The sequence below is a fragment of the Ruegeria sp. A3M17 genome (genome assembly GCF_003318255.1).
Classification (GTDB): Bacteria; Pseudomonadota; Alphaproteobacteria; order Rhodobacterales; family Rhodobacteraceae; genus Ruegeria.
In genome coordinates this window covers 55,815-111,494 of the sequence record NZ_QOCF01000025.1, presented here as the reverse complement: position 1 = coordinate 111,494, position 55,680 = coordinate 55,815, and the positions used below count along the sequence as shown (strand labels likewise).

Genomic DNA, 55,680 nt, shown 5'->3' with positions numbered 1-55,680 from the left:
GGTCGATATTCCGGGCCGAATGGGCGAAGGCCAGTGGAAAGTGGCCGCTTATGTAGATGAGCGTGCCAGCGGCAAGGCCTACAACGGTCTGTTGCAAATCTTCAGCGGTCAAGCGGGCGGGACCACCGGTTTGTTTACCATGCTGGTCAGCGAGATTATCGGGGCCGAGCGCGCGCCGGTTCAGATTGAGCGCGACGGCAACAAGCGCCGCATCGCGATTGGCCGCAAGATTCAGGGTGAGATTGAGATGCTGGGCGGCAAGGACCCCGAGCATCCGGTCATGGTGTCGAACTCGAAGTATTGGATGGGGCCGGACATCATCGTTGCACGTGGGACGAAGTCCAAAGTGCGCGACTACGGCCGTGTTTGGGACTTTGGCGGCAAATCCGCCGAAATCTGCCCAATCGACTGGCATGGGCCCAAGTGATGATCACCGCCGCCTATGCGCAAGAGATGGCTCGGTATAATCACTGGCAAAACAGCCAGTTGAAGGGGTTCCTTGCAGCGCTTTCGAATGAGGAACTGACGCGCGAGCGCGGAGCATTTTTTGGTTCGATCCTGGGCACGGCAAATCATCTGCTTTGGGGGGACTGGATATGGATGTCGCGGTTTGACAAAGGGCAGGGTCCCGGCGGCGGCATCCCGGAAAGCCCGTCACTCTGCGCCGATCTGGCAGAATGGTTGCCGCTGCGCGATCAAATCGACCAGCGGATCTCTCAATGGTCTGCGTCTTTGAATGACGAGGATCTGCGCGGCCCCTTCACATGGTTCTCGGCCGCAAAAGAAGCCGATGTCACGAAACCCTATGCGCAATGCGTCATTCATTTCTTCAACCACCAAACACATCACCGGGGTCAGCTGCATCAGATGTTGACCGAAACAGGTTCTGCTGCACCGGTGAGCGATCTGGTTTTTCTGCCTGAGGAGGCTTAAGTGGCACAGATCTCACTCTCGCGTCGCCTGCGCCGAACCCCTTTTTCGGATGGTGTCGAGGCTGCAGGGGTTAAAGGATTTACGGTTTATAACCGTATGTTATTGCCCACTGTTTTCGAATCCGCTGAGGCGGATTATCGGCACTTGAAAAGCCATGTGCAGGTTTGGGATGTCTCATGTGAACGGCAGGTCGAACTGCGTGGGCCGGACGCCGCGCGGCTGATGCAGATGCTAACGCCACGGGACCTGCGGAGGATGTTGCCCGGTCAGTGCTTTTACGTTCCCATTGTCGATGAAACAGGCGGAATGCTGAATGATCCTGTGGCGGTGAAGCTCTCGGAAGATCGGTGGTGGATTTCGATTGCCGACAGTGACTTGCTGCTTTGGGTCAAGGGCATTGCCAACGGATACCGTCTGGATGTGCTGGTCGACGAACCCGACGTATCTCCGCTGGCGATACAGGGGCCGAAGGCGGATGATCTGTTGGCCCGAGTCTTTGGCGACCGTGTGCGTGACATTCGCTTTTTTAAGTTCGACAAGTTCGAATTCGAGGGACGTGAACTCGCGATTGCGCGTTCCGGGTATTCCAAACAAGGTGGTTTCGAAATCTATGTCGAGGGTTCGGACATCGGTATGCCCTTGTGGAATGCGCTGTTTGCGGCGGGCGAAGACCTGCACGTCCGTGCGGGCTGTCCCAATCTAATCGAACGGATTGAGGGTGGGTTACTGTCATACGGCAACGATATGACCGACGACAACACGCCGCATGAATGCGGTTTGGGCAAGTTCTGTAACACCCATACGGCGATCGGTTGTATTGGCCGAGACGCTCTGCTGCGCGTGGCCAAGGAGGGTCCGGTTCAGCAAATCCGTCCGATCGCAATCGACGGCGACGCCGTGCCACCATGCGACCGCCCTTGGCCGGTAGTGGCTGCAGGCAAGCGGATTGGCCAGATTACGTCGGCCGCTTGGTCCCCGGATTTCGACACCAATGTTTCAATTGGAATGGTCAAACTGAGCCATTGGGAACCCGGCACACGGATCGAAATTGAAACACCGGACGGAATGCGTGGCGCTACCGTGCGAGACAAGTTTTGGATATGAACGGGAATTATCAGTTCAGCAAAGGCTGGTGACTGGTTGAAAAGAAAGGAAAGTTGAAATGTTCAATGCGTTGGTAATGGATAAGGACGAAGACAGCGGACTGGCAAGCGCTTCGGTCAAACAGCTTTCCGTTGGGGATCTGCCCCATGGCGAAGTAACAATCGCTGTTGAGTATTCAACGGTGAACTACAAGGACGGCCTTTGTATGTCGCCGAAGGGAGGCGGGCTGGTTCGCAGCTACCCGCACGTGCCCGGCGTTGATTACAGCGGCACGGTCGAGGCGTCCTCGGACGATCGCTATAAGCCCGGCGACAAGGTCGTTCTGACCGGCTGGCGCGTGGGTGAAGCGCATTGGGGTGGATATTCCCAAAAAGCCAACGCCCTGGCCGACTGGTTGGTTCCCTTGCCCGATGGTTTGGACACACGTCAGGCCATGGCTGTGGGCACGGCCGGTTTCACAGCAATGTTGGCGGTTATGGCGCTTGAGGATCAAGGTATGCAGCCGGGACATGGTCCTGTCCTGGTGACCGGGGCTGCTGGCGGTGTTGGTTCGGTTGCGACCGCCATTCTGGCCAATTTGGGCTATGAGGTAGCTGCCGTGACAGGTCGGCCAGAAGCGGGTGATTATCTGAAATCACTCGGCGCCACCACGATTGTCCCACGTGAGGACATCAATGAAACCGTGAAACGCCCGTTGGAAAGCGAGTCCTGGGCCGGGTGCATTGACGCGGTGGGGGGCGAGATGTTGGCACGAGTGCTGGGTCAGATGAAATACGGTGCCTCAGTCGCAGCCGTTGGTCTGGCCGGAGGGGCAGGGCTGCCTGCAAGCGTCATTCCGTTCCTGCTGCGCGGCGTCAACCTGCTGGGCATCGACAGTGTGATGCAGCCCTATGACAACCGGGTGCGTGCATGGCAACGCGTCGCAACCGACCTGCCGATGAACATGCTTGAGGCAATGGTCCATCCCGCGACTCTGGGCGATCTGCCTCAATTGGGTGCGGATATCCTAAAGGGGCAGGTCAAAGGCCGTGTTGTGGTCGATGTAAACGCCTGATTCCTATGCACATGACCGACCAGACTGACATCAGTGCTGGTCGGTTCGGTTGCCATTGAAAGAACCCGAAAATACCAGAAACACCTCTGGTCATTGGCGCAATTCCGGATCATCATTGCTATACATCCCAATTGCGATGGACTATGAGCCATGCAAAACAGCACCTGAAGACGGGGAGTGAGCAGCATGTCTGACGATTTTGAATTGGACACCGACGATCTGAAGCGCCGCATGGACGGCGCCATGGGCAACCTGAGAACCGAATTCGCTTCGCTGCGAACAGGCCGTGCGTCGGCGTCGATGCTGGAACCGATCATGGTTGACGCCTATGGGTCGATGACCCCGATCAATCAAGTTGGTACCGTGAACGTCCCCGAACCGCGTATGGTGACGGTGAATGTTTGGGACAAAGGCTTGGTGGGCAAGGTTGAAAAAGCGATCCGCGAAAGCGGTCTGGGCATCAACCCACAGCTGAACGGCACCATCATCATGCTGCCGATCCCCGAATTGAACGAAGAACGCCGCCGCGAGCTGGGCAAGGTTGCCGGGCAATATGCCGAACACGCCCGCGTTTCGATCCGTAACGTCCGTCGCGACGGCATGGATCAGATCAAGAAAGCCAAGGCTGACGGCATGTCAGAAGACGATCAGAAATTCTGGGAAAGTGAAGTTCAGGACCTGACCGACCAGATGATCAAGAACGTAGACGCCGCGCTTGAAAACAAGCAGGCCGAGATCATGCAAGTCTGAGCCCGCATCATGCCTGACACCTCTCAACCCGCATCCGCCACAGGACCGCGCCATGTCGCCATCATCATGGATGGGAACGGTCGTTGGGCACAGGCGCGCAACCGGCCTAGGCTGTTTGGGCATCAGGCCGGTGCCCGGCGGGTACGGGAAGTGGTTGAGGCCTGTCCGGACTTGGGCATCAAGTATCTGACCGTCTTTGCATTCTCAACCGAGAACTGGAAACGGACCCAGGTCGAAGTAGCCGGGCTGATGAGCCTGTTTCGACGGTACATCATCAAAGAAGCGCGCAACTTGACCAAAGCTGGTGTGCGCGTACGCTTTATCGGCGATCGGGTTCGACTGGATTCCAAGCTGACCGAACTGATGGACACTTTAGAGGCTGCAACCCAACACAACGATCTGGTGCATCTGACCATTGCGTTAAATTATGGCGGGCGGGATGAGGTTGCCCGGGCGACCAAACGGTTGGCGCGTGACGTCGCCGAAGGCCATTTGCGTCCCGAGGATGTGGACGAGGAAACCCTGCCCAAGTATCTGGATACGCACGTTCTTCCCGATCCGGATTTGGTGATCCGGACCAGCGGCGAAGCCCGTATATCCAACTTTCTTTTGTGGCAATCGGCCTATTCGGAATACGAATTCATCGACACGCTCTGGCCTGACTTCACTTCGGCCGAGCTGGAACGGCTGTGCCGAAACTTTGGAAGCCGTGACCGGCGGTTCGGAGCGGTTCCGGCATGAGCGAGGGCCGATGGTCTGACCTAACTGCCCGTGTTCTGTCTGCTGCGGTGCTTGTGTGCATCGGTTCGGTCGAAGTGTGGCTGGGCGGGCTGTGGTTCGAAGCCTTTATCGCAATCGCCTGCGGATTGATGACCTGGGAACTCGTGCGGATGATCGATCCGGACCGCAATGGTGTGGCGATCCAGTTGGGCATTCTCACCGGTGTTGCGGTCGTGCTCAGCTATCATCTTCCACCGCTTTATACGCTGCCATTCCTGCTTGCACCGGCCTTGGTCGGGGCAGGGCAAATCAGCCGCTCCAAGGGGATCTACGCGCTTTTCGCTCTCTGGATCGCTGCGTCGGGTCTGGGCTTCATCTCAATCCGCGAAAACATGGGGTTCGGCTGGATGGTCTGGCTTATCTCGGTGGTCGTGGCAACGGATGTTGCCGGCTATTTTGTTGGCAAAACCTTTGGCGGACCTAAGTTCTGGCCAAAGGTCAGCCCAAAGAAAACATGGTCGGGCACGGCAGGCGGGTGGGCTGCAGCAGCTGTGGTTGGAACGATCTTTGCTGTGCATGCCGGTTTTGGCGTCATGTTTGTGGTGATTTCGGTGCTTGCGTCGATGGCCAGTCAGGCCGGGGACATTGTCGAAAGCGCAACAAAGCGCAAATTCGCGGTCAAGGACAGCTCGAACCTGATACCAGGTCATGGCGGGTTTCTGGATCGCTTTGACGGCATGATGGGTGCGGCCTTGTTCGTTTTGATAGCCGGGATTCTCTATTCCCCCGGAGCGATGTGATGCGCAAAATCTCAATCTTCGGCGCGACCGGATCAATTGGGCAAAACACAATCGATCTGATTGATCGCGACCCTTCGTCCTATGACGTCGTCGCGCTTTCGGGCGGGGCGAATATCGAAAAACTGGCCGAAGATGCCCGGCGTTTGAACGCCGATGTGGCAATTACGGCCTACGAAGGCCGGCTGGATGATCTGCGCGCGGCCCTTGCAGGTTCGGGCGTCGAAGTGGCCGCTGGTCAAAATGCGCTGACCGAAGCTGCGGCACGGCCTGCCGATTGGGTTATGTCGGCCATTGTCGGCGCCGCCGGTCTGGAGCCGGGCCTAGAGGTACTCAGGCAAGGCGGCACGCTGGCGTTGGCCAATAAGGAAACGCTGGTCTGCGCCGGCGCGTTGGTACTTGAGACAGCCAAAGCAAACAACGCGCGGCTTTTGCCGGTCGACAGCGAACATTCAGCCGTATTTCAGGCGCTTGTCGGCGAGGATATGTCTGCGGTCGAGCGTATCATTATCACTGCAAGTGGCGGCGCCTTTCGCGATTGGCCGCTGAGCAAGCTGGCGCATGCAACGGTCGAGCAAGCCTCGAGCCATCCGAACTGGGATATGGGGCAGCGGATCACAATCGACAGCGCATCTATGTTCAACAAAGCGCTGGAGCTGATTGAAACCAAAGAGTTCTTCGGCGTGTCCCCGGATCAGATCGAAGTGCTGGTGCACCCCGAATCCATCGTTCACGCCTTAGTCGGGTTCCAGGACGGCGCTGTCATGGCCCATATGGGTGCACCGGATATGCGCCATGCCATCGGGTACGCTCTCCACTGGCCCGACCGAAAGGGTTTGCCGGTCGAACGGCTGGACCTTGGCAAACTTGGGCAGCTGAGGTTCAGTGAACCCGATGAGGCGCGGTATCCCGCGCTGCGCTTGGCGCGCGCCGTGATGGCACGCGGTGGCCTGTCAGGTGCTGTGTTCAACGCCGCCAAAGAACGGGCGTTGGATCGGTTCGTCGCGCGCGAAATCGGTTTCCTTCAGATGGCCGAGATAGTCGAGGCCGTTCTGGACAGATTCGAGGCCGCAGGTGGCCTTATTGATGCCCCTTTAACTCTTGATAACGTGCTGCAAACGGACCATTTGGCACGTACATGGGTAGATGACATCGTCATCCAACGAGCAGGATAAAATTTTGGACGTACTTTCTCTGATCCCTCAGTTTGGCAATTTGCTGTACACGATCATTGCCTTTGTCATCGCACTTTCGGTGATCGTCGCGGTGCACGAGTACGGCCATTACATCGTTGGACGCTGGTCCGGTATCCATGCCGAGGTGTTCTCGGTTGGGTTTGGCCCGGTTCTCTGGAGCCGCATCGACAAGCGCGGCACGCGGTGGCAGATCGCCGCGCTGCCTTTTGGTGGGTATGTCAAATTCCTAGGCGATGCGAATGCGGCGTCGGGCAAAGACGAAACCGCGATGGAGGAAATTACCGAACAGAGCCCGGAGGATTTGCGCCGCACTATGCATGGTGCACCTCTTTGGGCCCGATCGGCCACGGTTGCCGCAGGCCCGGTTTTCAATTTCATCATGTCGATCCTGGTGTTTGGTCTGATTTTCCTGACCCAGGGCGTGACCAAAGACCCATTGACCGTTGGGACCTTGCACTCTTTGCCCGGCACTGTTCAGCAATTGCAGGACGGTGACGAAATCGTCGCCATTGGCGGTGTGGCTGTGCCCGATTTCGACGAGGCGGGCGCATGGGCCGACTTTGTTGACGTGTTGCCGGTGGAACCGGTTCTGGATTATACGGTCATCCGCGATAGTCAGACCATGGATGTGACCGGTCCCTGGCTGTTTCCGCCCCTGATTCAACAGGTTACGCCTCGTAGTGCGGCCATGGATATCGACCTTAAGCGTGGTGATGTCATCACGTCGGTCAACGGGGACCCGATCTTTGCATTTGATCAGTTGAAGGAGCATGTCGAAGGGTCCGACGGGAGGGTTCTGCTATTGAATGTCTGGCGCGACGGGGCAGATCTTGAGTTCGCACTTGCCCCACGCCGCACGGACGAGCCGCAGTCAGAAGGCGGCTTTGTCACGCATTGGCGCATCGGTATCGTTGGCGGCATGATGTTGGAACCTGCGACCGAGGCGGCTGGTGTTCTTGAATCCATTTCCGGCGGTGCACGTCAAACTCTGCGCATTATAGACGGGTCGCTGTCGGGTATCTGGCACATGGTTACAGGGGCCATAAGCACCTGCAACATGTCCGGCCCCATTGGTATTGCCGAAACCTCCGGGGCGATGGCCAGCCAAGGTGCGCAAAGCTTCATCTTCTTTATCGCTGTGCTGTCTACGGCTGTCGGGCTGCTGAACCTGTTTCCGATCCCTGCATTGGATGGCGGGCATCTGGTGTTCTACGCATATGAGGCTGTGGCAGGTAAACCACCAAGCGATGGTGTGCTGAAGGTTCTGATGGGGGTAGGGATATCGTTAATCCTGGGTCTGATGGTCTTTTCCGTGTCCAACGATCTGTTCTGCTGATTGTGGCTGCGGGCGCCAACAAAAGCCGCATTTTCGCCCCAATCCGCGCTTAGCCTACCTGCGTCTAAATTTTTGTGTCAGAGGCTCAAATGACAAACACGCTGCGGAAATCTTATCACAGTTTTAGATTCCTGTTCATGCTGAACTGGGACGTTCTGCTGTTTTTCGGCGCGACCGCACTGGCGATTGGTGGCTGGGCTGTCGTTGTCAGCATGTGATTCTCGCCACATTTTAAATACAACTTGCAGCGGCCCACTGGGCCGCTTTGTGTTTTCGTCTTTTGACAAGGAAACTTAATCTCGCTACTCAACAATAAAGTCCTAAAATTCTGGGTAGAGAAAAAAATGACTGATAGGCGAGGCGCAGGCACATCCTGCGGGGGGCAGAAGCCAACAAACAAGATTTTGTGGCAGACGCTACGTATTTTTTCCTTTGTAATTATAGCTAGCTTAACCTTCTTACCGGAGGTTGCGCGCGCGCAAAGCTACACTATCAATTCGTTCGATGTTGAGGGTAACAGGCGGATCGAAAGTTCGACAATTATTGCCCGGACTGGAATCCAACCCGGCCAGACAGTGACTGCCGGACAGTTGAACGACGCGTTTCAGCGTTTGCTTGACAGTGGTGTTTTTGAGACAGTTGAACTGACGCCGCGCGGGAGCACTCTGGTGATCGAGGTCGAAGAATATCCGACGATCAACCAGATCAGCATCGAAGGCAATCGTCGCGTAAAAGACGATCTTTTACTTGAGGCCATCAATTCTCAGCCCCGCCGGGTTTTCACACCACAGCTTGCTGAAGCCGACGCGGATCAGATCGCCGAAATCTATTCAGCGCAGGGCCGCGTTTCCGCGACTGTTATCCCGCGCATCATTCGCCGCAGCGACAACCGCGTCGATCTTGTCTTTGAAATTGCCGAAGGCACCACGATCGAGGTCGAGCGTGTAAGCTTCGTCGGCAATCGGGCATACTCGGATCGCCGCTTGCGCCGAATTCTTGAGACAAAGCAGGCCAACATTCTGCGTACCTTCCTGCGCGGCGACACGTTTATCGCTGACCGGATTGAGTTCGACAAGCAAGTCATTCGCGACTTTTATCTTTCGCGTGGATACGTGGATTTCCGCGTGAACAGCGCAAACGTCGAATTCACCCGCGAACGTGACGCGTTCTTCCTGGTGATGAACATCACCGAGGGGCAGAAGTTCTCGTTCGGTAAGATTTCGACCGTCAGTGAAATTCCCGGGGTGGATCCCGCCGTATATCAAGCGGCGTTGAAAATCCGTCCGGGTGTGACCTATTCCCCGTCTCTGATTGAAAGCTCGATCGCGCGTCAGGAACGGTTGGGTTTGAAACAGGGTGTTGATTTCCTGCGGGTCGAACCGCGGGTCACACGTAACCCCCGCGATCTGACGCTGGACGTTCAGTTTGTTCTGACCAGAGGTCCGCGGATTTTTGTTGAACGTATCGACATCGAAGGCAACACAACGACACTGGACCGCGTGATCCGCCGCCAGTTCGATACGGTCGAAGGTGATCCGTTCAACCCGCGCGAAATCCGCCAGAGTGCCGAACGTATCCGTGCCCTTGGGTTCTTCGCCGTGGCTGACGTTGAGCCGCGCGAAGGGTCCACGCCCAGCCAAGTGATTGTGGATGTGGATGTCGAAGAGCAGCCCACCGGCTCGCTGAGCCTCGGTGGTAGCTACTCGATTTCCGACGGTTTCGGGATTGCAATTGGACTGAACGAATCCAACTTCCTGGGTCGTGGTCAAAACCTTGGCTTGACCCTTTCGACGGCGCAGGATTCCGAGCAATACATCATTAACTTCACCGAACCATATTTGCTGGGTCGCCGGTTGCAGTTCGATCTTGGTCTTGGCCTGGCATCGACGAATTCGAGCTTTGCAAGCTACGATACCAAGCGCGTCTTCTTCGAGCCGCAGCTGAGCTACGCGATCAGCGAATTGTCTTCGCTCCGTCTCCGCTATGGTTGGAACCGCAGCGAGATGACGCAGCAGGACGATGAAGTGAACGGTGCTGTTATCGCTTCGGAAATCGAGCAGGGCAAACGGACATCCAGCACACTGGGCGTATCTTACCTCTATGATAGCCGACGCGGTGGTCTGAACCCGAATGCGGGCGTTTTGTTTGAGGTGGGCGTTGATGCGGCCGGTCTTGGCGGCGACAACGAGTTCTACAAAACCACAGCGCGCGGTATTGCGCAGACACGTGTCCTGAACGAGGAAGTTGTTCTGCGGGCATCGATGGAAGTAGGTGCACTGCATTGGCAGGGCGACGACTTCAGCCGAGTGCTCGACCGCTTCTTGATTGGTCCGAACACGTTCCGTGGCTTTGAACCTGCGGGCCTGGGTCCGCGAGACCTGTCGAACGGCCAGGACGATGCGATCGGTGGTAACTACTACTGGGTTGCCCGCTTTGAATCAGACTTCCCACTTGGCCTGCCCGAAGAACTGGGTTTGCGCGGCGGTGTGTTCTACGATGTTGGTAACGTCTACAACATCAACAACGTGAACACTGCTGGTGCCGACATCGTGGGTGCGGACGGGTCTGTCCGCCATGTGATCGGTGTGTCGGTTCTGTGGGAAACGCCTTTTGGGCCTCTGCGGTTCAACTTCTCCAAAGCTTTGAAGAAAGAAGACTTCGACAAGGAACAGAACTTTGACCTGACTGTTCAGGCGCGGTTCTGATCGCCAGATGTTGAACCGGATATGTAATGAAGTGCAGGGCCCAATTCGGGCCCTGTGCGTTTTTCTGGTGCTGGCCTGCGTGTCGACCGCTCAGGCGCAGCAACTAGGCGTTCCTCAGGCGAATGTTCTGACACTGTCCAGCGACCGGTTGTTTTCCGAGTCGCAATTTGGTCGCCGCGTCATGCGCGAGATCGAAATCGAAGGCACATTGCTGGCTGACGAGAATGAACGGATCGTCGCTGAGCTGAGCAAGGAAGAAAAAGACCTGACCGAAAAGCGCGCAGAACTGCCAACCGAGGAGTTTCGCCCTCTGGCCGAGGCCTTCGACAATAAAGTTCAGTCGCACCGCGAAAGTCAGCGCGCCAAACTGGACGCCCTTGCACGCCAAAGCGAGGAAGCGCGGCAGACTTTTCTGGTTCTTGTGCAACCGATCCTGATCGAGTTGTTGCGCGAATCCGGGGCATCGGTGGTTATCGAGCGGTCCAATGTCTTTCTCAGCTCGGACCGAACCGATGTGACGGACACGGCGATTGCGCGGATCAATGAACAGATTGGCGATGGCAGCCAACTTGAAGACGAGAGCAAAGAATAGGTTTGCTTGCCCTTGAGGCGCGGTGTTGCTAACCACGCGTCAAAGAGAAATCCAGAACGGGACGACTGCACTATGACCACGGAAACCAAAAGCGCAGACATTCAGCTGATCCAGCGGATATTGCCTCACCGCTATCCGTTTCTGCTGGTCGACAAAGTCGTCGATATCTCGGGCTTTCAATCGGCTGTTGGCATCAAGAACGTCACCATGAACGAGCCGCATTTCCAAGGGCATTTTCCGGGAACCCCGATCATGCCGGGCGTGACCATTGTCGAGGCGATGGCACAGACCGCAGGGGTCATGCTGGGCGTGGGCATGGATGTGATCGACAGTGAGCTGCTGATCTATTTCATGAACATCGACAAATGCAAATTCCGTCGCAAGGTGATCCCGGGCGACGTGCTTGAGATGCATGTCGAAACGGTTCGCGGTAAAAAGGGTGGCAAGATCTTCAAGTTCAGTGGCCGTGCCACGGTCGAAGGAGAGGTCGCGGCCGAGGCCGAATTCTCGGCCTATGTCGACTGGGATATGGAAAAGACCAAATGAGCGGCATCCATCCAAGCGCAATCATCGAAGACGGCGCGCAGATTGGTGAAGGCTGCGTCGTAGGTCCGTTTTGCTATGTGGGTCCTCAGGTCAAGCTTGCGGATAGGGTCGAGCTGAAATCGCATGTCGTGGTGACCGGCGATACTTCGGTCGGTGAAGAGACCGTTATCTTCAACTTTTCGGTCATCGGAGAGATCCCGCAGGATCTGAAGTTCGGCGGTGAGAATACGCGCCTTGATATCGGCAAACGCAATCGGATTCGCGAACATGTCACGGTGAATACCGGGACCGATGGTGGCGGTGGCGTAACGCGGATCGGAGATGACTGTCTTCTGATGGCGGGCGTGCACGTGGCCCATGATGTTCAGATCGGCAATCGGGTGATCATGGTGAACCATGCCGGCGCAGCGGGTCATTGCATCATTGAGGATGACGTGATTGTCGGTGGTATCTCTGGATTGCACCAGTGGGTCCGCGTTGGGCGCGGCGCGATCATTGGCGCGTTGACCATGGTTCCGAATGACGTGATCCCATATGGCCTGGTTCAGGCGCCGCGTGGCGAACTTGATGGTCTAAATCTCGTCGGCCTCAAACGGCGCGGTGTCTCACGTGAGGATATTGCCGCTTTGCGGGCGGCCTTCCGCGAATTGTCGACTGGCGATGGTACGTTCATGGAGCGCGCGCACCGGGTCGGCGCGGATAACGAAAGCGAATACGTTCAGCGGATCGTCGATTTTGTCACCGGACATTCGGATCGGTCTTTCCTTACACCGGGGAAATAAACAATGCTGGCGCTGATTGCTGGAACAGGCGTTTTGCCGGGTGAAGTTGTCGCGCAACTGTCCGACCGCCCGGTGGTCTGCGCCATGGAGGGGTTCTGCCCGGACACTCTGACCCCGGATGTCGAGTTTCCCCTGGAACAGGTTGGAACCTTTCTCGCCGACATCAAGGCGCGGGGTGTGACCCAGATCTGCATGGCAGGTGCCGTAGGCCGCCCGCCCATTGATCCTGCAAGGATCGATGCTGCAACAATGCCTTTGGTCCCAATCCTGCAACAAGCCATCATGTCCGGCGATGATGCGGCGCTGCGCGCAGTCATCGGCATTTTTGAGGATGCAGGTCTGGAGGTTAAGGCAGCCCATGAAATCGCGCCGAACCTTCTTCCGAAACTGGGATGTCTGACGCAGGCGCAACCTTCTGAGGCTGATCTGGCTGATGCCGACCGCGCCTCGGGCGTCGTGCGGGCGATGGGTGCTGCGGATGTGGGGCAGGCCTGCGTGGTTTCAAAACGGCAGGCGCTGGCCATCGAAGGCATTTTCGGCACCGCATGGATGTTGCAGTCGCTGACTCAGCGCCCTGATGCGGGTGGCGGCATTCTGTTCAAAGCCCCGAAACCAGATCAAGACGTTCGTGCAGATCTGCCTGCGATCGGGCCTGATACTGTGTCCGGTGCCGTTGCGGCGGGCCTGTCGGGAATTGTGATCGAAAAGGGCGGCGTCCTTGTGCTTGAGAAAGACCGAGTGATTGCGGAATGTGATCGGCTTGGCCTGTTCCTTTTCGTTCGCGAGCGGACGAACTGATGCGGGTTTTCGTTGTCGCCGGTGAACCTTCGGGGGACCGGCTTGGCGGCGCGCTGATGGAAGGTCTGCGGTCTCTGGTTCCCGAGGTTGAATTCCAGGGCGTCGGCGGTCCATTGATGCAGGCGCAGGGGTTGGGCAGCCTTTTTCCCATGTCTGAATTGTCGATCATGGGACTGGTCGAGGTTCTCCCCAAGTTCTTTCACCTCAAACGTCGGATTTCTGAGACAGCGCAGGCTGTTCTGGATAGCAATCCAGATGTTCTGATCACCATCGACAGTCCCGATTTCTCATTGCGGGTTGCCAAGCTGGTCAAAGCGCAAAGTACTATTCGCACAGTTCATTATGTTGCCCCCAGCGTCTGGGCCTGGCGTCCCGGGCGTGCGAACAAGATGGCCAAGGTCATCGACCATGTACTGGCCCTGTTGCCATTCGAGCCGCCCTATATGCAGCGCGCGGGTATGGAATGTGACTTTGTCGGGCACCCTGTTGTCAGCGAACCAGTGGCGACCAAACAAGACATTCAGGCCTTTCGCGAGGCGTACGGTTTGGGCCAAGCGCCCATCGTTCTGGCCTTGCCCGGTTCGCGGCGGGGTGAGGTGGATCGTCTGGCTCCGGTCTTTGGTCAGGCGTTAAGCCTGTTTCTGAAACAGCGCCCTGACACGCGTGTCGTCGTACCAGCTGTGGCCCATATGGTTGATGCGGTCACCGAGCAAGTTAAGGACTGGTCAGGGTCGCCCGTCGTGGTTGACCCGCGGGACTTGCCTTCAGATCAGGCTCAGGCGCAGAAAAGGGCGGCTTTTGCTGCGTCTGACCTTGCGCTGGCAGCGTCTGGTACAGTTTCGTTGGAACTGGCCGCACAGGCCACGCCAATGGTGATAGCCTACAATCTGAACTGGCTGACGACACTAATCGCAAAGCGCATGGTGAATTTGGACACAGCGACGCTTGTCAATCTGGTGTCTGAAACGCACGCGGTTCCCGAATGCCTGCTGGATGATTGCGAGCCGGACAGGATTGCCTCGGCACTCTCAGACGTGGCCACCAGTCCGGATGCACAGCGCAGCGCGATGGACGTGACCATGGATCGTCTGGGGCGGGGCGGAGAAGCGCCGGGTCTGCGCGCCGCCCGAGCGGTTTTGAACAGGCGGCCCAATCGCCATGATTGAGCACATCCTGTTCGCATTTTCCGCCGCGATCGTGACCATATCAACTAACCTGGACAATCTGGTCATCCTGTTTGGCCTGATCATGGTGATGGAAACGCGCCGGGCCGTGTTTGGCTTTGCCGCGGCGCAAATGATAATTCTGAGCCTGTCGCTTGTGATTGCCAGCGGGTTGGATCACAGCCGGTTTCTGAATTGGGTCGGCTACCTTGGGGTTATCCCGCTGTCTCTGGGCCTTTATGGCATCTGGCAACAACGGAAAGGTTCGGGTGGGCGTCAATTGCCCGATACCGGGGCCATCACCTCGGTCGTCGCGCTGTTTTTGACGCTATCGATTGACACGCTGGCGGCTATGACTCCGCTGTTCGCGGATTCAACGTCAGCGTTTCGGTTGACGGCCTTGATCGGGGCTGGATGTGCACTGGCGACACTAATCGGAATTGCAAGTTGGGGCGCACCACGCGCACAGGTTTTAGGGCCGCGTTTTGCCCGCCTTGACAGGATTGCACCTTACATCATGGTGGCAGTCGGACTGTATATTCTGGTGAACAGCCCGACCGACGTCTTGTGATCCGGACGCCTCAGTAACCGCGCCAAATCCAGCCGCCGCCGTATATGCGGCTGCTTTCATTGGAATAGAACACGCAGGCCTGACCGGGCGAAATGCCTTCCTCAGGTGTCAGCAATTCGACTTCGGCAGTCGTTTCAGACAGAGGTCGGACAATCGCCTCACGTGGCGGGCGGGTCGACCGCACCTTGACCGACAGATGCCATTCGTCGCGCGACGTAAAAGGCTCATCCCCCAGCCAGTTGATCTCGCGCACCGGAACCGTGCGGGTTGCCAGCAGCTCTTTCGGTCCAACCACTACCTGTTTTTTGTCGACGTCCAGCTTCACCACATACAAAGGCTCACTCAGCCCGCCGATACCCAGACCGCGGCGTTGACCGATGGTGTAGTGGATGACGCCATTGTGCTGCGCCAGCACCCGACCGTCGGAATGAACGATCTCACCCGGTTCCGCCGCACCGGGGCGCAACTTTTCGATCACGCTGGCATAGTTGCCATCGGGCACAAAGCAGATGTCCTGACTGTCGGGCTTGTCCGCCACCGATAGACCATATTGCGCGGCCATTTCTCGGGTCGCATCCTTCGAGGGCAGGTGGCCCAGAGGGAAGCGCAGAAAATCCAACTGCTCGGGCGTGGTGGAAAACAGGAAATAGGATTGATCCCGGTTCGCGTCTTCGGCGCTGTGCAGTTCCGGCCCGTTCGCGCCCATCTTGCGCTGGATATAGTGACCGGTGGCCATGCAGTCGGCTTCAAGATCCTTGGCGGTTTCCAAGAGGTCCTTGAACTTCACGCGCTCGTTGCACCGGATACACGGGACCGGAGTCGCTCCGGCCAGATAGCTGTCGGCGAATTCGTCGATCACGGCATCTTTGAAGATGTTCTCGTAATCCAGAACGTAATGTGGAAAGCCGCGTTCCTCGGCCACACGCCGCGCGTCATGGATATCGATCCCCGCGCAGCATGCGCCTTTCTTGGTCAAGGCCGCGCCGTGGTCATACAGCTGCAGCGTCACGCCAACCACGTCATAGCCCTGATCGGCCAGATAGGCGGCAACAACTGAGCTGTCGACGCCACCCGACATAGCAACAACCACCCGCGTCTCTGACGGGGGTTTGGCAAAGCCAAGCGAGTTCAGCGGTGTCTCGGTATCGAGGGCCATGACGATTCCAGTGCGTATTAAGAAAGACCGGCAGAATATAGGAAAATTCTACACACTCTCAAGGGGCGGTTTCACGCGACATTAAGTAGGCTGTTGGCAGCTTTGTCGCAGCTGAAAAAGGGTCAAGAGATGTATTTGCACAAAGTCGAAGGGCCAAGGTCCGTAACCCTGCCGGATGGAACGGTTTTATCGCGTAACGATCTGCCACCTGCAGAGACGACCAGATGGGTCGCTTCGCGCAAGGTCATTGTGGTGCGCAGCGTTCTATACGGCCTATACGGCCTGATTTCGTTGTCGGACGCCAAAAAACGCTATGGGCTAAGCGATGAAGAGTTCAATTCCTGGGTTTCTGCGGTCGCTGAACACGGCGCGGATGCTCTGAAAGTCACTGCATTAAAAAAATATCGACAACCTAAAGATGAGTGTGAATAAATGATTCAACGGTAACGTCAGGTTAACCATTTTTGATCAGTCTCAATTTCAATTGGTAATTTGACCTTAATTGGAGCAGTAAATGCGTATACTTCTTGTCGAGGATGATCCGACCACATCGAAAAGCATCGAGCTGATGCTGACGCACGCCAATCTAAACGTTTATGCGACGGATCTGGGCGAGGAAGGCATCGATCTTGCCAAACTGTACGATTATGACCTGATCCTTCTGGACCTGAACCTGCCGGATATGAATGGACACGAAGTATTGCGTCAGTTGCGTATTGCGCGTGTTGAAACCCCCATCCTGATCCTGTCGGGCGCGGACGATACTGAAAGCAAAATCAAGGGCTTTGGCTTCGGCGCTGACGACTACATGACCAAACCCTTCCATCGCGAAGAACTGGTTGCCCGAATTCACGCAATCATTCGCCGGTCAAAAGGGCATTCCCAGTCCATCATTCATACGGGCCGGGTCGCAGTGAACCTGGATGCCAAAACCGTTGAGGTTGAAGGCAAGGCCGTTCATCTGACCGGCAAGGAATACCAAATGCTTGAACTGCTAAGCCTACGCAAGGGCACCACGCTAACCAAAGAGATGTTCCTGAACCATCTCTACGGCGGTATGGACGAGCCCGAGTTGAAAATTATCGACGTTTTCATCTGTAAACTGCGAAAAAAGCTCAGCAATGCGACCGGTGGCGAAAACTATATCGAAACCGTCTGGGGTCGGGGATACGTGCTGCGCGATCCCCAAAGCAACAGTCTGGACGAACGTCGGATCGCCGTCGGTGCCTGACTTTAGATGAAATCTGGTTGCCGTAGGTTCAGGGCGACCCCCTCACTCATGGAACAGCACATCTGGACCTAGCCATGGCCTCGCCCTATCACTGGGTTCAAAGACTATGTGACAGGGCGAGGCCATGAGCGACTCAATTGCGGTAACAGAGCTGACGGAAGATCAAGCACGTGCCGAGCTGGCGCGGCTCGCGGAATTGATTGCGCGGGCCAACACGCTGTATCACGCCGAGGACGCCCCCGAGATCTCGGATGCGGACTACGATGCGCTAAAGCGGCGAAACGCGGACATCGAGGCGCGTTTTCCTAAGCTGAAACGGTCCGACAGCCCCACTGATCAAGTGGGCGCTAGGCCGGCGGAGGGATTTTCAAAACTCTTACATGCAGTCAGAATGATGTCCCTGGGCAATGCGTTCAACGATGAGGACGTTTCCGATTTTGACCGGTCGATCCGCAAATATCTGGGGATGGGCGACACGGCCGAGCTGTCTTTTACAGCGGAGCCCAAGATTGACGGTCTGTCCCTGTCGCTAAGGTATGAACAGGGGAAACTCGTGCAGGCGGCGACCCGCGGCGACGGTGAAGTCGGCGAAAACGTGACTGCGAACGCGCGGACGATCTCGGACATTCCGCACAGCGTCGAAAACGCTCCGGAGGTTCTGGAGGTGCGCGGTGAAGTTTACATGTCGCATGAAGACTTCGACAAGCTGAACGCGCGACAGACAGAGCTGGGCGAAAAGGTATTTTCAAATCCACGAAACGCTGCCGCAGGGTCGTTGAGGCAGCTTGACGCGAAAATCACACGATCCCGTCCGCTGCGGTTTTTCGCTTATGCCTGGGGTGAGTTGTCAGCCCCCTTGGCCGATACACAAATGGGTGCCATTGAACGGTTGGCGGAATTCGGTTTCTCAACCAACCCACTGACAGCGTTGTGCGAAACGACAGATCAGATGATCAAGCACTACCGTAGCATCGAAGCGCAACGCGCAACGCTTGGTTATGATATCGATGGCGTTGTCTACAAGGTGAACGACTTGGCGCTGCAGGCCCGGTTGGGGTTCAGATCCACGACCCCCAGATGGGCCATCGCGCATAAATTTCCCGCCGAACTGGCATGGACAAGGCTGGAGGCAATCGACATTCAAGTGGGTCGCACGGGTGCGCTCAGCCCGGTTGCCCGGCTGCACCCGGTAACTGTTGGTGGCGTCGTCGTGTCCAATGCCACGCTGCATAACGAGGATTATGTCGCTGGTCGCGACGCAAAGGGCGGTACGATCCGGGATGGGAAAGATATTAGGGTCGGCGACTGGGTGCAGGTTTATCGCGCGGGCGACGTGATCCCCAAAGTGGCGGATGTCGACATTTCGAGACGTCCAGATGGCGCGCAGCCTTATGACTTTCCCACAACCTGTCCGGAATGCGGCAGTGATGCGGTTCGGGAAGAAGGCGATGCCGTCAGACGCTGCACCGGTGGGATTATTTGCCCGGCGCAGGCCGTTGAAAAACTGAAACATTTCGTATCTCGGAAAGCGTTCGATATCGAAGGGTTGGGCGCCAAGCAGATTGAAATGTTCTATGATGACCTGGACTTGGCGATCAGAACCCCGGTGGACATCTTCACCCTGCAGACCAGAGATTCGGCCAATCTGAACAAGCTCGCCAACCGTAAGGGTTGGGGTGCACAAAGTGCCGGGAACCTTTGGGCTGCAATTGACGAAAAACGTCAGATCCCATTCGGGCGCCTTCTTTTTGCATTAGGCATTCGACATGTCGGAGAAGCGGCATCGAACCTGATTGCTAACCACTATGTCGCCTGGGCAGAATTTGAACGCGCCGTCACCGCAGCCGCTGGTTTCGAAGGACCTGAGTGGGACGAGCTTTTGGGCATAGATGGCGTAGGTGATGTCATGGCGCGCGCGTTGGTTTCTACGTTTGCTCAGGACGCAGAACGCGCCAGCATCGACGCTTTGGTCGCGCAATTGGACGTGCAGGACGCCAAACGACCCGACACATCGGGCAGTCCGGTGGCTGGCAAGACGGTTGTTTTTACAGGGTCACTTGAAAAGATGACCCGCGCCGAGGCCAAAGCCCGCGCCGAAGCCCTGGGGGCCAAAGTCTCTGGTTCTGTCAGCAAGAAGACCGATTTGCTGGTGGCAGGCCCTGGTGCTGGGTCAAAAGCCAAGAAGGCAGCAGAGCTTGGGATCGAGACGCTGGACGAAGACGAATGGCTGCACCTGATCGGCACCACATGAGCAGCCGCCCTGAAATCCTGTTTCCCCTTTTCGCGGGGCTCGAGACTCTGGAGGGCGTTGGCCCCAAGACTGCGCAAACAATGGTGCAGGCGGGGATCGACTCGCCGCGCGATGTGCTGTTCGGCTTGCCCTACGCCGTCGTTGATCGCAGGCGACGCGATACAATCCAGGTGGCTGATCTGCCAACGACATTGACAGTTGAGGTCACGGTCGGCACCCACCGACCGTCGCGAAACAAGGGCGGGGCTTACCGCGTTCACGTCGAAGACACACAGACCGAGTTTCAGTTGGTCTTTTTTCACGCGCGTGGCGACTATTTGAAAAAAGTACTGCCGGAAGGCAGCCGTCGTGTGATCTCTGGCAAGCTCGAACTATTCGACGGCATGGCGCAAATGGTCCATCCAGATCACATGCTGCCCGTGGAAAGCGCGGATGACATACCAGAATTCGAGCCGGTTTATCACCTGACACAGGGCATCACCCAAAAAACGGCGTACAAGGCCGCACGTAGCGCCTTGACCCGCGCGCCACAGTTGGCTGAGTGGATTGACCCTGCGCAAGTGTCAAAACAGGGCTGGACGGATTGGGCGACAGCGATATCTGCCGCGCACAACCCACAGGGGGCGGATGATGTGGCCGCGCACGCGCCAGCCCGGGAACGCCTTGCCTATGACGAACTATTTGCCCATCAGGTGACGCTGGCTCTGGCGCGACAACGCGAGCGGAAGGCCCGGGGCATCGTGAGCGTCGGCACTGGTGCTCTGCAAGCTAAAGTTCTAGCTAATCTGCCTTACAAACCCACCGGAGCCCAGACGCGGGCGATTAAGGAAATAACCGCCGACATGGGCTCAGACGCACGGATGAACCGGCTGCTGCAAGGCGATGTGGGCGCGGGAAAAACTCTGGTCGCGTTCATGGCACTTTTGGTTGCGGTCGAGGCTGGTGGACAGGGTGTCATGATGGCGCCGACCGAGATTCTGGCCAGGCAGCATCTGGAAGGCTTGCGCCCGCTTGCGGAGGAGGCCGGAGTGGTTCTGGAAATCCTGACTGGGCGGGACAAGGGCGCTGAGCGGCGCGCCAAGCTGGCTGCGTTGAAACAGGGTGACATTCACATCCTTGTCGGCACCCACGCGGTGTTTCAAAGCGATGTGGAATTCCATGCTCTGCGGCTTGCCATCGTGGACGAACAACACCGGTTTGGCGTCCGCCAAAGGATGGAGCTGTCCGAAAAAGGGCAGGGCGCGGATGTTCTGGTGATGACCGCGACACCGATCCCGCGCAGCCTGGCCTTGGCGCAATACGGGGACATGGACGTCTCTGTTCTGGATGAAAAACCACCGGGGCGGAAACCAATCAAAACTGCGATTATCAGTACCGAGCGTATGGATGACGTCGTGGCGCATTTGCGTCGGGCTATCGATGAAGGGCGTCAGTGCTATTGGGTCTGTCCGCTGGTCGACGAATCCGAAGTTTCAGACCTGACGGCTGCAGAAGAGCGGTTCAAACGGCTGCGTACCGTGCTGGGCGAAGGTATCGTTGGCCTGGTCCATGGCCAGATGCCCGCGGCCGACAAGGATGCCGCAATGGCCGCGTTTCAAGAGGGCCGGACAAAAGTACTTGTGGCAACGACTGTAATCGAGGTTGGCGTGAATGTTCCGAACGCCTCGATCATGGTGATCGAACGGGCTGAGATTTTCGGGTTGGCTCAACTACACCAGCTACGCGGCCGCGTTGGACGGGGTGAGGCGGACTCGACCTGCTTGCTGATGTATCAACCGCCGCTCAGTGAAGGTGGGCGCAAACGTCTGGAAGTACTGCGTGAGACCGAAGACGGATTCCGGATATCTGAGACAGACCTGCAGATGCGCGGCGCAGGTGACCTGATCGGTACGGCCCAATCCGGGTTGCCGAAATTCCGGATTGCAGACCTGGAACGCCAGGCCGGATTGATGGCTGTGGCACAGACGGACGCACGCAATTTGCTTAGCAAAGACCCGACCCTGGCCGCGGAACGTGGGCAGGCGGTGCGTGTTCTGCTTTGGCTTATGAAGCAGGATCAGGCAATCCGTTTAATTTCAGTGGGTTAGCAATTTAGTTCCGAAAAGTTCACAAATGTTCTCAAAAAGTTCTTTACCGACTCGCCAAAATATGAGAACAAAAGGTCAACAAAGGATTAAACCCGACCGGAGGTGAGACCATGCTGACCCAGATCAAAACCGCCATAAGCCGTTCGCATTCCACGCTATTGCAGGATGCGGCGGGTGCGGTGTCATTGGTGGTGATGCTGATGGTTGCCCTTCACCTTCCCGGAACGTTCTGACCCTTTCTGCCTGCGATCTCGTGCCGAAAACTCCGCGCCGTCGTCCCCATTTCAGTCAAGGGTGACCTGCCTGTCCCAATTCCCTTGAAAGGGCCATGCCTCGGCCCTGCGCGAAAATACGGATCCCACACGAGATACGCTTTGCTTGCCGCCGCCCTTTCCGCCCGGAAGGAGCGGCGGTTTTTTTACAACTGACCGGTTTTGAAGATTTCGAGCATGGCCGACAGCACAGAATTTACCGCAACCGATGCCAGGATCATCCCCATGATACGGCTGATAATGGCAGCACCGGAATGGCCAATAAGTCGAATGATCGGTTCGGCCAGCAGCATCAAAACAAAAGCGATGGCCACGACAGAAAGCATAACCAGTGCCGTAATACCTTGATCCGCCACGCTGAACCGGTTGTTGTCGGTCAGGATAACCACGGCCAGCATTGCACCCGGCGACGCCAGTGAGGGAACCGCCAACGGAAAGATCGCGGGGTTGGCCTTGTGGAACTTGTCTTCCTGATCGTCTTCCGCTGCGCGTTGCTCGACCTCTTGTTTGCTTTCGCCAAAGATCATCGTCAGGGCGAACAGGAACAGGATGATCCCTCCGGCCACCTGGAATGAGTTCAGTCCGATATCCAGCGCCTCGATCAGCAGCTGTCCAAAGACAAGGAAGAACAGCAAAACCCCGGCACTTATGAACGCCGCCAACAGGGCTGTTTTGCGACGCGCCGCGGCCCCAAGCCCGGCTGTTACGGCGATAAAAACGGGAATTGTTCCAATCGGATCAATGACGACCCACAGGGTAACAAAATGTTCCAGCAAACTATTCAAACCAAATTCTCCCCAAAACTATGGCGGAGGTTAGATGGGTTTGAATTGAATTACCATCTTCAGGCGCAGTTGGCCTGTTCGGCTTGTTCCATAGCTTCAGCAGTGGCATCCAACGCCAGCAGAATCGAAGCGTGCCGGTTCTTGTAATCACGCGCAGGCATGAGAACTTCTAGCCCGTCAAATGGTGCATCCGGTGCAGGTCCGTCTTTCTTCAGCATCGCTGACAGCTGATCCCGCGCGGTTTCGATTTGCGCGCGCGTGGTTCCAATTACAGCGGACCCAACGACCGAGGCCGAGGCTTGACCCAGGGCGCAGGCTTTTACGTCCTGACCGAAACCAGCCACGTGTCCATCCTGAACCTTAACGTCCACCGTCACAGTCGACCCGCACAAAGGCGAGCGCTTCTTTACCGTCGCATCAGGGTTATCCAGTCGTTCCAGATGCGGAATATCCGCAGCCAGCGCCAGAATGCGCCCGGAATACAGCTTTATCAGGTCGTTCTCGCCAGACATGGCTTTCCCTCGTTGCATGTTCCCCATACATAGTGGCCATCCACCGGGATGCAAAAGGTTTTTACAATGTCCGAGACCGTCACTTTCGATCCGTCGAGCCTGAAGTTTAACGACGCCGGTCTGATCCCGGCGATCGCACAGGACGAAGCCTCTGGCGAGGTCTTGATGATGGCCTGGATGAACGCGGAGGCCGTTGAAAAAACACTGGAAACGCGTCGTGTAACGTATTGGTCGCGGTCACGTCAGTCGTTCTGGATCAAGGGCGAAACCTCGGGACATATTCAGGAACTGATCGATTTCCGCGTCGATTGTGATCGGGACTGCCTGCTGGTTCTGGTGCGACAGACCGGCGCGGCCTGCCACACCAACCGACGCACCTGTTTCTACACCGCAGTGCGGGATGGTGAAGAGGTTGAGCTAATGGGTCCGATGGACTAGGGCGATCACAGCCCAACCATGGCCTTAACCTGTTCTGCGGTAACTCCCTCAGCACGATACTTGGCGATGGCGCGCGCATCATCGCGTTTTGCCAAGCGTTTTCCTGCATCATCTCGGATCAGTTTGTGATGGTGATAGACGGGTGTTGGCAAGCCGAGCAAAACCTGCAGCAGAACATGAATACGCGTCGCCTCGAACAGGTCCTGACCGCGTACGACGTGGGTAACACCTTGTTCTGCATCATCCAGAACGACGGATAAATGGTAGGAGGTACCCATATCACGCCGGGACAATACCACGTCTCCGATTGTGTCCCGTAACTCATCAGCAGTGAAAGTGACGGGGCCCGTTTCGCCTTCCGGTCCTGCACCAGTTTCTTCGAAAACCGCCGCTTTTGCAAATGGTTGAATGGCAGTCCTAAACAGATCTGGAACTACACGTGCAGCCATTTCAATGTCCAGTCGAAGGGGCGTATCGTGCGGGATCGGCCCCGATCGCTCTGACACATCCCTGCACGTGCCCGGATAGATGATCCCATCCGGCCCGTGCAAAGGAACTCCTTCCTGCGGCGCTCCGGCGGCGGCGGCAATGTCCCGACGGTTGCAGGTGCACGGGTACAACAGACCTTGCGACCACAACGTTTTCAGCGCCTTTTCATAAGTCGACACACGAGACGATTGCCGCATCACGGGTTCTGGCCAGGTCAATCCAAGCCAGGTCAAATCGTCATAAATCTGCTTTTCCCAATTTGGGCGGCAGCGGGAGCGGTCGATATCTTCGATCCGCACCAAAAACTGACCGCCTTCAGCGGCGGCCATATCACTGGCAAGGAGTGCAGAATAGGCATGGCCAAGATGAAGCGACCCCGTAGGAGATGGGGCAAATCTGGTAACGAATGTCACGTCTTCTCAACGACATATACGTCAGATTTAAGGTCCATACCCGGAAGGTGTGGCCCGTATTCACGAAACAATAGACGTGCAGCGCCCATGTCCAGCCAATCGTTCAAACGGGTGGTAAAGGACGGATCGTCAAGTGTGTGATCGTTGAAGGAAAAGGCCAGCAAGCCACCTTTGGGCAGAGCTTTCATCAACAGGTCGAATGTCTCTGGCGGGGCGGCACCGGTTCCGATCACGCCAATCGCGGTGATTGCCTTATAAGCATCTTGCTCCAGCGGTTCCGGATCGGTGATCTCAAACGTCGTGAGGTTTCTGTAAACCCCTTTGGCGGCGGCCCCTTCAAGCATCTTAGGCGTGGGATCCACACCATCGATTACCTGAAATCCCGTATCGTGCAGGGCTTTGCCGGACAGACCCGTGCCACAACCGTAATCCAGAACAGGCGTCTGCGGTTCGGGCATCTGGGACCAAAGCGCCTCGGCCACGCGACCGGGCGTGGCGTAGCCATGTGACCCAACTTCGGCGTCGTATGACGAGGCCCATTTCTGATAATGCGTGCGGGTCGCTTCGGGCGTATCAAGCCCGTAGGCGTCTTTGAGGTATTTGTCGCTCATACCCGCATGTTAGGCCGGTTGGGCGCAATGCGTCCAGTCAGCAATGCGCCAGCCAGTCCGTCCATTCCGTCTTGGCCCGGTCGGTGTAGGCCTTGTACCGGTCCTTACGGCCCCGGCGCCCCCCTTTGAGGCCATCAACCGGGCGAAACAGACCAAAGTTGACGTTCATGGGTTGAAAGGTCTTGGCTTCGGCTCCGCCGGTGATGTGGTGTATCAACGCGCCCATGGCACTGTCCTGCGGGATCTCGGGCAGGGAACGCCCCAGAATCTCGGCAGCGGCCATCCGGCCGGCCAGCAATCCCATAGCAGCACTTTCCACATAGCCCTCGACACCGGTGATCTGACCGGCAAACCGGATATTCGGCTTTGATTTCAGCCGCATCTGCGCGTCAAGCAATGTCGGAGAGTTGATGAACGTATTGCGGTGAATTCCGCCCAAGCGCGCGAAACTGGCATTCTCAAGTCCGGGGATCATGCGGAATACGTCAGTTTGTGCACCATATTTCATTTTGGTTTGAAAGCCGACGATGTTGAACAACGTACCCAGCGCGTTGTCTCGGCGCAGTTGCACAACCGCATGAGGTTTGACGTCAGGCTGATGCGGATTGGTCAGGCCGACCGGTTTCATCGGCCCGTGGCGCAGCGTCTCGCGGCCCCGTTCCGCCATAATCTCGATCGGCAGGCAGCCGTCAAAATACCCGGCAGTTTCGCCTTGGTGGAATTCGGTTTTGTCAGCGGATAGCAGGGCGTCAATGAAGGCCTCGTACTGATCGCGGTCCATGGGACAGTTCAGATAGGCCGTCCGCTCCTCTTCGGTTTCGCCCTTGTCATAACGTGACTGCATCCACGCCTGGCTCATGTCGATGCTGTCGGCATAGACAATGGGCGCGATCGCGTCGAAAAACGCCAGAGCCTCAGCACCTGTCTGACCCCTGATCGACTCGCCCAGCGACGAGGACGTCAACGGACCCGTCGCAATGATCCAGTGGCCGTCGTCGGGCAGGGCGGTGACTTCTTCGCCCGTCACCTCAACCCGCGGATGGGCCTGCAGCTTGGCGGTCACTGCTTCGGCAAACGGATCACGATCCACGGCCAATGCGCCACCGGCGGGCAGGCGATGCGTATCGGCGGTGCCCATGATGATGCCGTTGGCTTCGCGCATTTCCCAATGCAGCAGGCCGACGGCATTTTGTTCGTCGTCATCCGAGCGGAAGGAGTTCGAACACACCATCTCGGCCAGATTGCCGGTCTGGTGTGCAAAAGTGCCCACTTTGGGCCGCATTTCGTGGATTACAACATCCACGCCCATTTCCGCTGCTTGCCAGGCCGCCTCGGACCCTGCCATGCCGCCGCCAACTATATGCAATTTCTGTGTCATGAGGTGCCACATAGGGCACAGCATCGCGCAACGCAACACACGCCAAGTTTCGCGTTGATTAGCTAGTAATTTAAGGAGGGTACTTGGGGTCGCCGCAGCGGGAATGTCAGCGCCGGTGAGAGAAACCAGCTTGGAGGGACCTTCCGCCTACAGCGACCCAAAAGCGTATTTGGGCCTAAGCCATGTCTCAGCTTTGCCACAGTGTGGCCCTTTTGAAAAGGACTAAATTGCGAACAGTCGCCAAAATATCCTTAAATAATCTCGTTATTGTTCCCAATTTGGCGGTCTTTTTTCGATAAATGCAGATATTCCTTCTTCTGTATCCCGATGCATCATATTCTGTGCCATTACCTCGCCGGTATAGGCGTAGGCCTGTTCGATCGGCATATCCAATTGCTTGTAATAGGCCTGTTTGCCCACTTTGACCGCTGATCCAAGCTTGTCGGCCAGTTGTTCGGCCAGCGCCATCGTTTCATGTTCCAACAACATTTCGGGTACGGCACGATTGATCAGGCCCAGTTCGGCCGCGCGTTCCGCCGAGATGAACGCGCCTGTTGTCAACATTTCAAATGCCTGTTTCCGGGGGATATTCCGGCTGAGGGCCACCATAGGGGTCGAGCAAAACAACCCGATATTGACCCCGTTTACACCAAAACGCGTGCCTTCGGCTGCAATCGCAAGATCACAGGTGGCCACCATTTGACAGCCGGCAGCCGTGGCGATGCCGTGGACTTGTGCGATCACGGGTTGGGGCAGGGATTGAATCGACAGCATCACTTTGGCGCATTGCGCGAACAGGTCCTGGAAATAGGTTTTTCCCCCGTCCTCGCTCTGACGTCCGGCAGTCATCTGTTTCAGATCGTGGCCTGCGCAAAACGCTTTGCCTTCGCCGGACAGGATTACGGCGCGAATGCTCGAGTCGTTGCTTAAGGCGTCGAATTCAGCCTGAAGTGCTGCCAGCATCTCTTCGCTCAGGGCATTCAGGCGCTCTGGCGCGTTCATTTTCAATCGGGCAACGCCATTCACGTCGTTACGTTCCAGAATTCCCATCTTGCTCTCCGATCTGATGTCGGGCCAACTCTAGGACGGCAATTCAAGGAGGGGAAGTATGTCGTTGGTTTTGAACCGCGAACAACTGTCAGATTATTTGGTCGAGGTGTTTCCGCAGGTCGAGAAAGACTTTGTCATCGACAGCCTGGATGAAAACTCAATCACCATGCGGCTGAAGGTCGGGGACAGACATCTGCGTCCAGGGGGGACAGTTTCAGGCCCGTCGATGTTCGGTCTGGCCGATGTCAGCGTTTATGCAATGATCCTTGCATTGAAAGGACGTCAGTCGCTCGCGGTGACGACAGGGTGTTCGATGGATTTCATGCGCAAACCCGATGGCGCCAACGATATGATCGCGTGCTGCAGCTTGCTAAAACTGGGCAAGACGCTTGCGGTGGGCGATGTTCTGATGTTCTCGGAAGGCTCTGACAAACCAGTGGCTCGGGCAACGATGACCTATTCATTGCCTCCTGCAGGGTCTGCAGCAGCGGCATTTGGATAAAAAAGGGCCGGGTATGAAACCCGGCCTAGGAAAAGGTCCCAAAAGGGACTGGGGATAATTAATACTGCCAGAAGTAGCGTTTGATCTCACGGTCGGCCGCGGGGCGGGTCAGGCCGACATCTTTAAGCATGCGATCATCCAGCTTTGACAGGTTAATTCTGCTGCGGCGCTGTCGTTCCCACTGTGTGACAGTCGCCGCAAACCGCACGGCCAGCGCGGCGATCATCGGCAGCCGAGGGCTATCGTTCAGCAGCATGAGGGCGGGGTTGTGCATATGGCGTGTCATCTTGGGTATCCTTTCAAATTGTATTGACACAAAGTACTAGTGTTCGGTACATGTGCGTGATACATTCAGGATTGTGTCGGAAGCAAAGGAAGAATTGTAATGGATACAATTTGGCCAGAGGCGTTGCCAAAATCCAAAGGTCCCAAGTACACACTGGTCGCCGACACAATACGAAAAGCGATTGAGAACAAAGCGCTGGAGGTAGGATCCAAACTGCCTCCGGTCCGGGAACTTGCGTATCGGTTACAAATAACGCCCGGCACGGTTGCCCGGGCCTATACTATTCTGACGGAGGAAGGCTTGCTACAAGCCGAGGTCGGACGTGGTACATTTGTCGCCCCTCCGAAATCACCTTTGCTGGACGATGTGTGGGCAAGACAACTCCACCTACGGGACGACAAGTACAACGCCGATGTCAGCCTGTTCAGCCCCAGATTGCCGGATGTGGGACAGGTGGCATTGATCAGGGAATGTCTTAAGAAAGTGTCCCAAGCCGATCCTCGTTTGCTGATGAACTACCCGACACGCGATGCGTACCAACCCATGCGGCAGGCGGTCGTTGAATGGCTCTCAGATCTGCCGCTTGGCGTTTTGACCCATGATGATGTGGTTCTGACGCATGGTGGGCAAAATGGTCTTTGCCTTGTGTTTCAGACGATCCTGCGCGGCCCCAAGCCGGTCGTTCTGGTCGAAGATCTGTCATATGCCGGATTCCGCCGAGCAGGAGAGTTGATGCGAGCCGAGGTTGTCGGCGTGAAGATGGACAAGTGGGGCATTGACGCTCAGGCCATGGATCACATTTTGCGTCAGAACCAGGCGCAGGCGGTTTGCGTCTCGCCTGAAGTGCAAAACCCAACCGGCACACATACGCCGCTGGAACGTCGAAAAGAGGTTGTGGAAGTCGCCCGACGCCATGATTTGCAGATCATTGAAGACGATTGCTATCGAATGGGGGACGCGCGCGAGCCCAGCTATCGCGCCTTGGCACCTGAACGGGGCTGGCATGTCTCGTCGATCTCAAAGATCCTGACGCCAGCCCTGCGCGTCGGGTTCGCCATCGCCCCGCGCGAACGCAGCGTCGATCTTCGGCGCTCAGCCGAATACGGCTACTTCGGTTTGGCACAACCGCTTGCAGAGCTGACCCGGCTGTTGCTGTCTGATCCGCGGACACGACAGATCGCCAGGGACGTCCGCGCCCGGATGGGCGATTATGTCCGGGTGACGGTCAACGCATTAGGCGGTTTTGATCTGAACTGGGCGCCCGACGTGCCGTTTGTTTGGCTGAATTTACCGTCGGGCTGGCGTGCAGCCGCATTCAGCCGTGCTGCTGAACGCGAAGGCATTCAGCTTCGGTCTGCCGACGAATTCGCGCTGCGGGACGGACGGGCCCCCAACGCCGTACGCATTGCGATGAACGGGCACGTGTCATTGGAACGGTTCGAGGCCGCGATGCAGCGCCTGCGTGCACTTCTGGATAATCCGCCGGAACAGATCAGCGTCTAGGCCCCTAGCTCAATGGGGCAGGATCGCCAAAAAACCCGGCCAGATGCGAAATCTTTCCTTGTTCATCCAATCGAACGAAATCGTGGCCGGTCACCATTACGGTGCCGTCAGGGCCAACCATATGCCAGGTAAAGTGGACGACATCGTGGTGATTGTTGGGGTTGCTGGTCAGCTCAACCCGCCCGCCGGAGCTTTGCAGGACTTCTCCGATATGATCGCACAGGTTTGACCGTCCGTTCACTTCTGCCGTCGGGTCGACATAGATGCCGTCCGTGGCGAAACATTTGGTTAAAAGATCAAGGCGCTTACCCTGATCCGCCTGTTGCCAGGCCGCCCCGTAATCGGCGATGGTTTGCTGCCAATCCATTCTCTGGCCGCTCCTTTTTTGATCGCTGGTGGCCGACAGTATATCTGGTCGGGGATATTTGCGGAAATTGATGGTGATTTCATGGGGTAAAATGATACCTATTTTGTAATATACTGTAATTGCTAGATTAATTTTGATTTCATGTTCTTGACGCGCAACAAAGGTACATCTACATACCCAACATCGAATTCGGGCCGCTCCGCACGTGGGCGGTCTTTCACATCAAACAGGACTATCCTGCCATGAAAACCTTTTCTGCAACACCTGCAGACATCGACAAGAAATGGATCCTGATCGACGCCGAGGGCGTTGTTCTGGGCCGTCTTGCTTCGATCGTCGCCATGCGTCTGCGTGGCAAGCACAAAGCGTCGTTCACCCCGAACATGGACATGGGCGACAATGTCATCGTGATCAACGCTGACAAAATCCAGATGACCGGCAAGAAGCGCGAAGAAAACTTCTACTGGCACACTGGCCACCCGGGCGGCATCAAGTCGCGCACCAAGCAGCAGATCCTCGAGGGCAAGTACCCCGAGCGCGTTGTGACCCAGGCGGTCAAGCGCATGCTGCCTGGCAACCGCCTGTCGCGTCAGGTTATGACCAACCTGCGTGTATATGCCGGTGCCGAGCATCCCCATGAGGCGCAAGCGCCCGAAGTTCTGGATGTTGCATCCATGAACAAGAAAAACACCCGGAGCTAATGACCATGGCTGATCAGATCAATACTCTCGAAGAGCTGAGCGCCGTCGCAGGCGTTGAGGTTGTGGCCGAAGAAATCATCGTGCGTGAACCCGTGCGTGACGAACTGGGTCGTTCATATGCCACCGGCAAGCGTAAAGACGCTGTTGCCCGCGTTTGGATCAAGCCGGGTTCCGGCAAGGTCACCGTGAACGGCAAAGACCAGGACGTGTATTTCGCTCGTCCCGTTCTGCAGCTGATCCTGCGCCAGCCGTTCCAGGTTGCCGGCGTTGAAGGTGAGTTCGACGTTGTTGCAACCGTTAAAGGTGGTGGCCTGACCGGTCAGGCCGGTGCGGTCAAGCACGGCATCTCGAAAGCGCTGCAACTGTACGATCCGTCGCTGCGTGGCGCACTGAAAGCCGCTGGCTTCCTGACCCGCGACAGCCGTGTTGTTGAACGTAAGAAATACGGTAAGCGCAAAGCGCGTCGTTCGTTCCAGTTCTCGAAGCGTTAATTCGCTGCCGAGTGCACAAAATCAAAGGGCTCGCGTGTGCGAGCCCTTTTTCGTTTGAGATGCGTGTTGGGGGTTATTCTTCGTACACCATCTTCCAAGCACCGTTTTCCACAACATTCACATAGACCGAGTCGGCTCCCTGGTGATCATCAGGACCAAAAGTCATGTGGTTGCCCACCAGTTCATCCTGATAGTCCAGCGTTTCCATCGCGGCGATAAAGCTTTCCTGAGTCAGATCAGGGCCGGCAGCCTCAAGCGCTTTGACCATCGTTTCGGCCGCAGAGTATCCCAGCATGGCAAACCCGACAGGATCTTCACCGGTTGCCGCCTGGTATTCCTCGATAAAGGCGGCAGGGGCAGGGTCTCCGGCACGGGACCACAGATCCTGCCACGACGCGGCGGCGTAAAACCCGTCTGTCACTCCGCCCGGCACCTGCGCAACAACAGTCAGGAAACTGGCGGATGTACCAAGAAACTTCATTTCCGTCAGGCCCATCTTCTTGGCGGTGCCAACAACGGTAATGGCCTGACGCACACCCAGAGCGATCGTGACGATATCGCACCCTTCTTCCTTGAGCTTGCTCAGCGAGCCCACGAAATCCGTTTCATCCGGCTTGTGCGTGGTCTCGGCGACAAAAGCGATCCCGGCTTCTTCGGCACCGGCCTTGGTACCTTCGACGATTTCGGCGCCAAAATCGGTTGGCAGGTACATTGAACACACAGACTGCCCGCCGAACTCGGCCGCCAGATACGTCACACCAACACGGCTTTGGTCAAAGTAGGTCGAAAAGGCCGTGAACTTATTGTCCATCGGTTCCTGCAGCATTTGCCGTGCGGCGGACAGTGGGGCGACATTGGGAATACCTTTTGGATCCAACAACTTGAAGCCCGCGACATTCATCGGAGTTCCCAGCGACTGTAGCATCGCAAACACCTTGTCGCGGTTCAACAGCTTGTTGTAGCCCTGCATCGCGCGCGGCATCTGATATCCGTTGTCCTCGACAACATAGCGGATCGTGCGCCCGTGCACGCCGCCATTTGCGTTCACCCGGTCAAACACCACATTTGCACCTTTGGTGGCCGGAACACCGACGGCCGCGAAGATACCGCTCAGATCGTTGACCGAACCGATGATGATCTCATCATCCGTGACACCCTGTGTCTGTGCATTGGCAAGGGTCGCCGAAGCCGTCAAGGCGGTGGCCGCCGCCAGCCGCATGATCACATTCTTCATCTTTCTCCTCCCTTTAGGTTATCTCTTTTATTAATTGTACATGTCTTCAATAAGATGGCCGTGCTTCTTTTCGACAAAGCTGCGTTTCAACTTCATCGTTGCGGTCAGTTCATCGTCATCTGCGGTCAGAAGTACATCAATCAGGCGAAAGTCCTTGATCTGCTCGACCCGTGCAAAATCCTTATTCACCGCGTCGATTTCCCCCTGGATCTGATCTTTGACTTCGGCGGCTGCACAGAGGGATGCAAAATTTGAAAACGGAATCTTCCGATCCTGCGCAAATTTTTCGACGTTTTCCTGATCAATCATGATCAGCGCGGTCAGGAACTTTCGCTTGTCACCGATTATCACCGCGTCCGAGATGTAGTGGCTGAATTTCAACCGGCTTTCGATCTCGGCAGGGGTGATATTCTTGCCACCGGCAGTGATGATGATGTCTTTCATGCGGCCTGAGATGGTGACGTAGCCATCCTCATCGATATGCCCCAGATCGCCGGTTCGCAGCCACCCATCGGCGGTGAAAGTCTCGGCAGTCTTGGCATTATTGCGCCAATATCCCTGAAAAATGTTGAGGCCCTTTAGCTGAATCTCACCGTCGTCGGATATCCGGATATCATTTCCGGGCACAGCGCGTCCGATAGTTCCGACCTTATTGCTTTCAATGGTGTTTAGCGTCGCCAGACCCGAGGTCTCGGTCATCCCGAACCCCTCGACCAACGGCACGCCAATTGCCCAGTACCATTTCAGCAAGTCCGTTGAAATCGGAGCCGCGCCTGAACCTCCGCGCCGCATCTTGTCCATACCCAGCATGCGGCGCAGGTTGCGCAGAACCAGCCGGTCCCACACCCAGAATTGCGCGGCGACACCGGCTGGGACGGGTTTGCCGGCTAGATTGTACTCGGCCCGAGCAAGCCCTGCTTTCAGGGCCATGCCAAAGGCTGCGCGGCCCGTGGGCGTCGCATCCTGCGTCATGATCTGAACGTAGGAATAGATCTTCTCCCAAACACGCGGAACAGCGGTGAAGGTCGAGGGTGAGATCTCTTGCAAGTTCGCAAACACGGTCTCCGGGCTTTCGGCAAAATTTACGATGCATTTGGCGGCAAGTGGGAAGTAGATGGATACATCACGCTCTAGAATATGGCACAGCGGTAGAAAGCATAGCTGTTCGTCCGTCTCTAAGGCAGGCAACGCATGTGCTCCACATTCTATTGCCGCAAGGATGTTCTCATGGCTCAGCATCGCGCCTTTCGGCATTCCTGTGGTGCCCGAGGTGTAGATCAACAGCGCGGTATCCTGCGGCGACGCTAGCGCGACTTCTACCTCGAAACGATCGGGTTCTTCAGCCTCGGCTTGCTGACCCAGCGCATACAATGCGTCGATCATCATGCAGCGCGCGTGATCCAGATCGTGCAGGCCCTCATCGTCAAGAATGATGACATTCAGAAGGCCCGGCACCTCGTCTTCGACCTGCAGGAATTTGTCCAGTTGCTCTTCGTTTTCGACGATAAGAAAACGGCTGTCGCTGTCATTGATCAGGTATTTCAGCTGGTTGGCCGAGTCGGTGGTGTAGACACCGGATGCGATACCACCAACGGCCTGAATACCCATGTCGAACCAGGCCCATTCCCTTCGGTCCTCTGACAAGATCGAGACAACCTCGCCGCGCTGCAACCCCAGTTTGCGCAGGGCAAGACCGATCCATTTAGCGTGCTGCCAATAGTCTGCCCAGGAATACGACTTCCAGATGCCAAGGTCTTTTTCGCGGTGCGCCGTACGATCACCAAGCTCGGCGCAGCGGTTCCGAAACAGCTCGCAGATAGTAATACACTCATCAACGCAAACCGGGCGCTGACCGGGGGTTGCGTTCAGGCGAACGCCGTTGACTGTGATCTGAGGGGGCAGGGTGCTGATGTTCATCTGTCTCACCTCCACGTCTTTTTCCGTTTCCAACGACGGTTTTCCCGTGCGCCTTCTTCCTGAACGCCCAGATAGAAATTCTGAATGTCCTCTGACCGCATCAGAACATCCGCTGCGCCATCCATGACGATGCGGCCAACTTCCATCACATAGCCATGATGAGCCAGCTCCAAGGCGGCGTTGGCGTTCTGCTCGACCAACATCATCGTCATGTTCTGTTCGTCATTCAGTCGTTTGAGGATGCCAAATATTTCCTGAACCAGCAGTGGAGACAGACCTAGCGACGGTTCATCCAACAGCATGATCTTTGGGCTGGCCATCAGACCACGGCCAATCGCCAGCATCTGCTGCTGTCCGCCAGACAGAGTGCCGGCCTCTTGATTGCGACGTTCCTTGAGGATCGGAAAGTACGAAAAAACTAGATCCCGATCGTGATCGATCTGCCCCTTGTCCTTCAGGGTATAGGCCCCGAGGCTGAGGTTTTCGTCGACCGTCAGCAGTGGAAACACTTCACGCCCTTCGGGCACGTGAACGATGCCTTTCTGCACGACCTTGTGTGGCTCGGACCCCTGAATTTCGTCGCCTTCAAACGTGATCTTGCCCTTTTCCGGATCCATCACGCCAGAAACAGTTTTCATCAGCGTGGTCTTGCCCGCGCCATTGGCGCCAAGGATCGAGACAATTTGGCCCGGATGAACATCCAGAGAAACGCCGCGGATCGCCATGATCGGACCATAGAAACTTTCGATGTTGCGAATTGTCAGGATCGGCTCGCTCATGAGGCTTTACCCAAATAGGCTTCGACCACCGCCGGGTGCGACTGAACCTCAGCTGGTGTTCCCAGCGCCAGTTTTGCGCCGTCCGCCATTGCCAGAACGCGATCCGAGACGCCGGAAACCAGCCCCATATCATGCTCGACCATCAGAACCGTGATCCCCATCTGCCTGCGGATATCGTCAATCCACCAGCGCATGTCGGTAGTTTCTTCAACCGAAAGCCCGGATGCAGGTTCGTCCAGCAACAGCAGCTTAGGATCGGTGGCCAATGCGCGGGCCACCTCGACCACCTTGCGCACGCCGTAGGGCAGGCCGGAAATCATTTTGTCGCGAAAGGCCTGTAAGTCGAGGAAGTCGATAATCTCTTCGACCTTTTCGCGGTTTTCCAATTCCTGCCTCCGGGCTGAGGGCAGAAACAACACTTCGGACAGCATGTTGGTTTTACGGTGACGGTGCCGTCCAACCAAAAGGTTCTGCAGCACGGTCGCGTGTTCGAACAGTTCAATGTTCTGAAATGTCCGCGCCACACCAAAGGCCGCCACACCGGACGCTTTGGCCTTAAGCAAGTCGTGACCGTTATACCGGATCGACCCGGCATAAGGGTCATAGAAACGCGAGATCAGATTGAAGACCGTGGATTTTCCTGCGCCATTTGGGCCAACGATGGCGAAAACTTCGCCTTCCTCGACTTCGAAAGACAGATCATTGACGGCAGTCAGCCCACCGAACTTCAGGGTGACGTATTCGAACTCAAGCAAGCTCATCTCAGGCGCTCCGTCTTGAGGTAGGATTTCTGCCGCTTGAACATGTCCTTGCGATAGAAGGGAAACAGCTCGAACCACGTGCGGACTTTCAGCCAGCGCCCGTACAGGCCCATCGGTTCAAACAGGATGAAGGCGATCAGGATCATTCCGAAGATACCGAACTCCAACCCCGGAATGGCGACGGTATTGCCACCAAACACCGCGCCCACGTACTCCTTTGAAATCGACAGGAACTGGGGCAGGAACCCGATTACGATCGCCCCAAGGAATGCGCCATGGATGGATCCCAGACCACCGATCACGATCATCATCAGTAGCTGGATTGAGATCAGGACGCTGAACGTCTCATTGTTGAATGCACCCGAGAACATACCCATTAACGCGCCCGCCCAACCACTCACAGCGCAGGACAGTGCGAACGAGATCATCTTGGTCCGGGCAATGTCCACGCCCATGGCCTGTGCTGACAATTCGGAATCCCGCACAGCTATAAAGCTGCGCCCCAAAGGCGCGCGCAACAGGTTGATGTAGCCAAGCGTCACCAGCACCGCCACACCAAGAACCAGCCAGAAGAACTGGACCGGAGTACCCCAGCGATCGACCAGAAACCCGAAAATCTCAACGCCGCCAAGATATTTGCCCGCGACACCGCCTGTGATCGGCTCGGCCAGAACGATGACGTCATCCATGAGGATGGACAGGGCCATTGTGAAGATCGCAAGATATATCCCGTGCAGTCGCAGGGCGGGGATGGCGACCGTCACTCCGGCCAATCCGGTCAGAATACCAGCCAAGGGGAAGGCGATCAGAAACGGCACGCCGGCTTCCAGAAGAATGACATTGGCATAGCAACCAAAGGCTAAAAACGCCGCATGACCCAGACTGACTTGACCTGTGTGACCTGTCAGGATCATCAACCCCAGGCCCGCGATGGCCCAGATCAGGACGTTTGTCAGCTCACCCAGGTAGAAGTCGTCCAGCCACCACGGAGCTGTGGCGACGACCGCCAGCAAGATAAGGTACAGGCAAAGCTGATATGCGTCCTTCCAAGGTCGGATATCCTGCATGTAGTTGGTTTTGAACACAATCCGCATGGCTTAGACCTTCTTGACCCGAACCTGACTGAACAGCCCATTCGGGCGAAAGATCAGCACCGCCAGCAGCAGCGCATAAGGCGCGATCTGACTGTACCCTGCCGCGATGTAGCGGCTGGCAAAGGGCTCGATCACACCAACGATCAGCCCGCCAGCCAATGCCCCCGGCAGGCTTCCAAAGCCACCGATTACGGCTGCGGCGAAGGCCTTGATGCCGAGCAAACCGGTGGTTGGATCGATAGACCCCTTGGCCGCGAACAAGATGCCCGCAATCCCCGCGACAACCCCCGCCAGAGCCCAGATAAAGCCCTGCACGCGCTTCACCGGTATTCCCATGTAATACGCCGCCAACTGGTTCTGCGACGCGCCCTGCACCGCAAGACCCAGCTTGGTCCGACTGAAGAAGACATACAGCCCCCAGGTCAGCAAGATGGTCACGACGATGACGGCGACGTCCTCCATCCCCAGCACCAGCCCGCCAAAGCGGACTTCTTTGCCGGCCAACGGGTTTTGCAGCGTCTGCGGCTCGTGCCCCCAAATTAACCCGGCCGCGAAGCGGATGACGAAGCCCAATGCGATGGTCAGGATAACAACTGCCGTTTGGCTCTCTCCGAAAAGGCGCCGGATGATCAGGCGATCAAGCAAGTAGCCCAACGCGCCCATGATCCCCAATGAAATCGGCAAGGCCATCCAGAAGGGCAGCCCCATATACTCCGTATTCGTAAGCCCGATCGTCACGAAGGCGCCCAGCATCATGAAATCGCCCTGCGCGAAATTCACCGCCTCGGTGGCCTTGTAAATCAGCACAAAGCCAAGCGCGATCAAGCCGTAGACACAGCCATTCGCCAGCCCGCTGATCAGCAGCTGCGCGTTATCCAAGTTTGTCCTCCCATGCCGGTTGGCCCGGCGTTCCTTACGCCCCGGACATCCTCCTTCGTCCGGGGCTTTGTTCTACTATGGCGTGATAATCACCTTCCCGTCACTCTTTTTCAGAGCATTCGCCAGATTTGCCACCACATCGCGCAAGCCAAGCCGTTCAGAAACATCCGTTTTCCAGCGTCCGTCAGCAAACCGGGCCTGGACTTCACCAACAACTCTCATCTGGTCCGCCGGAGGAGTTGACGTCATCCACTTGGTCAACCAGAACCCCTCGATCCGCTTGCCCATAAAGATCAACTGACCGGTCTGTGTCAGCTTTGGCAATTCGGGGCTGAGCTTGCCGTAGACAACCCACCGCGCGCCGTTGGGCATCGAACAGAAAATCTGCTCGGAGACCTGATCCGTCACGGCATCCAGAAAGACACGTGGTTTCAGTTCCAAGCTGAGCGCTGCGAACTTCTGCATCATGTCCGGGTCGGACGTGACCAAAACCTCATGAGCGCCAAGTTCCTTCAAAGTCTCCACTGCCTCGGCCCGGCGCACGATTGCGATGGGTTTAAGCCCCAAATCGCGACCAAGCGAGCACATGAGTTTGCCCAACTGGCTGGTGGCCGCCGAAACGACAAAAGCATCGCCCGCACCCCGCGCGATATCCACCATGGCCATCGCAGTCATGGGATTGATGACCTGGGCCGAGCCATCTTCGTCCGAGATATCGGGTCGCAGGGGGATACACATCAGCGCCTGCGTCACGATATACTCCGCCCACGCCCCGGAACCAGCCGCCACAAAGGCAACCCGTTGGCCCTGCAACGCTTCGGCACCGGTGCCGGTGGCCACCACGTCGCCACAGCCTTCGAATCCGGCGGGCGCGCCTTTGACACGCGGCTGCCCGTATTCGCCCTTAATAAAATGGAGGTCAGAAGGATTCACCGACGACGCCCGTAATTTGATCAGCACCTGACCGGGGCCGGGTTCGGGCACGGGAAGCTCGGCCGCGGCCAGCCAATCGGCGGCATCCTTGATAAACGGACCGGTGGCCGATCCGGAATACCCGTCATGAGTTTGAATCACGGCGAACATGTTTGGGGGCAGGGTGGTCATTATGTCTCCTATCTCCTGTGCGGACACAGCACAGAACGGGTCTGTTGCAAGTGGTGTTGCGTTGGATTTAGGGGCAGCCAATCAAACAGGTGCTGGGACGTCAATCAGAGTTGCGTCTGACGTAACGGGAGTGCGCACCCGGTAAAGAAGAAGGGCCGTTCATATCAGAACGGCCCTCAGAAACTATTGTTGTCCAGTCAGAAGCGTGCGCAGCTCTTCGATCTTCTGAGCAATCAACTGCGGGGATGCCTTGATTTCATCCAGGATACCCAAGGCCTTTGTTTTCAGGTCCTGTGACAACTGGCTGTCCTGAACCGAAGTCACCATGGCGTCATAGTCAAAATTCTGGACGGAAAGCGTACCTTCTTCGATCCAGGAATTCATCAGGTCTTGCCCCTGATTGGCTAGGGACGCGACCTGATCTCCGGCCTGGTCAGCCAGATCGGTGGCCGCCTGTCCGGCTTGTTCGGCCGCTTCGGTGGCTTGGTCAGCAATGGAAGATGCGGCTTCGCTCGCCTGTTCGGTGGCGGCATCTACGGCATCATTCACGGCCGCACCAGCGTCTTGGGCTGCCGATTGCAGGCTTTCGGCGGGCGTGGGTTCGGGTTGGTTGAGGTAATAGTAAGCTCCGGCGCCAAGTCCGGCGACGATAACAGCTAATATGAGAGTGCGCGACATGGGGTTCTCCTTGAAATATGTGTCGCTTAGATGAGGGTAAATTATCGGTGATCAAAGGGGAATTCCCAGAAATTCATTTCAATTCGGGGGTTTGAGCCAGCCAACGCCGATCTGATGAAACCAGGTGGCAATAACACGCCGTCATGCCGACAACATGACCCGTGAGCTTGATTACTTGCCTAAAACCGAGGTGGATTTTAACTCTTAAGTGCAGAGGTAAGACGGGCAGCAATGCGCCTGAGCAAGTAACTACGCCTCGAAAGAGTTACTGAACCTTGGAGAACCACATTGCCTTCCTATGGGCGATCATCGGAAAAAATTGCAACACTTTATTGGAGCGCCAGCGATAAACTGGGGAAAAGGTCACCACAAACGATCTTGCGAGTATGAAACCCAGAAACTGAAAGACACTTTTGGGGGGATTAACCCGAACCTTTCGCAGAAGGTGCGCATGGCGACGATCAGGTTGGTGCGCATTGTGGGTGTGAGGAAGCCGGTTTTTCGAGTTGTTCAACGCAATCGGCCGGGTCTTCACATCATCAACGCCTTGCTGACCAGCGCTTGCTTGTTCGGGTATCGCGAGACGTCTACGCCACGCGCGATCAAAGCATCGCTGAGTTCCTTCTTACTTAAGCCCTCTATCGCTTCGATTGTCATCTTCATGAAGTTGATCTGACGTTTGAACGGACCGTTCGTTTCACCAAAGATGTGGCGATCCTGAAACCTGAATTCATCGGCATACTTGGTCATGAAGTAGGCCAGGAAAGTGTTGATGCTGGTCCGTACACGCGGATCATCCGCCATCAGATCCAAGGATGAATCAAGCGTTTCGCGCATGAGGGCGACCCATCGCTCCGCCCCTTTGTCATTCATCAGCGCCATCGCATTGTGCGTGTGATGAAAACTTAACCGGAATTCCGCGCCGTGATAATACGGACCACCACCCATGACATCGATCCACATCGATGCCTGTGTCGCAACGTGATGGCTTAGCCCGCCAACCCGTTCAAAGACAGATGTAAACCAGGGCTCATCCGCAAAGACCCGTTCGTAGAACCTGCGTACGATATCGACAATTTGGTCCTGTCCGAGGACCGAGTAGAGTTGCCAAAATTGGATGGGTTTCGTGATGTCTCTGGGTGCTGTCAGCGAGACCACCTCTGGCATCCGATGCGCGTCAGGTGGCAGTACCCCGTTTTCGATCGCCGATTTGATATAGGAGTGCTGTATTTTCTCGCTCATGTAGCCGTGGCGCGTTGGGTATTTGGGATGGTCAACACGGGTCATTGGATGAGTTCCTTGAGGCGTCTTATCGCGTTGCTTCATGGGAATTGCACCTACAGGTCAGCAATGTGCTGGGGCAGGCCAGCTGCTATCGCGAAAGGCCAAATGCTTTGCGGTACTTTGGAATAAAGAGCTCTTTTCCCTTCATCTTGCGGGTGATCCAATCGCCAACAGTCGCAAAGAGCCAACTATTGCCGACATGAGGTCCCAGCGGAACGAGGATCGGTGCCTTCTTCCAAGGTGCATAGGGCTTTTGATCTTCGACCGATTGTCCCTTCAACACCTGTTTCAATGTCCTGATCAACCAAGGGTTCTGCCTTGAGATCGCGACAATCGTCATACCGTCACCGATGTCGGCGATGTCGCCCGCGATGAAGACATTCGAAAAATCTGACGGGCGCATCCACTTGTCGGTTTTGACTCGGCCGGATGGTACAGCGTTCACCCCAGGCAAAGTCTGGATCAAGGCCGTATTTGTTTTTGATCCGACGACCGGAAACACCAGATCAGCGGAGATAACCAGGCCATCGGTCAGCTTCACTGATCCCGTGTAGGGCATATCCATGCGCTGTAGATCCTCGACCCTTTGACCAAGCACGACAGATACACCGGCGCGTTCAAGTTTGCGTTTGATCTGGTTGCCAAACTTAGCGGGATACATCGGGAAAAGGGTATCGTCCGACGAAATCAAAGTGATGTCCTTGTCCGGTCGTGCCGCAGCAATTTCACCTGCCAGTTCTGTGCCAACGGCACCAGCCCCGACGATTGCCACCGAATTCGCGGCTGCCAATTGTGCGCTGACGTCCGCGCTGGCCTGGCGAAAATCATCAATGCTGTCGCCCGATGGTTTGAACGGTGCTGCATAGGACGAACCTGTGGCCACGACGATAAAATCAGCCGGATAGACGCTGCCATCTTCCAGGGTCACTTCGGTTTGAGACACCGATACAGCGCGGCCACGCACGACCCGCCCGGTCTTTAGCAGGCGATCATATGGCAGGACGATCTGATCCAGCAAAGCAGGGTCCAAGAGCGCCCGGATTGTCGCCGGCGGCTGCACAAAAGCTTCGCGCTGCTCGATCAGTTTGACATCGGCATGTGCATCCAATTCTTTGGCAACCTCAAAGCCGACATATCCGCCACCAACAATCACTACCTTCTTCCTGGACATCCCGATCCTCATTGCATTTGCGTGTTCCGGGCAGTAGTTAGAAATACATGATCAAAACGACAAGTACGGTCATTTAGGATACTGTCATGACAACTCTCGAATCGAAAGAGAATTGCCTTATCGAGCCGTTGATCGAAGCGATTTCGGGTAAGTGGAAACTTTTGATTGTCTATTGGCTGGTGCAGGAAACCTCGCGGTTCAATCAGCTTCAGCGAAACCTTGGCAGCATAACGCACCGGACACTGACCCGCCAGCTAAGCGAGTTGCAGGAGGCGGGCTTTGTGTCTCGCAAGGACTTCAAAACCATCCCGCCGCATGTGGAATACAGTCTGACGCCTTTAGGGCAAAGCCTGATACCGCTGCTGCAGGCCATGCATGACTGGGCGGCGAGCAACGCGGATCTGCTACGCGATCCGAAATGATGGCATTGCGGTAAGCTGAGCCGCAATAGCGGGCGTACTGGCATTCGTCACATATAGGCCGAGGAAGATGCGTTGACGCAGCGGCCTCTGGAAACCCAAAAGTGCTGGCACCATTGCGTGGAATGAAGCGGCGCGTGCACCCCGACACCAGACGGGGGACTTATACCAGAACCAAAAGCAGATAGGCGGCAAGCGCCACTACAATGGAAAACAGAACCACGGGTGGCGGTTTATCAGTATCCTTGAGTTCTTGCTGAAACGAACCAGCGTAGTACGCCAGATAAAGCGCGGCAACCAGCAGGAACAAAGCTATGACTTTGGCGATAATCGAAATCATTAATCTTTCCTCTAACGCCGCAATATGACTCCTTTCTCGTAAAAAACCTCTTCATAAAATCGCGATATTTTTCATCATGTTATGAACATGTTGGTGAGATACGAGTGCTGGCTCACCAAAGAATGATGTTTCCAAGCTCGTAAGAATACCTTTTTGGCCGCCAATTCCGGACTTGTAAGCGCAGCAATTGGCGATCCCGTATCTGGGCAAAATATGTACGCTGGTAGTCCAAAAAACAAAGAGCGCCCAAGGGCGCTCGTCGTTGAGAAACAGTTTGGGTTTCTTTTAGCCGCCCCAACTTCGAACCTCGCCGCAATCCATATGGACGAAGTTTGAGCGGTGATACTTGCCAACACCGCCAGCGCGGCATGACATGGCTGCTTTGGCCATTTGGGACACGGAACGGGACGACAGGCGCAAGTCAGCAGCCTGACCTTTCATGTGCAGCGAGTTCTTGGCCACACGGCGCGAACGAGACCGCAGCATTGCGTTGGTTTGGGGGGAGCGGTAGCCGGACAAAAGAGTGTAGGGCTCATTCACGTCCAGAAGATTGTGAGAGGCTGCCATGATGTCGATGGTGCGCAGATCCATGGATTTGGCTTGGTCAGTGCGCCAGTCGCGCATGAAGTGATTCACTTCCTTGACGGCGTCCTTGATGTATTTGCCGTCGACCCAATAAATCATATCAAGCCGTTCGCCCGTGCGGCCCGAATACATACGGATACGACGAATATCGCCGCCACCGCGCAAAAAACCTGCTGCATTGGAATAAGTCGGTGCTGCTACAACTGCTGTTGCAGCGAATGCGCCCAATAGGGCACGCCGGGTCAAGCCCGATGTACTGCTCGTGGTCATTTCGTTTCGTCCCGTACTGTTCCTGCCTGCACACGATGTTACGCGCGCGATCTTAATTTTTTCCCATCCCAGATGCGGGATTTATGACACAGTACGAAAAGCCAGCCAAGAAATCTTTCACATTCACCTTTTCAAGGGGGAATTTTCGGCGATTTTTTGCGCAGGTGATGCAAATTGGTATAGTATTGAGGCAATTAGGCGTTGGCGCAACGCAGCCGATGCAAACGCGCATCAGGCTCGGATGGATGCTTTGGATTGATGTATTTGTGAATGGACAAAACGTCCAGCTGAAAACCATATTCGTTCGGAACGCGCCTCAGAACGCGCAAAGTATTGAATAATCAAGGTCATCCCATGCGAGCACTTTATCGGTTGCCTAAAAGTCTTATCTTCGCCGCTTGCATTACGGCGTCAGCCTCTGTGGCAAGTGCCCAGTCTGCACCCGGAACGGCATTTCAAATGGCTGTTGCCGAATTTGCGCCTGCAGGGTCGGGTCTGGCAGAGTTCTATCGTACCAACGCTTTTGCCCCAATATGGGTGGGCGACACGCCTGAGCATGAAGCGCGCAGAGCGCGGTTGATCAAGGCGTTGTCTTCCACAAACCTGCATGGCCTGCCCGAAGGGGGCGGCTATGACGTACAGTCGATCGTATCAAAAATGCAGGACGCCAGCTCGCTGCGGGATTTGGGTGCGGTCGAAATCGAACTGAGCAGGGCGTTTGTCAGCTATGCAAGTGATCTGTTTTCGGGCGCATTGCGTCCTGCGCAGATTGACGATGGGCTGGTCCGCAAGGTATCGCGTCGGTCGGCCAATGACCATTTGCAGGGCCTGCTTAATGCGGAGGGTGACGCGTATTTCGATCTGCTTGCACCGCAATCCACCCAGTACCGTGCGTTGATGAAGCAGAAGATCGCGCTTGAGGCATTGGTCAACCAAGGCGGTTGGGGTACCGGTGTGCCTGTGGGTAAGTTGGAATATGGTGATACCGGACCCAATGTAATTAAGCTGCGTAACCGTCTGATTACAATGGGGTACCTAAGTCCGACCGCAAGCCCAGAATTCGATGAGGCAATGCTTGCCGCTGTCAAAGATTTCCAGCAGGCGCATGGTCTGGCCACCGATGGTGTCGCCGGTGAGGGCACGATCGCCGAACTTAACCGCACGGCGTCCGAGCGTTTGAAGGCCGTTTATGTTGCACTGGAACGCGAACGCTGGTTGCCGCGTGAACGGGGTGAGCGGCACATTCTGGTTAACCAGGCCGACTTTTCGGCCAAGATCGTGGACGATGGTCGGGTTACCTTTGAGACCCGCGCCGTGATTGGCAAGAACGTGCATGACCGTCGCAGCCCGGAGTTCTCGGACGAGATGGAGCATATGGTCATCAACCCCAGTTGGTATGTGCCACGCTCGATCATCACCAAGGAATATCTGCCAAAACTGCAGTCAAATCCAAACGCCGTAGGTCACATCCAGATCACGGATCGCAGCGGTCGTCTGGTTAATCGGGGCGCGGTTGATTTCACCCAGTTCAACACCAGAAACTTCCCGTTTGCCATGCGTCAGCCTCCCAGCAAAAGCAACGCGCTGGGGCTGGTAAAGTTCATGTTCCCCAATAAGTACAACATCTATCTGCATGATACGCCTCAGAAATCTCTGTTTGCACGTGAGACGCGGGCGTTCTCGCACGGGTGTATCCGTTTGGCGCAACCTTTTGAGTTTGCCTATGCGCTTTTGGCCAAACAGGAAGAGGACCCAAAGGCGTTTTTCCACCGGGTATTGGCGTCCGGCAAGGAAACGACTGTCCCGCTGGAACAGCATGTTCCGGTTCATCTGATCTATCGCACCGCCTATGTCGGTCCGAAAGGTGAGGTTCAATATCGCCGCGATGTCTATGACCGGGACCGGAAAATCTGGGACGCTCTGCAGAAAGCAGGGGTAGCCCTGCCGGACGTTCAGGGGTAATCACCGGGGGCAGGTCCTTAATTCGGGAAGCCCGTCATGCAGTACACTATTCAGCAAATCGCCGAAGCTTTGGGCGCGGACTGTCAAGGTGATCTTGGCCTTGTCATAGCGCGCGCCGCAGAACCGGCCGACGCTGGGCCGTCTGATCTGGCAATGGCGATGTCGCCGAAATACGCGGACGCGCTTAGCACGGGTGCCGCCCGCGCCGCCGTCTTGTGGGAAGGCGCGGATTGGCAGGCTCTGGGTCTGGAGGCCGCTATTTTTGTAAGACGTCCACGGATGGCGATGGCTGGAATCACGGCAATGCTGGATCGCGGGCAGGGGGTTGAGCCGGGCATTCACCCCTCGGCCGTAATCGACCCGACAGCGGAGATCGGCGAGGGCGCCTCGATCGGTCCGTTGGCAGTTGTTGGTGCCGGTGTGCGTATTGGTAGGGGCGCAGTCATCGGCCCACACTGCGTGATCGGGCTGGATGCCGTTCTGGGCGACGACGCGTTTCTGCGCGAGATGGTGAGTATCGGAGCACGGGCTCAGATTGGTGATCGTTTCATTGCGCAACCCGGCGCTAGGATTGGCAGTGACGGTTTCAGCTTTGTGACGCCCGAGGTATCAGGCGTGGAAAACGCCCGCAAATCCATGGGCGATCAGGGTGAAGCCCGGGCACAAAGCTGGCTCCGCATTCATTCTTTGGGTGCCGTTGAGATTGGCGATGATGTCGAAGTCGGTGCGAATTGCACCATTGACAATGGAACCATCAGGAACACACGCATCGGCGATGGCTCCAAGCTCGATAATCAGGTTCATATCGGGCACAACACACGTGTTGGGCAGGATTGCCTGTTATGCGGGCAATCCGGTGTGTCCGGATCAGTTGAAATTGGAAACAACGTTGTTTTGGGCGGACAGACCGGAGTGTCGGACAATATCTTTGTCGGCGACGGTGTGATTGCGGGCGGGGGCTCAAAAATATTGTCCAACGTGCCCAAAGGGCGTGTGGTTATGGGCTATCCGGCCGTCAAAATGGAAACGCATACAGACATTTACAAAGCACAGCGCCGGCTGCCGCGATTGGCGCGTGACGTTGAGGCGCTGAAAAAGGCTGTTTCCAAACGGTCTCCGAGCGATTAAATCAACCACAACATGATAATTAGAGGATCGACATGAGCATCAGCGACCGCGTCATCGCAATCATTGCAGAGCAGGCCGTGCTGGAGCCGTCGGATGTGACACCCGAAAGCACGCTCGAAGAGCTGGGTATCGACAGCCTTGGACTAGTCGAGAGCATTTTCGCCATCGAGGAAGAGTTCGATATCTCGATTCCGTTCAATGCCAACGAGCCGAGCGCCAGCGACTTTGACATCTCGAACGTCGCGGCCATCATCACCGGCATCCAAAAGCTGGTGTCGGAAAAGGTCTGACATAATCCTATGAAACGCGTCGTTATCACCGGGGCCGGTACAATCAATTCACTGGGCCATTCGGTGCCTGATACGTTGGAGGCCATGCGCGAAGGGCGCTGCGGTATCTCTGCGCTTGAATTTCGCGATGTTGAAAGGTTGGCCATTCAGATCGGCGGTCAGGTCCGTGGGTTCGAGGCCGAGGGGCGGTTTAACCGCCAGCAAATGACCCTGTATGACCGGTTCACCCAATTCACGCTGACGGCTGCGAAAGAGGCGATTGATCAATCCGGGATCGAATTCCACGGAGATCTTGCCGCCCGTTCGGGCGTGGTTCTGGGCACGGCTGGTGGCGGTGTTTCTACATGGGATGACAACTACAGGTCCGTTTATGAGGACGGCAAAAACCGGGTGCACCCATTTGTCGTACCAAAACTGATGAACAACGCGGCGGCCAGTCACGTTTCGATGGAGCATAACCTTAAGGGCCCCAGCTTTACGGTGTCGACGGCCTGTGCCTCGTCCAACCACGCAATGGCACTGGCGTTCCAGATGGTACGCAGCGGTGCTGCTCCGGCGATGCTGACCGGTGGTTCGGAATCCATGTTGTGTTTTGGTGGTGTCAAAGCCTGGGAAGGGCTGCGTGTCATGTCCAAGGACGCCTGCCGCCCGTTCAGCGCGAATCGCAATGGTATGGTGCAGGGCGAAGGCGCAGGTGTCTTCGTGTTCGAAGAATACGAGCACGCCCGCGCCCGTGGGGCTGATATCCTGTGTGAGGTCGTGGGTTTTGCGATGTCGTCAGATGCGTCGGACATTGTCATGCCCAGCAAACAGGGCGCTGCGCGCGCCATGTCGGGTGCGCTTGCGGATGCAGGGTTAAGCGCGGACAGTGTTGGATATATTAACGCACATGGGACCGGAACCGCGGCCAATGACAAGACAGAATGCGCGGCCGTGGCCGGTGTCTTTGGTCCTCATGCGGACGAGCTGATGATATCTTCGACCAAGTCGATGCACGGCCATCTTATCGGTGGCACCGGCGCGGTCGAACTGCTGGCCTGTATCATGGCACTGCGGGATGGCGTGATCGCTCCGACCATCGGCTATGAAGAGCCGGACCCCGAATGCGCGCTGGACGTTGTGCCAAACGAAGCCCGCGAGGCAAAAGTGGACGTAGCACTGAGCAACGCCTTTGCTTTTGGCGGGCTGAATGCCGTTATTGCCCTGAAACGCATTTGACTTCTGATTTCAAACAAGGAAGCCGCCGGTAAATCCCGGCGGCTTCTTTGTTTAGCGAAACCTCAGTTCTGTAGAACTTTCAAGCCTTCAAAACCTGCTGTGAAGCCCGACAGCGATACTTCCAGTTGCAGCAGTTGGTTTGGTGCGAGAACCGACACAAGCGACAAGGTCGCTTTGGTTCCGACTTTCATTGCGTCCACGTCGCCCTCGGTAAAGCCCATCTGCGCGACACAGCCAACTGGGTTACAGTGGTGGTAGTCGTAGCGCTTGCCCGGAGCACCATCGATCGAAAACGCCAGCTGCGCCTGTAGCATCGTTTCCAGTGGGACAACCACAGTTGCTCCGGCAACCGCAGCCACGCCTTCGGGCAGTTTTTCCAGAGTGATTTCCGCGATCGGCTGGCCTTGCTCGCCGGTCAGGATCTGACGCATCGCGCAGGGGTCCTCGTCGGCATCGGTCTTGATGCACAGGATCGCCCAGTCGCCTTTTTCTTCCTTGACGTATTGTTCGCCGTTACGCGGACCGGTTTCACCCAGGTCCAGATCGTTGCCGACCTGAGTTTGCGAGGTCTGGGGTTGTTGTTCGGTTTCCTGCGTCGTTTCCTGTGCGTACGCGGCTCCGCACCACATAGCAGCGGTCACCAGGCTGACGGATAGTGTGTTCTTGATCATGATTGCCTCGGTCGTATGTTGGACTTTTTCATTCGTCTATCACCCTTGCCCGACACTGTCAGGGGCTAAGGCAGGTCATTTCCAGATGTGAACGGTTTTTTGCCGGGTTATCGGAAATTTAGCGCGACGACAAAAAGAACAAAGGGAGCCGGTGGAGCGGCTCCCTTCTAATAATTTTCTCCCCGTCGGACTGGCCGACTTATTTATGCGCAGACGTTACGAAAGGCAGGGGCATCGGTCAACTGAAAACCTGAAATTTTAATGTAACGGCCATGATTTGTAAAAAAACCGCGCCCAAGGGCGCGGTCAGTCGACAGGGAGGAAATATGCCGCCCCGTAACCTTAGCCACTAAGGCAGCAATTAGACTTTCGCAGTTAAAGGTTAACTTTGTATGCTGGCCGCAGATCGGTGAAAATAAGGCCTTACATTCATGGACCAAAACATATTCTTAGGTGGCGGTGGCAACGACTACGGCCAGCCGCAGTCGCTGGCGCTGAAATATGCCAACCGCCACGGCATGATCGCGGGGGCGACGGGAACAGGTAAAACGGTGACACTGCAAATTCTGGCCGAGGGGTTTTCGCAAGCCGGTGTTCCGGTGTTCCTGTCTGACGTCAAAGGGGACCTTTCTGGTCTGGCCAAGGCGGGGAGCGAAAGCCACAAACTTCACCAAGCGTTTCAGGATCGCGCCCAGCGGATCGGCTTTACCGATTACGCGTATGGCGCGTGCCCGGTCACGTTCTGGGATCTGTTCGGGCAACAGGGACATCCCGTTCGCACAACCGTGACCGAGATGGGACCTCTGCTGCTGTCGCGCCTGATGGATCTGAGCGAAGCGCAAGAGGGCATTCTGAACATCGCGTTTCGAGTGGCGGATGAAGAAGGGCTACCGCTGCTGGACCTCAAGGATCTTCAGTCGCTGCTGGTTTGGATTGGGGAAAACCGGGCCCAGTTGTCTTTACGTTATGGCAATGTCTCAACCGCTTCGATCGGGGCCATACAGCGTCGCCTGCTGGTTCTGGAAAACCAGGGCGGGACCAAACTGTTTGGCGAACCCGCGCTGGAATTGGCCGATCTGATGTGCGTCGATGAAAACGGGCAGGGCGTCGTGAACATCCTTGCCGCAGACAAGCTGATGGGATCGCCGCGCCTGTACGCAACATTCCTGCTGTGGCTGCTAAGCGAGCTGTTCGAAGAACTGCCCGAAGTTGGCGACCCGGACAAACCCAAACTGGTGTTCTTCTTTGACGAAGCCCATCTGCTGTTCGACGATGCCCCAAAGGTTCTGGTGGACAAGGTCGAACAAGTCGCCCGCCTCATTCGCTCCAAAGGTGTGGGTGTTTACTTCATCTCGCAGAATCCAGCGGACGTTCCGGAAGACATTCTGGGACAACTTGGCAACCGGGTGCAGCATGCCCTGCGTGCATTCACGGCGCGGGATCGCAAGAACCTGCGGCTTGCAGCAGAAACCTATCGTGAAAACCCGACCTTCGATACCGAAGAGGCGATCCGCGAGGTTGGTGTCGGTGAGGCCGTGACCTCGATGTTGCAGAAGAAAGGCGTGCCAGGGATCGTCGAACGCACTCTGATCCGCCCGCCCGGAACGCAACTGGGGCCAATCACCAAGGCCGAGCGGAAGGCGCTGATGGCTGCCTCGGCGATGAACGTGAAATACGGGCAGTTAAAGGACCGGAAATCCGCTTTTGAAATCCTTCAGTCCCGCGCAGATTCAGCAGCGCAAGCAGCGGCAGAGGCCGAGGAACAGTTGGAAACCCAATCTACGGCCGAGCGTGAATTTGCGACAGCGAGACGCTATTCCGGCAGCCGGGTTGGGCGGTCATCCTCTCGCGTGATGCGCAAGAAAGACACGTTCGCAACCGCGATGAGCGAAGCGGTGATCAAGGAACTGAAAGGAACAACCGGACGCCGCATTGTGCGCGGCATTCTGGGCGGTTTGTTCAAAGCCAGATAAGGGTAGTGCCGGGCAGGAACCCTCTTGCCCGGCGCGCATTCCGTTACTTCAGACGGCGCTGGCCTTCTTGTTTGCAATAGGCGTCCGCTTCGGAGACCGACATTTTGGTGGCCGGGAAGTTGGTCGCCCGATCCCAGATCACACGGTCTGGACGATATAGTTGGCAAGTAACTTCACCCTTTGGCGTCTGCACTTTTACCGGAGCCGTTTCCAATTCTTCCGGCGACGGGATACATCCAGCCAGCATGGCGAACAGAGGGACGATAAGGGCTATTTTAGTGAAGGAAGTATTCATGTGCACTCTTCTTAAACTCGTAGGTTTCCCGAATGATCGCGGGCCAAGCATCAATTTAGCGTAAATACTGGCCAAAAAGACGGCTGGATCAAGGCGGTACTGGGATTCGTCTAATCCGTATACCGTATAAAATCAAGAAACCGCACCAGTCAGTTGGTGCGGTTTCAAGAATTGATGGATTGTGAACTTACTTTTCCGGAATCAAACCCCTTGGGCTGAACCTGAGAACAATCAAAAGGATAAGGCCCATGGTGAAAAGACGCATATGCGCGGCGCTGTCGATCAAATGAGATTTGAGCGCGCTGCCGTCCGGCATGCTCGATGTGATCAGGTTCATGAACCACAATCCCATCGGCTCGACCTGTACCCATAGGAACCAGATCAGGAATGCGCCCAGAACAGCACCGAAGTTGTTGCCCGAACCACCCACAATGACCATCACCCAGACAAGGAACGTAAACCGCAGCGGATTGTATGTGCCCGGCGTAAGTTGCCCGTCCAGAGTTGTCATCATCGCACCAGCGATGCCGCAGATGGCCGAACCGAGCACGAAGATCTGCAGGTGGCGCCGGGTGACATCCTTGCCCATAGCCTCTGCCGCGACCTCATTATCGCGGATGGCGCGCATCATGCGGCCCCACGGGCTTTTCAACGCCATTTGCGCCATCCACAGCAAAGCAAGCAGAACGATCATGAACAGCAGCGAATAGCCCAGTTTGACCGACAGCGTCGATGCGATGACGGGGTCCAACCCGAACCAATCGGCGCGCGCGACAAAGCTGGGATCGTTCTGCAGATCGACCTCGTAACCCACCACGGGGGCAGGGCGCGGGATGCCGTAGACGTTCTTGACGCCTCGGGCCAGCCAATCCTCGTTCTTCATGATCGCAATGATGATCTCGGCAATGCCCAGCGTTGCAATCGCCAGATAGTCAGAGCGCAATCCAAGCGCCGTCTTTCCGATCAACCACGCCGCACCAGCAGCCAGCAAACCGCCCGCAGGCCAGGCCACAAGGACCGGCAGGTTCAAACCGCCGAGGTTGCCGGCAACTGCGGGTTCGATTGCCTCGACCCCTGCAACGCTTGGATCGAATACCGCGCGGTAGACAAAGAACCCAACAAGGAGAATGGCGATAGTCGTCAAGGTTTGGGCACGTCCCTTGGGCATCCGAGTCGCCACCAGCACAGCCGCCACAACGGTTGCTGCCCCCAAAAGCAACGCCAGAAAAATGCCATAACCACCCGAGGACCATGCTCCTGGAGTCGGCGGGGTCGATACCAACACAACAGCCAGACCACCCAGTGCGACAAAGCCCATGACGCCGACGTTAAAGAGGCCGGCAAATCCCCATTGCAGGTTTACCCCAATCGCCATGATGGCCGAGATCAACCCCATGTTCATGATCAGGATTGCGGCGTTCCAGCTTTGTGTGAAACCGGTCAACAGGATCAAACCGCCAACGACAATGAAAAGCAGCGTGTTTTTGACGGACTCGGTCATACCGCTTTCCCCTTAAACAGGCCGGTAGGCTTGAACAGAAGCACGATCAGCAAGATGGCAAAGCTGACGGCGAATTTGTAATCGGTGGATAGGAATTGCACTAATCCCGAAGGCGCCAGACTTTCTGGCGCGACGTAAGTTAGTACCTTTTTCCACGCATAAGTAACGGTGACCTCAGAGAAAGCGATAATGAACCCGCCCGCGATGGCACCCAGCGGGTTGCCAAGCCCGCCGACAATGGCCGAGGCGAAGATCGGCAGAAGAAGTTGGAAATAGACAAAAGGCTTAAAGCTTTTGTCCAAACCATAAAGAACACCAGCCGTGGTCGCCAATGCTGCCACGAGAATCCACGTGATCATCACAACGCGCTCGGGGTTGATACCCGACAGCAGCGCCAGATCCTCGTTATCCGAATAGGCCCGCATCGATTTGCCCGTGCGGGTCTTGTTGAGAAACCAGAACAGCAGCGCCACCGCAATAACGGCAACTACCAGAGTGATGCCCTGAGAGGTCTTGATCGCAAGCCCCTCACGCAGCCCGGTCATCGCCTTGAAATCGCGGGCGGAAATAATGAACCGCGCGCCGTCTGAAAACCTTTGGTCATCCGGCCCGATGATAAAGCGAACAAGTCCGTTCATGATGAACATGACGCCCATCGAGACGATCACAAGGATCACTGGTTTGGCTTTTTGTTCCCGGTAGAACCGATAGACCAACCGATCGGTTATCAGAACAAGCGCGATACAGCCCAAGATCGCAAAGGGCAGGGCCAGCAGCGCGGTGGGTAGCGGGCCAAAACTCACTCCGGCGGCTTGCAGGCCCCAGGTGACCAGTACGGCAATCATCGCGCCAAAGGCCATCGTATCGCCATGGGCAAAATTCGAAAACCGCAGGATGCCGTAGATAAGCGTGACCCCCAGCGCGCCAAGCGCCAATTGGCTGCCGTAAGCAACCGCAGGCACGATGACAAAGTTTGCCAGCGCGACTAACGCATTCAATAAATCCATTTGATCGTCTCGTTCTTTCGGGTGCGGCTTTATGGCATGCGTTTTGCCATTTGCACAATCATTCCCGCGTCTTTTCCGGTGTTAATTTGGGAAATTTTCAACCCGAAAGCGACAAAATCGGAATTGCTCCGATCGCTGATGACAGCGGTGTGCTTTTTGTGCGTGTTCAGGCGGGACTGACCCGCCAGAACGGTTGTGGTTTGGGACCCTAACGGGGCGGATTGGATCAGGTGTCGTCAGCTGACCGTACAGGTTCCACGCTCGTTTCGGCTGTTGGCACCCGTTGCCCGGATCGCGAGCGTACCGCTTTCGTCGATAGTGTAACCGACGCTGCCGCCATTGGTGATTTGCAGAAATTCATAAGAACCAAGCCCTTTGAAAACATGCAGCTCGGCCACATCGCCATCGACGCTCAACGTTCCTTTGGATGCGCCCTCAACACGTTTCAGCATGATTTTCTTGGGCGTTCCGGCAGGGGTACATTTGCCGGACTTGCAAATCTCTTCAATCTGACACTCGTAAACAAACTCAGCCCCCGGTGTATTCTGCGTTGTGGCCTGCACGACAGCGGGCAGCAACAAGGCAGCAAGAGCGGCCAGATATTTCATATAAGCTCTCCTAAAAGGTGTTGGCCGACAGGTCGGTCCATGTGTTGGTAAACCGGCCATTGAAGGGCGCGATTTCTGCGCCTCACTAGGTGGCAAAAATGGCGAGAATTAATCCTTCCCGGGACAGAATTCTGAATGGTGAAATTTCCGAAAATCGGAGGCTACGGAAATTATACATTGAAAAATCAGGAAATAATTCGATGACGGTTGGTTCGCTGACCGTTCCGGCGTAAAATCCGCCTTATTCTGGACAGATTTAACGACCGTCCTTGTAACGTTGCCCAAATCCCTGCGTACCGACATTGAAACAACCAGATTCGAGGATGCTCGCAGTCACCAGAAATTTATGGCGCCCGACGCTACGAACTGTATCACGCAACCTCAAGATGAAGTGATCCGCTTGGGGCAACGCTTTGATCTCGCGGGGATATCCCTAGCTTTCCAGAGCGGCTCGCCAGGAATTGCGAAGCCCAACTTACGGAATACGGATCACGTCTTGGCGCAGACCCAGCGGCTCCGGGAACAGAAAGGCAAGAAATGAAAAACGCGGCGATTTTGTTTTTGGGATTGGCAGTGCCCGGTATTGCGGCGGCTCAGAATGATCCTCTGAACGGTGAGGATTTTGTGGTGAACTGCGTCTCGGACAGCACGGGCAACGCGGTGACGCTGGCGCGGTCAGGGGCCACGGACAAAGGGTTCATTGTGACAGACGAGATCAAGGGCGAGGCCACGATCATAGGCGGGCTGAACTCGCTGACGTTTTTGCACATTAAGGATAAAGACGTGATTACCTTTGTCGTCGACTTCGAGAATCTTGACTACGACATGTCGATCAAGGGCCCGCATGCCGCACAGGACTTTGGGTCTTGTGGTGATCCGATAGGGTGAGAGAGATCGGATGTCAGCGTGGTGACGGCAGGACTTTCAACGGAACGTCCTGCT

The 55,680-nt window shown here is 56.3% G+C and carries 61 protein-coding genes (1 of these 61 cut by a window edge); 35 read left to right on the top strand and 26 right to left on the bottom strand.

Annotation, left to right across the window (positions count from 1 at the left end):
* From DS906_RS13560 to DS906_RS13485, 17 genes are all read left to right on the top strand, one after another.
* Positions 1–427, top strand: partial view of a DUF1326 domain-containing protein gene (locus DS906_RS13560; RefSeq protein ID WP_113790675.1) — the 3' portion only. 278 nt of this gene lie to the left of the window's left edge; 427 of the gene's 705 nt are visible here — the last part of the coding sequence; its start codon lies off the left edge, out of view; it ends in the stop codon at positions 425–427.
* The gene (locus DS906_RS13555; protein ID WP_113790674.1) at positions 427–933 is read left to right on the top strand and encodes a DinB family protein; all 507 of its coding nucleotides are present in this window, start codon (positions 427–429) and stop codon (positions 931–933) included. The genes DS906_RS13560 and DS906_RS13555 overlap by 1 nt, the downstream gene beginning before the upstream one ends.
* Positions 934–2,037 (top strand): dimethylsulfoniopropionate demethylase, encoded by a 1,104-nt coding sequence (locus DS906_RS13550; protein WP_113790673.1) that lies wholly within the window; start codon positions 934–936, stop codon positions 2,035–2,037.
* Between the two features lie 58 nt (positions 2,038–2,095).
* Positions 2,096–3,091: an acryloyl-CoA reductase gene (acuI, locus tag DS906_RS13545; RefSeq protein WP_113790672.1), complete on the top strand. Its 996-nt coding sequence runs from the start codon at positions 2,096–2,098 to the stop codon at positions 3,089–3,091.
* Between the two features lie 186 nt (positions 3,092–3,277).
* The gene (gene frr, locus DS906_RS13540) at positions 3,278–3,841 is read left to right on the top strand and encodes a ribosome recycling factor (protein WP_113790671.1); all 564 of its coding nucleotides are present in this window, start codon (positions 3,278–3,280) and stop codon (positions 3,839–3,841) included.
* 9 nt (positions 3,842–3,850) lie between these two features.
* Positions 3,851–4,582 (top strand): isoprenyl transferase, encoded by a 732-nt coding sequence (locus tag DS906_RS13535; protein ID WP_113790670.1) that lies wholly within the window; start codon positions 3,851–3,853, stop codon positions 4,580–4,582.
* Entirely contained in the window at positions 4,579–5,361 is a 783-nt protein-coding gene (locus DS906_RS13530) for a phosphatidate cytidylyltransferase (RefSeq protein WP_113790669.1), read from the top strand. Before DS906_RS13535 ends, DS906_RS13530 begins: the two co-directional genes overlap by 4 nt.
* Positions 5,361–6,533: a 1-deoxy-D-xylulose-5-phosphate reductoisomerase gene (gene dxr / locus DS906_RS13525; protein ID WP_113790668.1), complete on the top strand. Its 1,173-nt coding sequence runs from the start codon at positions 5,361–5,363 to the stop codon at positions 6,531–6,533. Before DS906_RS13530 ends, dxr begins: the two co-directional genes overlap by 1 nt.
* Before the next feature lie 4 nt (positions 6,534–6,537).
* The gene (rseP, locus tag DS906_RS13520) at positions 6,538–7,890 is read left to right on the top strand and encodes an RIP metalloprotease RseP (protein ID WP_113790738.1); all 1,353 of its coding nucleotides are present in this window, start codon (positions 6,538–6,540) and stop codon (positions 7,888–7,890) included.
* Positions 7,891–7,979: 89 nt separating this feature from the next.
* The gene (locus tag DS906_RS22640; protein WP_255415405.1) at positions 7,980–8,108 is read left to right on the top strand and encodes a hypothetical protein; all 129 of its coding nucleotides are present in this window, start codon (positions 7,980–7,982) and stop codon (positions 8,106–8,108) included.
* Positions 8,109–8,234: 126 nt separating this feature from the next.
* Entirely contained in the window at positions 8,235–10,595 is a 2,361-nt protein-coding gene (gene bamA, locus DS906_RS13515; protein WP_113790667.1) for an outer membrane protein assembly factor BamA, read from the top strand.
* A gap of 31 nt (positions 10,596–10,626) precedes the next feature.
* Positions 10,627–11,187 carry an OmpH family outer membrane protein gene (locus tag DS906_RS13510; RefSeq protein WP_233494787.1) on the top strand — a complete coding sequence of 187 codons (561 nt, stop codon included), beginning with the start codon at positions 10,627–10,629 and terminating at the stop codon, positions 11,185–11,187.
* 72 nt (positions 11,188–11,259) lie between these two features.
* Positions 11,260–11,733: a 3-hydroxyacyl-ACP dehydratase FabZ gene (gene fabZ, locus DS906_RS13505; RefSeq protein WP_113790665.1), complete on the top strand. Its 474-nt coding sequence runs from the start codon at positions 11,260–11,262 to the stop codon at positions 11,731–11,733.
* On the top strand, positions 11,730–12,515 hold the full coding sequence (gene lpxA / locus DS906_RS13500) for an acyl-ACP--UDP-N-acetylglucosamine O-acyltransferase (protein WP_113790664.1): 786 nt from the start codon (positions 11,730–11,732) through the stop codon (positions 12,513–12,515). The genes fabZ and lpxA overlap by 4 nt, the downstream gene beginning before the upstream one ends.
* 3 nt (positions 12,516–12,518) lie before the next feature.
* On the top strand, positions 12,519–13,313 hold the full coding sequence (locus tag DS906_RS13495) for an LpxI family protein (RefSeq protein WP_113790663.1): 795 nt from the start codon (positions 12,519–12,521) through the stop codon (positions 13,311–13,313).
* Positions 13,313–14,479: a lipid-A-disaccharide synthase gene (lpxB, locus tag DS906_RS13490; RefSeq protein ID WP_113790662.1), complete on the top strand. Its 1,167-nt coding sequence runs from the start codon at positions 13,313–13,315 to the stop codon at positions 14,477–14,479. Before DS906_RS13495 ends, lpxB begins: the two co-directional genes overlap by 1 nt.
* Before the next feature lie 31 nt (positions 14,480–14,510).
* Entirely contained in the window at positions 14,511–15,047 is a 537-nt protein-coding gene (locus DS906_RS13485) for a hypothetical protein (protein ID WP_147235252.1), read from the top strand.
* A 10-nt stretch (positions 15,048–15,057) separates the two neighbouring features.
* On the opposite strand, the gene mnmA is transcribed toward DS906_RS13485, so the two are convergent.
* A complete protein-coding gene (gene mnmA, locus DS906_RS13480; RefSeq protein WP_113790660.1) occupies positions 15,058–16,203 on the bottom strand; it encodes a tRNA 2-thiouridine(34) synthase MnmA in 1,146 nt (381 codons plus the stop codon).
* A gap of 129 nt (positions 16,204–16,332) precedes the next feature.
* Here mnmA and DS906_RS13475 point away from each other — a divergent pair, with 129 nt between their 5' ends.
* The 5 genes from DS906_RS13475 to DS906_RS22635 all read left to right on the top strand — a co-directional run bounded on the left by DS906_RS13475 (position 16,333) and on the right by DS906_RS22635 (position 22,005).
* On the top strand, positions 16,333–16,635 hold the full coding sequence (locus DS906_RS13475; protein WP_113790659.1) for a DUF1153 domain-containing protein: 303 nt from the start codon (positions 16,333–16,335) through the stop codon (positions 16,633–16,635).
* 82 nt (positions 16,636–16,717) lie between these two features.
* Entirely contained in the window at positions 16,718–17,434 is a 717-nt protein-coding gene (gene ctrA / locus DS906_RS13470; RefSeq protein WP_113790658.1) for a response regulator transcription factor CtrA, read from the top strand.
* A 124-nt stretch (positions 17,435–17,558) separates the two neighbouring features.
* Positions 17,559–19,685: an NAD-dependent DNA ligase LigA gene (gene ligA / locus DS906_RS13465; RefSeq protein ID WP_113790657.1), complete on the top strand. Its 2,127-nt coding sequence runs from the start codon at positions 17,559–17,561 to the stop codon at positions 19,683–19,685.
* On the top strand, positions 19,682–21,772 hold the full coding sequence (recG, locus tag DS906_RS13460; RefSeq protein ID WP_113790656.1) for an ATP-dependent DNA helicase RecG: 2,091 nt from the start codon (positions 19,682–19,684) through the stop codon (positions 21,770–21,772). Before ligA ends, recG begins: the two co-directional genes overlap by 4 nt.
* Positions 21,773–21,882: 110 nt before the next feature.
* A complete protein-coding gene (locus DS906_RS22635) occupies positions 21,883–22,005 on the top strand; it encodes a hypothetical protein (RefSeq protein WP_255415404.1) in 123 nt (40 codons plus the stop codon).
* A 185-nt stretch (positions 22,006–22,190) separates the two neighbouring features.
* Here the strand turns inward: DS906_RS22635 and DS906_RS13455 are convergent, their stop codons facing one another.
* Together DS906_RS13455 and DS906_RS13450 are read right to left on the bottom strand one after the other, a co-directional pair.
* Positions 22,191–22,829 (bottom strand): MarC family protein, encoded by a 639-nt coding sequence (locus tag DS906_RS13455; protein WP_113790655.1) that lies wholly within the window; start codon positions 22,827–22,829, stop codon positions 22,191–22,193.
* A gap of 59 nt (positions 22,830–22,888) precedes the next feature.
* Entirely contained in the window at positions 22,889–23,341 is a 453-nt protein-coding gene (locus DS906_RS13450; protein ID WP_113790654.1) for an iron-sulfur cluster assembly scaffold protein, read from the bottom strand.
* 48 nt (positions 23,342–23,389) lie between these two features.
* Between DS906_RS13450 and hisI the strand changes: the two genes are divergently transcribed.
* Positions 23,390–23,779, top strand: a complete 390-nt coding sequence (hisI, locus tag DS906_RS13445; RefSeq protein WP_113790653.1) for a phosphoribosyl-AMP cyclohydrolase — start codon at positions 23,390–23,392, stop codon at positions 23,777–23,779.
* A 5-nt stretch (positions 23,780–23,784) separates the two neighbouring features.
* Here the strand turns inward: hisI and gluQRS are convergent, their stop codons facing one another.
* The 4 genes from gluQRS to DS906_RS13425 all read right to left on the bottom strand — a co-directional run bounded on the left by gluQRS (position 23,785) and on the right by DS906_RS13425 (position 27,720).
* Positions 23,785–24,681 (bottom strand): tRNA glutamyl-Q(34) synthetase GluQRS, encoded by an 897-nt coding sequence (gene gluQRS, locus DS906_RS13440; RefSeq protein ID WP_113790652.1) that lies wholly within the window; start codon positions 24,679–24,681, stop codon positions 23,785–23,787.
* Positions 24,678–25,292 (bottom strand): class I SAM-dependent methyltransferase, encoded by a 615-nt coding sequence (locus DS906_RS13435; RefSeq protein ID WP_113790651.1) that lies wholly within the window; start codon positions 25,290–25,292, stop codon positions 24,678–24,680. Before DS906_RS13435 ends, gluQRS begins: the two co-directional genes overlap by 4 nt.
* A 37-nt stretch (positions 25,293–25,329) precedes the next feature.
* Positions 25,330–26,670 carry a methylenetetrahydrofolate--tRNA-(uracil(54)-C(5))-methyltransferase (FADH(2)-oxidizing) TrmFO gene (gene trmFO / locus DS906_RS13430; protein ID WP_113790650.1) on the bottom strand — a complete coding sequence of 447 codons (1,341 nt, stop codon included), beginning with the start codon at positions 26,668–26,670 and terminating at the stop codon, positions 25,330–25,332.
* Between the two features lie 264 nt (positions 26,671–26,934).
* On the bottom strand, positions 26,935–27,720 hold the full coding sequence (locus DS906_RS13425) for an enoyl-CoA hydratase (protein WP_113790649.1): 786 nt from the start codon (positions 27,718–27,720) through the stop codon (positions 26,935–26,937).
* A 58-nt stretch (positions 27,721–27,778) separates the two neighbouring features.
* Between DS906_RS13425 and DS906_RS13420 the strand changes: the two genes are divergently transcribed.
* Complete coding sequence (locus DS906_RS13420; RefSeq protein ID WP_113790648.1) at positions 27,779–28,222, top strand: PaaI family thioesterase; 444 nt, start codon at positions 27,779–27,781, stop codon at positions 28,220–28,222.
* 58 nt (positions 28,223–28,280) lie between these two features.
* Here the strand turns inward: DS906_RS13420 and DS906_RS13415 are convergent, their stop codons facing one another.
* Positions 28,281–28,508 carry a DUF1127 domain-containing protein gene (locus DS906_RS13415; RefSeq protein ID WP_058271589.1) on the bottom strand — a complete coding sequence of 76 codons (228 nt, stop codon included), beginning with the start codon at positions 28,506–28,508 and terminating at the stop codon, positions 28,281–28,283.
* 99 nt (positions 28,509–28,607) lie between these two features.
* Here DS906_RS13415 and DS906_RS13410 point away from each other — a divergent pair, with 99 nt between their 5' ends.
* Positions 28,608–30,011 (top strand): PLP-dependent aminotransferase family protein, encoded by a 1,404-nt coding sequence (locus DS906_RS13410; protein ID WP_113790647.1) that lies wholly within the window; start codon positions 28,608–28,610, stop codon positions 30,009–30,011.
* A 4-nt stretch (positions 30,012–30,015) separates the two neighbouring features.
* Here the strand turns inward: DS906_RS13410 and DS906_RS13405 are convergent, their stop codons facing one another.
* Entirely contained in the window at positions 30,016–30,378 is a 363-nt protein-coding gene (locus tag DS906_RS13405; protein ID WP_113790646.1) for a nuclear transport factor 2 family protein, read from the bottom strand.
* 242 nt (positions 30,379–30,620) lie between these two features.
* Between DS906_RS13405 and rplM the strand changes: the two genes are divergently transcribed.
* Positions 30,621–31,079: a 50S ribosomal protein L13 gene (rplM, locus tag DS906_RS13400; protein ID WP_113790645.1), complete on the top strand. Its 459-nt coding sequence runs from the start codon at positions 30,621–30,623 to the stop codon at positions 31,077–31,079.
* Positions 31,080–31,084: 5 nt separating this feature from the next.
* A complete protein-coding gene (gene rpsI, locus DS906_RS13395) occupies positions 31,085–31,570 on the top strand; it encodes a 30S ribosomal protein S9 (protein WP_037309196.1) in 486 nt (161 codons plus the stop codon).
* Positions 31,571–31,643: 73 nt separating this feature from the next.
* Here rpsI and DS906_RS13390 read toward each other — a convergent pair whose 3' ends face one another.
* The 10 genes from DS906_RS13390 to DS906_RS13345 form a co-directional block, all read right to left on the bottom strand.
* A complete protein-coding gene (locus DS906_RS13390) occupies positions 31,644–32,804 on the bottom strand; it encodes an ABC transporter substrate-binding protein (protein WP_113790644.1) in 1,161 nt (386 codons plus the stop codon).
* Between the two features lie 30 nt (positions 32,805–32,834).
* Entirely contained in the window at positions 32,835–34,721 is a 1,887-nt protein-coding gene (locus DS906_RS13385) for a long-chain fatty acid--CoA ligase (RefSeq protein ID WP_113790643.1), read from the bottom strand.
* A 5-nt stretch (positions 34,722–34,726) separates the two neighbouring features.
* The gene (locus DS906_RS13380; RefSeq protein ID WP_113790642.1) at positions 34,727–35,500 is read right to left on the bottom strand and encodes an ABC transporter ATP-binding protein; all 774 of its coding nucleotides are present in this window, start codon (positions 35,498–35,500) and stop codon (positions 34,727–34,729) included.
* Positions 35,497–36,261 (bottom strand): ABC transporter ATP-binding protein, encoded by a 765-nt coding sequence (locus DS906_RS13375; RefSeq protein WP_113790641.1) that lies wholly within the window; start codon positions 36,259–36,261, stop codon positions 35,497–35,499. Before DS906_RS13375 ends, DS906_RS13380 begins: the two co-directional genes overlap by 4 nt.
* Positions 36,258–37,355 carry a branched-chain amino acid ABC transporter permease gene (locus tag DS906_RS13370; RefSeq protein WP_113790640.1) on the bottom strand — a complete coding sequence of 366 codons (1,098 nt, stop codon included), beginning with the start codon at positions 37,353–37,355 and terminating at the stop codon, positions 36,258–36,260. The genes DS906_RS13375 and DS906_RS13370 overlap by 4 nt, the downstream gene beginning before the upstream one ends.
* A gap of 3 nt (positions 37,356–37,358) precedes the next feature.
* On the bottom strand, positions 37,359–38,234 hold the full coding sequence (locus DS906_RS13365) for a branched-chain amino acid ABC transporter permease (RefSeq protein WP_113790639.1): 876 nt from the start codon (positions 38,232–38,234) through the stop codon (positions 37,359–37,361).
* 75 nt (positions 38,235–38,309) lie between these two features.
* Positions 38,310–39,338 (bottom strand): zinc-binding dehydrogenase, encoded by a 1,029-nt coding sequence (locus DS906_RS13360; protein WP_113790638.1) that lies wholly within the window; start codon positions 39,336–39,338, stop codon positions 38,310–38,312.
* Between the two features lie 183 nt (positions 39,339–39,521).
* Entirely contained in the window at positions 39,522–40,016 is a 495-nt protein-coding gene (locus tag DS906_RS13355; protein WP_058271600.1) for a hypothetical protein, read from the bottom strand.
* Positions 40,017–40,547: 531 nt separating this feature from the next.
* Entirely contained in the window at positions 40,548–41,303 is a 756-nt protein-coding gene (locus DS906_RS13350) for a truncated hemoglobin (RefSeq protein ID WP_113790637.1), read from the bottom strand.
* A gap of 85 nt (positions 41,304–41,388) precedes the next feature.
* Positions 41,389–42,516: an NAD(P)/FAD-dependent oxidoreductase gene (locus tag DS906_RS13345; protein ID WP_255415407.1), complete on the bottom strand. Its 1,128-nt coding sequence runs from the start codon at positions 42,514–42,516 to the stop codon at positions 41,389–41,391.
* 41 nt (positions 42,517–42,557) lie between these two features.
* Here DS906_RS13345 and DS906_RS13340 point away from each other — a divergent pair, with 41 nt between their 5' ends.
* Entirely contained in the window at positions 42,558–42,893 is a 336-nt protein-coding gene (locus tag DS906_RS13340) for a helix-turn-helix domain-containing protein (protein WP_113790635.1), read from the top strand.
* Between the two features lie 160 nt (positions 42,894–43,053).
* Here the strand turns inward: DS906_RS13340 and DS906_RS22220 are convergent, their stop codons facing one another.
* Both DS906_RS22220 and DS906_RS13335 read right to left on the bottom strand, forming a co-directional pair.
* The gene (locus tag DS906_RS22220; protein WP_158541327.1) at positions 43,054–43,230 is read right to left on the bottom strand and encodes a hypothetical protein; all 177 of its coding nucleotides are present in this window, start codon (positions 43,228–43,230) and stop codon (positions 43,054–43,056) included.
* Between the two features lie 285 nt (positions 43,231–43,515).
* A complete protein-coding gene (locus DS906_RS13335; RefSeq protein WP_113790634.1) occupies positions 43,516–44,085 on the bottom strand; it encodes a DUF882 domain-containing protein in 570 nt (189 codons plus the stop codon).
* 83 nt (positions 44,086–44,168) lie between these two features.
* Between DS906_RS13335 and DS906_RS13330 the strand changes: the two genes are divergently transcribed.
* From DS906_RS13330 to DS906_RS13310, 5 genes are read left to right on the top strand one after another with little or no spacing between them, the layout of a single operon-like run.
* Positions 44,169–44,426, top strand: a complete 258-nt coding sequence (locus DS906_RS13330; protein WP_113790633.1) for a hypothetical protein — start codon at positions 44,169–44,171, stop codon at positions 44,424–44,426.
* Positions 44,427–44,439: 13 nt separating this feature from the next.
* Positions 44,440–46,047 carry a murein L,D-transpeptidase gene (locus DS906_RS13325; RefSeq protein WP_113790632.1) on the top strand — a complete coding sequence of 536 codons (1,608 nt, stop codon included), beginning with the start codon at positions 44,440–44,442 and terminating at the stop codon, positions 46,045–46,047.
* Positions 46,048–46,083: 36 nt separating this feature from the next.
* The gene (gene lpxD, locus DS906_RS13320; RefSeq protein WP_113790631.1) at positions 46,084–47,175 is read left to right on the top strand and encodes a UDP-3-O-(3-hydroxymyristoyl)glucosamine N-acyltransferase; all 1,092 of its coding nucleotides are present in this window, start codon (positions 46,084–46,086) and stop codon (positions 47,173–47,175) included.
* Positions 47,176–47,207: 32 nt separating this feature from the next.
* On the top strand, positions 47,208–47,465 hold the full coding sequence (locus tag DS906_RS13315; RefSeq protein WP_113790630.1) for an acyl carrier protein: 258 nt from the start codon (positions 47,208–47,210) through the stop codon (positions 47,463–47,465).
* A gap of 9 nt (positions 47,466–47,474) precedes the next feature.
* Positions 47,475–48,683: a beta-ketoacyl synthase gene (locus DS906_RS13310; protein WP_113790629.1), complete on the top strand. Its 1,209-nt coding sequence runs from the start codon at positions 47,475–47,477 to the stop codon at positions 48,681–48,683.
* Between the two features lie 62 nt (positions 48,684–48,745).
* Here DS906_RS13310 and DS906_RS13305 read toward each other — a convergent pair whose 3' ends face one another.
* Complete coding sequence (locus tag DS906_RS13305; protein ID WP_113790628.1) at positions 48,746–49,354, bottom strand: invasion associated locus B family protein; 609 nt, start codon at positions 49,352–49,354, stop codon at positions 48,746–48,748.
* Positions 49,355–49,785: 431 nt separating this feature from the next.
* Here DS906_RS13305 and DS906_RS13300 point away from each other — a divergent pair, with 431 nt between their 5' ends.
* Positions 49,786–51,327: a helicase HerA-like domain-containing protein gene (locus DS906_RS13300; RefSeq protein ID WP_113790627.1), complete on the top strand. Its 1,542-nt coding sequence runs from the start codon at positions 49,786–49,788 to the stop codon at positions 51,325–51,327.
* A gap of 43 nt (positions 51,328–51,370) precedes the next feature.
* On the opposite strand, the gene DS906_RS13295 is transcribed toward DS906_RS13300, so the two are convergent.
* From DS906_RS13295 to DS906_RS13280, 4 genes are all read right to left on the bottom strand, one after another.
* Positions 51,371–51,622, bottom strand: a complete 252-nt coding sequence (locus DS906_RS13295) for a hypothetical protein (RefSeq protein WP_058277955.1) — start codon at positions 51,620–51,622, stop codon at positions 51,371–51,373.
* A 187-nt stretch (positions 51,623–51,809) separates the two neighbouring features.
* Positions 51,810–53,123 (bottom strand): branched-chain amino acid ABC transporter permease, encoded by a 1,314-nt coding sequence (locus DS906_RS13290; RefSeq protein ID WP_113790626.1) that lies wholly within the window; start codon positions 53,121–53,123, stop codon positions 51,810–51,812.
* Entirely contained in the window at positions 53,120–54,130 is a 1,011-nt protein-coding gene (locus DS906_RS13285) for a branched-chain amino acid ABC transporter permease (RefSeq protein ID WP_113790625.1), read from the bottom strand. Before DS906_RS13285 ends, DS906_RS13290 begins: the two co-directional genes overlap by 4 nt.
* Positions 54,131–54,366: 236 nt before the next feature.
* Complete coding sequence (locus tag DS906_RS13280; RefSeq protein WP_113790624.1) at positions 54,367–54,738, bottom strand: hypothetical protein; 372 nt, start codon at positions 54,736–54,738, stop codon at positions 54,367–54,369.
* A gap of 537 nt (positions 54,739–55,275) precedes the next feature.
* Between DS906_RS13280 and DS906_RS13270 the strand changes: the two genes are divergently transcribed.
* On the top strand, positions 55,276–55,626 hold the full coding sequence (locus DS906_RS13270; RefSeq protein ID WP_113790622.1) for a hypothetical protein: 351 nt from the start codon (positions 55,276–55,278) through the stop codon (positions 55,624–55,626).
* Positions 55,627–55,680 lie beyond the last annotated feature (54 nt).

Excerpts from the sequence above, each read along its gene's own strand:
- DS906_RS13355 (WP_058271600.1), bottom strand. The coding sequence starts at position 40,016 with ATGTCGCGCACTCTCATATTAGCTGTTATCGTCGCCGGACTTGGCGCC.
- DS906_RS13290 (WP_113790626.1), bottom strand. The coding sequence starts at position 53,123 with ATGACCGAGTCCGTCAAAAACACGCTGCTTTTCATTGTCGTTGGCGGT.
- DS906_RS13535 (WP_113790670.1), top strand. The coding sequence starts at position 3,851 with ATGCCTGACACCTCTCAACCCGCATCCGCCACAGGACCGCGCCATGTC.
- DS906_RS13390 (WP_113790644.1), bottom strand. The coding sequence starts at position 32,804 with ATGAAGAATGTGATCATGCGGCTGGCGGCGGCCACCGCCTTGACGGCT.
- DS906_RS13350 (WP_113790637.1), bottom strand. The coding sequence starts at position 41,303 with ATGACCCGTGTTGACCATCCCAAATACCCAACGCGCCACGGCTACATG.
- DS906_RS13270 (WP_113790622.1), top strand. The coding sequence starts at position 55,276 with ATGAAAAACGCGGCGATTTTGTTTTTGGGATTGGCAGTGCCCGGTATT.
- trmFO (WP_113790650.1), bottom strand. The coding sequence starts at position 26,670 with ATGACACAGAAATTGCATATAGTTGGCGGCGGCATGGCAGGGTCCGAG.
- DS906_RS13295 (WP_058277955.1), bottom strand. The coding sequence starts at position 51,622 with ATGAATACTTCCTTCACTAAAATAGCCCTTATCGTCCCTCTGTTCGCC.
- hisI (WP_113790653.1), top strand. The coding sequence starts at position 23,390 with ATGCAAAAGGTTTTTACAATGTCCGAGACCGTCACTTTCGATCCGTCG.
- DS906_RS13285 (WP_113790625.1), bottom strand. The coding sequence starts at position 54,130 with ATGGATTTATTGAATGCGTTAGTCGCGCTGGCAAACTTTGTCATCGTG.
- DS906_RS13305 (WP_113790628.1), bottom strand. The coding sequence starts at position 49,354 with ATGATCAAGAACACACTATCCGTCAGCCTGGTGACCGCTGCTATGTGG.
- DS906_RS13410 (WP_113790647.1), top strand. The coding sequence starts at position 28,608 with ATGGATACAATTTGGCCAGAGGCGTTGCCAAAATCCAAAGGTCCCAAG.
- DS906_RS13405 (WP_113790646.1), bottom strand. The coding sequence starts at position 30,378 with ATGGATTGGCAGCAAACCATCGCCGATTACGGGGCGGCCTGGCAACAG.
- DS906_RS13475 (WP_113790659.1), top strand. The coding sequence starts at position 16,333 with ATGTATTTGCACAAAGTCGAAGGGCCAAGGTCCGTAACCCTGCCGGAT.
- DS906_RS13435 (WP_113790651.1), bottom strand. The coding sequence starts at position 25,292 with ATGAGCGACAAATACCTCAAAGACGCCTACGGGCTTGATACGCCCGAA.
- DS906_RS13335 (WP_113790634.1), bottom strand. The coding sequence starts at position 44,085 with ATGACCACGAGCAGTACATCGGGCTTGACCCGGCGTGCCCTATTGGGC.
- mnmA (WP_113790660.1), bottom strand. The coding sequence starts at position 16,203 with ATGGCCCTCGATACCGAGACACCGCTGAACTCGCTTGGCTTTGCCAAA.
- DS906_RS13330 (WP_113790633.1), top strand. The coding sequence starts at position 44,169 with ATGACACAGTACGAAAAGCCAGCCAAGAAATCTTTCACATTCACCTTT.
- lpxA (WP_113790664.1), top strand. The coding sequence starts at position 11,730 with ATGAGCGGCATCCATCCAAGCGCAATCATCGAAGACGGCGCGCAGATT.
- dxr (WP_113790668.1), top strand. The coding sequence starts at position 5,361 with ATGCGCAAAATCTCAATCTTCGGCGCGACCGGATCAATTGGGCAAAAC.
- DS906_RS13280 (WP_113790624.1), bottom strand. The coding sequence starts at position 54,738 with ATGAAATATCTGGCCGCTCTTGCTGCCTTGTTGCTGCCCGCTGTCGTG.
- DS906_RS13380 (WP_113790642.1), bottom strand. The coding sequence starts at position 35,500 with ATGAGCGAGCCGATCCTGACAATTCGCAACATCGAAAGTTTCTATGGT.
- DS906_RS13555 (WP_113790674.1), top strand. The coding sequence starts at position 427 with ATGATCACCGCCGCCTATGCGCAAGAGATGGCTCGGTATAATCACTGG.
- ctrA (WP_113790658.1), top strand. The coding sequence starts at position 16,718 with ATGCGTATACTTCTTGTCGAGGATGATCCGACCACATCGAAAAGCATC.
- DS906_RS13370 (WP_113790640.1), bottom strand. The coding sequence starts at position 37,355 with ATGCGGATTGTGTTCAAAACCAACTACATGCAGGATATCCGACCTTGG.
- lpxB (WP_113790662.1), top strand. The coding sequence starts at position 13,313 with ATGCGGGTTTTCGTTGTCGCCGGTGAACCTTCGGGGGACCGGCTTGGC.
- DS906_RS13530 (WP_113790669.1), top strand. The coding sequence starts at position 4,579 with ATGAGCGAGGGCCGATGGTCTGACCTAACTGCCCGTGTTCTGTCTGCT.
- rpsI (WP_037309196.1), top strand. The coding sequence starts at position 31,085 with ATGGCTGATCAGATCAATACTCTCGAAGAGCTGAGCGCCGTCGCAGGC.
- recG (WP_113790656.1), top strand. The coding sequence starts at position 19,682 with ATGAGCAGCCGCCCTGAAATCCTGTTTCCCCTTTTCGCGGGGCTCGAG.
- rplM (WP_113790645.1), top strand. The coding sequence starts at position 30,621 with ATGAAAACCTTTTCTGCAACACCTGCAGACATCGACAAGAAATGGATC.
- DS906_RS13415 (WP_058271589.1), bottom strand. The coding sequence starts at position 28,508 with ATGACACGCCATATGCACAACCCCGCCCTCATGCTGCTGAACGATAGC.
- ligA (WP_113790657.1), top strand. The coding sequence starts at position 17,559 with ATGAGCGACTCAATTGCGGTAACAGAGCTGACGGAAGATCAAGCACGT.
- frr (WP_113790671.1), top strand. The coding sequence starts at position 3,278 with ATGTCTGACGATTTTGAATTGGACACCGACGATCTGAAGCGCCGCATG.
- DS906_RS13310 (WP_113790629.1), top strand. The coding sequence starts at position 47,475 with ATGAAACGCGTCGTTATCACCGGGGCCGGTACAATCAATTCACTGGGC.
- DS906_RS22220 (WP_158541327.1), bottom strand. The coding sequence starts at position 43,230 with ATGATTTCGATTATCGCCAAAGTCATAGCTTTGTTCCTGCTGGTTGCC.
- DS906_RS13325 (WP_113790632.1), top strand. The coding sequence starts at position 44,440 with ATGCGAGCACTTTATCGGTTGCCTAAAAGTCTTATCTTCGCCGCTTGC.
- DS906_RS13340 (WP_113790635.1), top strand. The coding sequence starts at position 42,558 with ATGACAACTCTCGAATCGAAAGAGAATTGCCTTATCGAGCCGTTGATC.
- DS906_RS13385 (WP_113790643.1), bottom strand. The coding sequence starts at position 34,721 with ATGAACATCAGCACCCTGCCCCCTCAGATCACAGTCAACGGCGTTCGC.
- lpxD (WP_113790631.1), top strand. The coding sequence starts at position 46,084 with ATGCAGTACACTATTCAGCAAATCGCCGAAGCTTTGGGCGCGGACTGT.
- DS906_RS22640 (WP_255415405.1), top strand. The coding sequence starts at position 7,980 with ATGACAAACACGCTGCGGAAATCTTATCACAGTTTTAGATTCCTGTTC.
- DS906_RS13420 (WP_113790648.1), top strand. The coding sequence starts at position 27,779 with ATGTCGTTGGTTTTGAACCGCGAACAACTGTCAGATTATTTGGTCGAG.
- DS906_RS13360 (WP_113790638.1), bottom strand. The coding sequence starts at position 39,338 with ATGACCACCCTGCCCCCAAACATGTTCGCCGTGATTCAAACTCATGAC.
- DS906_RS13495 (WP_113790663.1), top strand. The coding sequence starts at position 12,519 with ATGCTGGCGCTGATTGCTGGAACAGGCGTTTTGCCGGGTGAAGTTGTC.
- fabZ (WP_113790665.1), top strand. The coding sequence starts at position 11,260 with ATGACCACGGAAACCAAAAGCGCAGACATTCAGCTGATCCAGCGGATA.
- DS906_RS13425 (WP_113790649.1), bottom strand. The coding sequence starts at position 27,720 with ATGGGAATTCTGGAACGTAACGACGTGAATGGCGTTGCCCGATTGAAA.
- DS906_RS22635 (WP_255415404.1), top strand. The coding sequence starts at position 21,883 with ATGCTGACCCAGATCAAAACCGCCATAAGCCGTTCGCATTCCACGCTA.
- bamA (WP_113790667.1), top strand. The coding sequence starts at position 8,235 with ATGACTGATAGGCGAGGCGCAGGCACATCCTGCGGGGGGCAGAAGCCA.
- DS906_RS13315 (WP_113790630.1), top strand. The coding sequence starts at position 47,208 with ATGAGCATCAGCGACCGCGTCATCGCAATCATTGCAGAGCAGGCCGTG.
- DS906_RS13375 (WP_113790641.1), bottom strand. The coding sequence starts at position 36,261 with ATGAGCTTGCTTGAGTTCGAATACGTCACCCTGAAGTTCGGTGGGCTG.
- DS906_RS13300 (WP_113790627.1), top strand. The coding sequence starts at position 49,786 with ATGGACCAAAACATATTCTTAGGTGGCGGTGGCAACGACTACGGCCAG.
- DS906_RS13450 (WP_113790654.1), bottom strand. The coding sequence starts at position 23,341 with ATGTCTGGCGAGAACGACCTGATAAAGCTGTATTCCGGGCGCATTCTG.
- acuI (WP_113790672.1), top strand. The coding sequence starts at position 2,096 with ATGTTCAATGCGTTGGTAATGGATAAGGACGAAGACAGCGGACTGGCA.